42 protein-coding genes (1 of these 42 running past the window's edge) are annotated in these 57,671 nt (G+C 51.2%); 28 read left to right on the top strand and 14 right to left on the bottom strand.

The annotated features are described in order from the left end of the window. Nucleotides 1-62 precede the first annotated feature (62 nt). The 6 genes from NST44_RS21515 (at nt 63) to NST44_RS21490 (ending at nt 5,627) form a co-directional block, all read left to right on the top strand. Complete coding sequence (locus NST44_RS21515; protein WP_007131366.1) at nt 63-1,118, top strand: GntR family transcriptional regulator; 1,056 nt, start codon at nt 63-65, stop codon at nt 1,116-1,118. Nucleotides 1,119-1,307: 189 nt separating this feature from the next. Next, the gene (locus NST44_RS21510; protein ID WP_007131367.1) at nt 1,308-1,865 is read left to right on the top strand and encodes a GNAT family N-acetyltransferase; all 558 of its coding nucleotides are present in this window, start codon (nt 1,308-1,310) and stop codon (nt 1,863-1,865) included. A 79-nt stretch (nt 1,866-1,944) separates the two neighbouring features. Continuing rightward, nucleotides 1,945-2,457, top strand: a complete 513-nt coding sequence (locus NST44_RS21505; RefSeq protein WP_007131368.1) for an NUDIX hydrolase — start codon at nt 1,945-1,947, stop codon at nt 2,455-2,457. A gap of 15 nt (nt 2,458-2,472) precedes the next feature. Then, complete coding sequence (locus tag NST44_RS21500; RefSeq protein WP_007131369.1) at nt 2,473-2,658, top strand: hypothetical protein; 186 nt, start codon at nt 2,473-2,475, stop codon at nt 2,656-2,658. A 14-nt stretch (nt 2,659-2,672) separates the two neighbouring features. Then, nucleotides 2,673-4,487, top strand: coding sequence for a DUF3658 domain-containing protein (locus NST44_RS21495; RefSeq protein ID WP_251534924.1), 1,815 nt, complete (start codon nt 2,673-2,675; stop codon nt 4,485-4,487). Between the two features lie 66 nt (nt 4,488-4,553). Continuing rightward, on the top strand, nt 4,554-5,627 hold the full coding sequence (locus NST44_RS21490; protein WP_007131371.1) for an acyl-CoA dehydrogenase: 1,074 nt from the start codon (nt 4,554-4,556) through the stop codon (nt 5,625-5,627). 120 nt (nt 5,628-5,747) lie between these two features. Here NST44_RS21490 and NST44_RS21485 read toward each other — a convergent pair whose 3' ends face one another. From NST44_RS21485 to NST44_RS21475, 3 genes are read right to left on the bottom strand one after another with little or no spacing between them, the layout of a single operon-like run. Further along, a complete protein-coding gene (locus NST44_RS21485) occupies nt 5,748-6,833 on the bottom strand; it encodes a Ger(x)C family spore germination protein (protein WP_007131372.1) in 1,086 nt (361 codons plus the stop codon). A gap of 31 nt (nt 6,834-6,864) precedes the next feature. Continuing rightward, on the bottom strand, nt 6,865-7,944 hold the full coding sequence (locus NST44_RS21480) for a GerAB/ArcD/ProY family transporter (protein ID WP_007131373.1): 1,080 nt from the start codon (nt 7,942-7,944) through the stop codon (nt 6,865-6,867). A 3-nt stretch (nt 7,945-7,947) separates the two neighbouring features. Beyond that, complete coding sequence (locus NST44_RS21475) at nt 7,948-9,465, bottom strand: spore germination protein (RefSeq protein WP_340900558.1); 1,518 nt, start codon at nt 9,463-9,465, stop codon at nt 7,948-7,950. Nucleotides 9,466-9,635: 170 nt separating this feature from the next. On the opposite strand from NST44_RS21475, the gene NST44_RS21470 reads away from it, so the two are divergent. The 3 genes from NST44_RS21470 (at nt 9,636) to NST44_RS21460 (ending at nt 13,234) form a co-directional block, all read left to right on the top strand. Further along, a complete protein-coding gene (locus NST44_RS21470) occupies nt 9,636-10,412 on the top strand; it encodes a DUF3889 domain-containing protein (RefSeq protein WP_028404281.1) in 777 nt (258 codons plus the stop codon). A gap of 182 nt (nt 10,413-10,594) precedes the next feature. After that, nucleotides 10,595-12,160 carry an ATP-binding protein gene (locus NST44_RS21465; RefSeq protein ID WP_007131376.1) on the top strand — a complete coding sequence of 522 codons (1,566 nt, stop codon included), beginning with the start codon at nt 10,595-10,597 and terminating at the stop codon, nt 12,158-12,160. A 141-nt stretch (nt 12,161-12,301) separates the two neighbouring features. After that, on the top strand, nt 12,302-13,234 hold the full coding sequence (locus tag NST44_RS21460) for a VanW family protein (RefSeq protein WP_007131377.1): 933 nt from the start codon (nt 12,302-12,304) through the stop codon (nt 13,232-13,234). Here the strand turns inward: NST44_RS21460 and NST44_RS21455 are convergent. From NST44_RS21455 to NST44_RS21445, 3 genes are all read right to left on the bottom strand, one after another. After that, complete coding sequence (locus NST44_RS21455) at nt 13,231-14,091, bottom strand: cytochrome c oxidase assembly protein (protein ID WP_084046540.1); 861 nt, start codon at nt 14,089-14,091, stop codon at nt 13,231-13,233. The genes NST44_RS21460 and NST44_RS21455 overlap by 4 nt on opposite strands. After that, nucleotides 14,088-14,588 carry a DUF2243 domain-containing protein gene (locus NST44_RS21450; protein WP_028404283.1) on the bottom strand — a complete coding sequence of 167 codons (501 nt, stop codon included), beginning with the start codon at nt 14,586-14,588 and terminating at the stop codon, nt 14,088-14,090. Before NST44_RS21450 ends, NST44_RS21455 begins: the two co-directional genes overlap by 4 nt. A gap of 158 nt (nt 14,589-14,746) precedes the next feature. Then, nucleotides 14,747-15,721 (bottom strand): zinc-binding dehydrogenase, encoded by a 975-nt coding sequence (locus NST44_RS21445; RefSeq protein WP_028404284.1) that lies wholly within the window; start codon nt 15,719-15,721, stop codon nt 14,747-14,749. A gap of 352 nt (nt 15,722-16,073) precedes the next feature. Between NST44_RS21445 and NST44_RS21440 the strand changes: the two genes are divergently transcribed. The 8 genes from NST44_RS21440 (at nt 16,074) to NST44_RS21405 (ending at nt 25,806) form a co-directional block, all read left to right on the top strand. Continuing rightward, nucleotides 16,074-18,401 (top strand): helix-turn-helix domain-containing protein, encoded by a 2,328-nt coding sequence (locus tag NST44_RS21440; protein WP_034272506.1) that lies wholly within the window; start codon nt 16,074-16,076, stop codon nt 18,399-18,401. 137 nt (nt 18,402-18,538) lie between these two features. After that, complete coding sequence (locus NST44_RS21435) at nt 18,539-19,450, top strand: ABC transporter permease (protein WP_232239241.1); 912 nt, start codon at nt 18,539-18,541, stop codon at nt 19,448-19,450. Nucleotides 19,451-19,464: 14 nt separating this feature from the next. After that, nucleotides 19,465-20,361 carry a carbohydrate ABC transporter permease gene (locus tag NST44_RS21430; RefSeq protein ID WP_340900557.1) on the top strand — a complete coding sequence of 299 codons (897 nt, stop codon included), beginning with the start codon at nt 19,465-19,467 and terminating at the stop codon, nt 20,359-20,361. Nucleotides 20,362-20,393: 32 nt separating this feature from the next. Next, nucleotides 20,394-22,064: an ABC transporter substrate-binding protein gene (locus tag NST44_RS21425; protein WP_340900555.1), complete on the top strand. Its 1,671-nt coding sequence runs from the start codon at nt 20,394-20,396 to the stop codon at nt 22,062-22,064. A 10-nt stretch (nt 22,065-22,074) separates the two neighbouring features. After that, nucleotides 22,075-22,959 (top strand): TIM barrel protein, encoded by an 885-nt coding sequence (locus NST44_RS21420; protein ID WP_028404289.1) that lies wholly within the window; start codon nt 22,075-22,077, stop codon nt 22,957-22,959. Nucleotides 22,960-23,303: 344 nt separating this feature from the next. Then, the gene (locus tag NST44_RS21415; protein ID WP_007131386.1) at nt 23,304-23,786 is read left to right on the top strand and encodes an RrF2 family transcriptional regulator; all 483 of its coding nucleotides are present in this window, start codon (nt 23,304-23,306) and stop codon (nt 23,784-23,786) included. Between the two features lie 23 nt (nt 23,787-23,809). Next, nucleotides 23,810-24,805 carry an MsnO8 family LLM class oxidoreductase gene (locus NST44_RS21410; RefSeq protein ID WP_007131387.1) on the top strand — a complete coding sequence of 332 codons (996 nt, stop codon included), beginning with the start codon at nt 23,810-23,812 and terminating at the stop codon, nt 24,803-24,805. A 251-nt stretch (nt 24,806-25,056) separates the two neighbouring features. After that, on the top strand, nt 25,057-25,806 hold the full coding sequence (locus NST44_RS21405) for a DUF4184 family protein (RefSeq protein ID WP_007131388.1): 750 nt from the start codon (nt 25,057-25,059) through the stop codon (nt 25,804-25,806). A gap of 95 nt (nt 25,807-25,901) precedes the next feature. Here the strand turns inward: NST44_RS21405 and NST44_RS21400 are convergent, their stop codons facing one another. The 4 genes from NST44_RS21400 to NST44_RS21385 form a co-directional block, all read right to left on the bottom strand. Then, nucleotides 25,902-27,062 carry a Ger(x)C family spore germination protein gene (locus tag NST44_RS21400; RefSeq protein ID WP_007131389.1) on the bottom strand — a complete coding sequence of 387 codons (1,161 nt, stop codon included), beginning with the start codon at nt 27,060-27,062 and terminating at the stop codon, nt 25,902-25,904. A 1-nt stretch (nt 27,063) separates the two neighbouring features. Continuing rightward, entirely contained in the window at nt 27,064-28,479 is a 1,416-nt protein-coding gene (locus tag NST44_RS21395; protein WP_028404290.1) for a spore germination protein, read from the bottom strand. A gap of 106 nt (nt 28,480-28,585) precedes the next feature. Continuing rightward, the gene (locus NST44_RS21390) at nt 28,586-29,698 is read right to left on the bottom strand and encodes a GerAB/ArcD/ProY family transporter (protein ID WP_007131391.1); all 1,113 of its coding nucleotides are present in this window, start codon (nt 29,696-29,698) and stop codon (nt 28,586-28,588) included. 783 nt (nt 29,699-30,481) lie between these two features. Beyond that, entirely contained in the window at nt 30,482-32,536 is a 2,055-nt protein-coding gene (locus NST44_RS21385) for a GxGYxYP domain-containing protein (protein ID WP_007131392.1), read from the bottom strand. 315 nt (nt 32,537-32,851) lie between these two features. On the opposite strand from NST44_RS21385, the gene NST44_RS21380 reads away from it, so the two are divergent. From NST44_RS21380 to NST44_RS21330, 11 genes are all read left to right on the top strand, one after another. Beyond that, entirely contained in the window at nt 32,852-34,000 is a 1,149-nt protein-coding gene (locus NST44_RS21380; protein ID WP_007131393.1) for a GntR family transcriptional regulator, read from the top strand. A 347-nt stretch (nt 34,001-34,347) separates the two neighbouring features. Further along, nucleotides 34,348-36,573 carry a hypothetical protein gene (locus NST44_RS21375; protein ID WP_028404291.1) on the top strand — a complete coding sequence of 742 codons (2,226 nt, stop codon included), beginning with the start codon at nt 34,348-34,350 and terminating at the stop codon, nt 36,571-36,573. Nucleotides 36,574-36,598: 25 nt separating this feature from the next. After that, nucleotides 36,599-39,706: an alpha-mannosidase gene (locus NST44_RS21370; protein ID WP_340900550.1), complete on the top strand. Its 3,108-nt coding sequence runs from the start codon at nt 36,599-36,601 to the stop codon at nt 39,704-39,706. 170 nt (nt 39,707-39,876) lie between these two features. Next, the gene (locus tag NST44_RS21365) at nt 39,877-40,800 is read left to right on the top strand and encodes an ABC transporter permease (RefSeq protein WP_007131396.1); all 924 of its coding nucleotides are present in this window, start codon (nt 39,877-39,879) and stop codon (nt 40,798-40,800) included. Nucleotides 40,801-40,812: 12 nt separating this feature from the next. Next, the gene (locus NST44_RS21360) at nt 40,813-41,709 is read left to right on the top strand and encodes a carbohydrate ABC transporter permease (protein ID WP_077566283.1); all 897 of its coding nucleotides are present in this window, start codon (nt 40,813-40,815) and stop codon (nt 41,707-41,709) included. 83 nt (nt 41,710-41,792) lie between these two features. Further along, the gene (locus NST44_RS21355) at nt 41,793-43,454 is read left to right on the top strand and encodes an extracellular solute-binding protein (protein WP_251534872.1); all 1,662 of its coding nucleotides are present in this window, start codon (nt 41,793-41,795) and stop codon (nt 43,452-43,454) included. A 264-nt stretch (nt 43,455-43,718) separates the two neighbouring features. Further along, nucleotides 43,719-45,773 (top strand): glutaminase family protein, encoded by a 2,055-nt coding sequence (locus NST44_RS21350; RefSeq protein ID WP_340900549.1) that lies wholly within the window; start codon nt 43,719-43,721, stop codon nt 45,771-45,773. Beyond that, the gene (locus tag NST44_RS21345; RefSeq protein ID WP_340900548.1) at nt 45,760-49,080 is read left to right on the top strand and encodes a glycosyl hydrolase; all 3,321 of its coding nucleotides are present in this window, start codon (nt 45,760-45,762) and stop codon (nt 49,078-49,080) included. The genes NST44_RS21350 and NST44_RS21345 overlap by 14 nt, the downstream gene beginning before the upstream one ends. Before the next feature lie 504 nt (nt 49,081-49,584). Continuing rightward, nucleotides 49,585-50,535 (top strand): carbohydrate ABC transporter permease, encoded by a 951-nt coding sequence (locus NST44_RS21340; RefSeq protein ID WP_007131401.1) that lies wholly within the window; start codon nt 49,585-49,587, stop codon nt 50,533-50,535. A gap of 59 nt (nt 50,536-50,594) precedes the next feature. Next, entirely contained in the window at nt 50,595-51,464 is an 870-nt protein-coding gene (locus NST44_RS21335) for a carbohydrate ABC transporter permease (RefSeq protein WP_007131402.1), read from the top strand. 40 nt (nt 51,465-51,504) lie between these two features. Further along, nucleotides 51,505-52,884, top strand: coding sequence for an extracellular solute-binding protein (locus NST44_RS21330; protein WP_028404294.1), 1,380 nt, complete (start codon nt 51,505-51,507; stop codon nt 52,882-52,884). A gap of 112 nt (nt 52,885-52,996) precedes the next feature. Here NST44_RS21330 and NST44_RS21325 read toward each other — a convergent pair whose 3' ends face one another. From NST44_RS21325 to NST44_RS21310, 4 genes are all read right to left on the bottom strand, one after another. Continuing rightward, nucleotides 52,997-54,133: a GerAB/ArcD/ProY family transporter gene (locus NST44_RS21325; RefSeq protein WP_213614101.1), complete on the bottom strand. Its 1,137-nt coding sequence runs from the start codon at nt 54,131-54,133 to the stop codon at nt 52,997-52,999. Nucleotides 54,134-54,205: 72 nt separating this feature from the next. Then, on the bottom strand, nt 54,206-55,429 hold the full coding sequence (locus NST44_RS21320) for a Ger(x)C family spore germination protein (protein ID WP_213614102.1): 1,224 nt from the start codon (nt 55,427-55,429) through the stop codon (nt 54,206-54,208). A 32-nt stretch (nt 55,430-55,461) separates the two neighbouring features. Further along, nucleotides 55,462-57,060, bottom strand: a complete 1,599-nt coding sequence (locus tag NST44_RS21315; protein WP_373872028.1) for a spore germination protein — start codon at nt 57,058-57,060, stop codon at nt 55,462-55,464. A 160-nt stretch (nt 57,061-57,220) separates the two neighbouring features. Continuing rightward, nucleotides 57,221-57,671: the 3' end of a Ger(x)C family spore germination protein gene (locus tag NST44_RS21310; RefSeq protein WP_213614105.1), read on the bottom strand. It continues 791 nt past the right edge of the window; 451 of the gene's 1,242 nt are visible here — the last part of the coding sequence; its start codon lies off the right edge, out of view; its stop codon occupies nt 57,221-57,223.

Here is a 57,671-nt window from a genome sequence, read left to right as displayed (position 1 = left end):
ATTAAGATATACTAAATATATATTATTTTCAGTCGGGTTCGATGTAAAAAGCGAGGTATGATATGGAGCATCCGCTATATAAACAAATTCAAAACGACATCCGCCGCCGCATTCGAAGCGGTGAGCTTCAGGCAGGCGCTCTGGTGCCCTCGGAGAAGGAGCTTGCTCAGCAATACGGCGTAAGCCAAATCACATCCAAAAACGCACTTAACGGATTGGTGGAGGAAGGTTTGATCGTACGATTTCGGGGAAAAGGAACCTTCGTGCGGGAGGATGGTTCTCCGGAAGTACGGGAGCATCCGCCGGTTACGAAACGGACGATCGCGATTATTTTGCCGACGATGAAAACCAAGATCGACCAGCAGCTGCTCGACGGGCTGGAGCGATACTGTGCGGGCAGAGGCTATGACCTGTTGTTCCGCATTACGCGCGAGTCGCCGGAGGAAGAGTCCCGAACGATTGAGCAGTTCAGGGAACGGGGAGTTGACGGATTTATTATTTTTCCCGTGGAGCAGGAAAGCTACAATACCGCAATTTTACGCTTGTCCCTTGACCAGGTTCCATTGGTGCTTGTCGACCGCTTCCTGAAAGAGATCAAGACCTACAGCGTGAGCTCCGACAATTATGGCGGCGTCCGCGAAGCCGTATCCGGATTGCTTGCGGCAGGACACACGCGCATCGCCTACCTGTCTCCTGAAATTACGAATTCGGTTACTGACGAAAGAGCCAAAGGATTTGAGGCTGCCTTCATGGAGCAGGGCTTGCCCATAGACAAGACGCTGTGGTGCATGCTGGACCTGGGTACGATCGGAGAAGGGCGCGGCCAACGGGAAATCGAGCGTTTTCTGCGAGCTCGGCGCGATGTCACGGCGGTCTTTGCGGTTAACGCGGAACTGGCACGCTATGCCTCAAACGCGATTCGGGAAAATGGGCTGGGAACGGGGAGTTCACCCCAGCTGGCTGCCTTTGATGATCCGGATCTCGAAGGCGTTCCTTATGTCCATCAACAATTGGATGACGTATGCCGTATCGCCGTCGACTTGCTGTCGGAACAGCTAAGCGGGACTTTTGAGCCGAGGCGCGAAGTGGTACCCGTCCGTTGGATTTGGCCGCAATGATTCCTTTGACTTGAGGGAAAAACCTTCGCACAATGCGATTTCAAGAAGCGTCTGCGCCTGATATGGTGCAGGCTTCTTTTTTAAATGGGGGCAGGGTGAAGGGAATATGAACATGGTACAATGGCTGTAACGTAAATGTCTATACATAAGGTGAAAGATAGATCCGGTAATCGGGGCAAGGGGGATGACATGCAGCTTGAGACGAAACGATTGATCATTCGGGAGTTTACGATGGCGGATATGGAGGATGTGCATCGCTATGCATCCGATCCCGCGGTCACCGAGCACACGATGTGGGGGCCAAATACAGAAGAAGACACGCTGCAATACCTCCACATGGTTATTCAATACAGCGAACAGACACCGAGGAACAACTACGAGCTGGCGATCACATTGAAAGATGGAGGGGTTCTTATCGGAGGATGCGGCATTTATCGCATGGACACCAATGCCGAGATGGGATATTGCTTAAACCGGGATCATTGGCGGCAGGGTTATGCTTCGGAAGCGGCCGAAGCGATATGCCGTTTCGGCTTCGAGACGCTCGGGGTCCATCGGATCTATGCTACCTGCTGGCCAGGAAACGCAGGCTCGGCAGGCGTTCTCCGCCGCATCGGCATGACGCAGGAGGGCCATTTGCGCCAGCATCTGTGGTTCAAGGGACGGTTTCACGATTCGTATCTTTTCTCGATTTTGAGAGATGAACTCGATAGGTCCAATACGGAAGTGCGAAGCGATGAGCGGTGAAGTGTGCAGCGGGGCAAATTAATGAGCAGTGAAGCGGGATAGAGAGGTAAACGTTGAGTGGTAGGTGAGGAGAGAGACGATGTCAAAGTCGAAGGATCTCGTGGCAAGTCAAAACGGCGTTTCCGTCTATGTGGACGGTCACGGGAAAGTATATTTCACGAAGGATCACCCTGAATCGGTCGTCGTGCTGGCCAAGCAGGAGGATGAGTTCCTGCTGATTAAACAGCAGCGGAAACCGGTGAATGATCTGGTCATCCAGCTGCCAGGCGGCGGGGTTCTTCAAGGAGAGAACCTGGAAGCCGCTGCGAGACGGGAGCTGCTTGAGGAGACCGGATACGAATGCGGAGGTCTTCATTACTTGGGACGGATGTATCCTGCTTCATGGCGGTGCAACGAGGTAGCGCATGTCTACTATACGGAAGAGATTCTGGTTCGAGGTGAAGCCCGGCCGGAAGATTACGAGAACATTGATGTGATCCGGATTCCGGTTCAGGAGTGTCTGCACCGCATTCAGAAGAACGAGATCCAGGATTCGGAGCTGGTATTTGCCGTTTTGCAATGCTTGCTCCGTGGGATTATCCATCTTCATTGATGGGGTGGAAAGGTAATGGAGTTCATCGGGATCGGATTCTTGTTAGTCGGTGTCATCGCTCTAGTTCTTGCTGTTCGTTATGCCATCGATACCTCCAAGATGATCACACGCATGGATGCAATGCTTCACGAGATGAGGCTGCTTCGTAAAGATATTCGGGAGCTCAAAGATAACAAGCACATTGTGGATAAGAAAGTATGAGGGAGATGCCTGAAATGGAGGCGGAAAAAATCCATATTCTTCGAAAGGCCGAAGAACTTGCCCGATCGGTGCATGAGAACGATGCAAGCGGTCATGATTGGTGGCATGTCAAACGAGTGAGCCGTCTTGCGCGGATGCTGGCGGTATTCGAAGGTGCGAATGCCTATTTATGCGAACTGGCTGCACTTCTCCATGACGTAGCCGACGAGAAATTGAACGACTCAAAAGAGACAGCCATCGGAAGGTTGGAGGCATGGATGGCGCAGGCCGGTGTAGATCGGGATGACAGGGCTCATATTCTCTCGATCATCGCTAACATGTCTTATGCCGGAGGAACGGGTGCCGGGATGACCACATTGGAGGGGAAAATCGTTCAGGATGCTGATCGCCTGGACGCTCTCGGCGCCATTGGCATTGCACGAACCTTTGCTTATTCCGGGTGGAAGGGTCAGAAAATATATGACCCTTCCATAATGCCCCGTGATCATATGACTCGAGACGAATACCGGAAGGGCGAAAGTACCGCAATCAATCATTTTGACGAGAAGCTGCTGAAGCTGAAGGATCTGATGAATACGGATGCTGCTCGGCTATTGGCCGAGGGAAGGCATCAAGGCATGCAGTATTTTAAGAAGGCGTTCGACAACGAATGGGAGCTCGGAAATGAAGCTTATCTGAGGGAGTCGCCCCTCTACAGAGGAAAAGTCTCATGTGTTCATGTAGCATTTGATACGTCCACTGCCGGCTCGTTAAGGATCAGTCTTCGTTCACGGCCCGACGAGCTTGTCATCGTCCTGGACGGCAATTTGATGGTAGGACCTTTGCCGGACGCTGAGCGCCTTTATGAATCCTTCGCGGAACGGATTCGGTGGTATGAAGAGCGATACAATGGATTAACGGCGGACGAGTGGAAGCTGATCCAGCTTGAGGCTGCTATCCGATGGGAGGTCTGGCCCGAGCAGTTAACCGCAGTGCCATGCTTCATTTGGGCCGGGGATTCTGCGAAAGAATTGCTTGGTCTCCGGCGATTGCTTTCACATCTTCCCGGTCATCCCGAGCTTTACCACGTGAATGCGACGAAAGTGCTGCATCAACGGAACCCGGATATCCGATATAAAAATACGGGCGAGATAACGCCCTGCGAACTTCAAAAGGTCCTGGATCTGCCTGATGGAATCATGAGGTTATCCGTGGAAGATCAGGAACGTTATCGTCAGGATTGGTTTCGTCTACTGGGCGAAAACGGCACGCTTCGCATTCTCCAGAACGGGGAGCTTATTACGGTTCCAGAGTCTTATTATGATGAAAAGATATTGAAGGCCGTTTACCGCGTGGAGGCCCGATTCGGGCATTTTAGGAAATCCTCGCGAGTTGTAGGTGAAGTGATCGGATCGGCAGAGATTGATACCGGCGATTCGTTTATCGAGTACCGGGTACGCCATCTGATTAATGAGGGTGCCTTGGTTTATGAAGGCAGCCTTGACGCGATGCGCAATTACAGCGTATCGCTGGTTGATTCCGGCCATTCCGATCAGCAATCGGAAAGCCATCATCGTCTTGCCGGGATCGTTAAGCTGAGAACGCTGCTAGGCGAATTGGCCGAAATTAATCTTCGAGAGCGAAGTATAATCGAGCAGCTTAAGGGGATCAATTGGAGGGATCTGGATCTCGGTCTGCCGAATATGCCGGCCGATTATGCCGACAAGGGGATGCCCGCCTTGCTTCAACAACTGATCCTTACCCAGCAGCCGCATGACCGGAATCGGGTTGAGCTTATAGAGAAACTAGTGCAAGCGATGCAGGCAATGATGGAAAGTGAAGAGAAATAGATCATTAGCAAGTTGTAGTCAACGATCAGGAATCGATTAAGGAATCGAAATAACGGAGGAATCATCATGCTTTATACTCAACAATTGATCGACTCAGTAAGACAGTTTTCCCTTGAGATGGACAAGTTCAGGCGTATCCCGAAGGAAGTGCTGGATTTCATATACGATGAGCGGCTGTTCCATCTCTTCGTACCCGATGAGCTCGAGGGAAGAATGACGGCGCTGCCGGAGGCAGCTCGCCTGTTCCAGGCGTGTTCTCGGATCGACGGCAACCTGGGCTGGATGGTAACCATTGGTGCAGGGGGCGGTTTTTTCGCGGCGCTGCTGGAACAAGACGTCAGCAGGGAGATATTCGCAAGGCGTGATGCGGTGATCGCGGGAAGCGGGATGCCGACCGGAACGGCGAGGCGGGTTGAAGGCGGGTATCGGGTCAGCGGAAGGTGGAAGTATTGCAGCGGCTCGACCTATGCGACCACCTTCACGGCCAATGCCGTCATCGACTCCGGGAATGAATCTGCCAAAGCAAGTGAATTACCATCAGGAGCAGAAGCTCAAGAGATTCGTGCTTTTGCATTCCGGCCAGAGCAAATCCGCATCCTACCGGATTGGAACGCCTTCGGTCTTCGTGCGACGGCAAGCCACACGATGATCGCCGAGGACGTCTTCGTCCCGGATAACCGAACTTTCCTGTTCGATGAGATGAAGAGTTATGAACATGAGGCCATCTACCGTTATCCGTTCCTGCCATTCGCGCAGGTTTCCTTCGCCGCGGTTGCGATCGGAATCGCCGAGCATTTCCTTGCTGCCGCTGAAGCTCTGGCTGAAGCGAAAGGAAGCGAAGCTTATGTGATGGACAAGCTGAAAGAGCATTCCGGCTTCCTTCGAGACGGTGAAGTCAACTTTTATGAAACGGTTGAGACTTCTTGGCGCGAGCTGCTTCAGCAAGGAAAGCTATCGGTTGAGACCGAAGCTGCAGTAACCACCGCCAGCATCGGCGCAGCCAACACCGCGAGAACCTGCGGTCAAACGTTGTTTCCTCTGCTTGGTTTAACAGCGGCAATGGAAGATAGCGAAGTTAACCGGTGCTGGAGGGATCTTCAAACCGCATGCTCTCATTCACTGCTGCGAAGCTATGCTTAATATAAGATGAAGGATTGAACGGGAACGTATAAGAATATCGATTATAGATGACAACCCTGAGCTGCCAGCTCAGGGTTGGATTGATTTCAAGAACCAAGACCCCTGTCCTGGGCCATCCGTTTATCGAAACTTGCCGTAATCCTTGATCTTCACATGGATGGAGCTTTCCACCTGAAGCTTCGGAATTTCCTCCCGCCATTTCATCTTCTGCCACTGCTTGAAGCCAACTCGATTCCGGACATACCTGCCGATCCCCAGATTATCTAGTTTGTTCTCTTTCATAAGACCTATGATCGCATCTGCCCGTTTGTGGATGTATTGACTGACTCTATGCTCGAGCAGCTTCCGTTCCCGCTCATCACTAAGCCTCAGATCACCAAGGTACTCTAGCACGGAGCCGGTTATATTCACTTCGATTTTGATTTTCTTTGCTCCGTCGGTTCCTTGGGATACTTTGATTTTTCTCGAGCTGGTGATCGAGCTGAACATGACGATCTCCTTGGATTCCCCGGGAGCTGTCAGGTCGATGCTGATTTCACCTTCCCTGAACTTGCCTTTCAAAAAGGCAAACACCAACGAATCCTTCGGCTCGATCCTCGCGACGTGCTTGTCATCCCTGAATAGAGCGATGCCGTTGGTTGTCACATAGCTGCTGTCCTGCCTACGGATCAACGGCGCGATCGGGTCAACGCCTTCATCGAAGTAATCCCGTTGGAAGTTAAAGAGCGTAACCTTCGGTATCGTCTGTCCCTGGGATTCCTTCTCAAGCAGCATATCGATATATCTTCCGGTTCTTGGATGCTGTGCATAGTTGTCCCGCAGCAGCTCGCCCGCATTGCCATCTACGACGCTAATCTTGATTTGGGAAGAGATGGAGGGATCCCGAATCAACGCATCCAGATGACCCTTGAGCCCGCTGCGGGCCAGTGACTCTCCAAAAAGAACGTTTCGGATCTGGCCGCTTACGAGGAGCATGCCAGTCTTTCTCGACATCATCATTTTCGCTTCTTTGCTGCTGTTGGCTGAAGCTGACAACACTTCCCGTTGCGACGTGGTTTCGGGGTCGGCTTGAGGGATCGAAACGGAAATATCCAGCTGACCGCTCGGCAGCAGATCATAGCTAACCGTTTGGATAAGCCCCAGGTCCTCTAATACTCGCTGATCGCCGCAGGCGTTTAAAGGTAGCATGATTAACAGAAGAAGCATGACGCAAAGCTTTTTTTTTGAGCTTCAAGGCTTACACCGCCTTTTTACGCCGCTGCACGAGCAGCAGAATGATTAACAGCAACGGCAAGACATACGCGAACCCCATCTGAATATAGCCGAGGATCATAATCCAATCTCGGATCGTATCCAGTACCTTCGGGATAAAGGAGAGCATGAACGCAACGAGCGTAATGCAGAAATAGTGAACGTTGATTTTGATCCTCGGAAAAACACGGCGGGTGCTTTCTCCGGCGGCCCAGAAGTACATAACCAGCGTGATGACCGTCGTGAACAGAAAGAATCCGTAGAAGAGGTTCTCGATTCGTTCAATGAAAGGAAGCTTGATATAAGCCAGCAGATCCAATAAAGGAAACAGCATTTGCTTCAGCAGCTCATGCCCGATGACCCCGAATGAAACAAAGCTCATAATGACATAGGACGCAGTGCGGATGAGATGGCCATAGAGGGCCGCTTTCATCAATTTGGTCTTTTTGTCGGCATAGGGAAACAGGAGCATACACAGCTCATAGCCGAGATAAGCGAGGTAGATTTGGAAGAAGCCCTCGACCATATTTCCTCCATCTTGGAATACATATGGGGTCAGCCGTTCGAGCTTAAATTCCCCGACATAATACAGCATCAGCAGGTTCAACCATATCGTGGACCAAAAGAATACCGTAGATGCTTTCGAGATGTTGTACAGCCCTTTCGTTAACAGCAAAAAAGCGAGAACGTCAATAAAGAACTTAAACACCATCGGATTGGTCGTCGGAAACGCGAACATCTGAAAAATCAGCACGTACTGCTTGGCAACGAGGCAGCCGATAAGCGACCACACTAAAGAGATCGCTAGATAGAAGGGAACGAGAATAAACTTCGGAATGCTTTGTTCCAAAATATCAAAGATGGATCTGCCTTCACCAAGCCGATAGACGATGGAGATCAAATAGATGTTCAGGCAGACCAGGATGGAGATCGGTATGACGCTGAGCCAGCCGTTGGTCCCGAAAAATTGAGCTTCGTTCTGAGCGATGCTGAATACATACACCCCAGTCTGAATCATATAGATCAGGATCATCGTATGGAACTGTGACAATTTTTCTCTCAACATGCGTCACCTTCTCATTTTTAATTTGATCTTATTCTTGAATCTCGCCTGCGACGGGCGTCTGCCAAGCATGCTAAAGGGCGCTCTCAAAAAGACGTCCCTCCAGTCGTAGGGCTCGAAGGGAGCAACCGGCGACAAATAGGACGTTCCGATGCTCGTTAATCCGCTGAGATGAATTACGATCCAGGCCATGCCAATCGCCAATCCCAGGTTTCCCCATAATCCGGCTAAAATGATTAACAGAAACCGGAGGAGCCGGAAGGAGGCGCTCATCACGTAATTGGGGATAACGAAGGAAGCTATTGCGGACGAAGCGACTGCAATAATGAGAATGTTGCTGGTCAGACCGGCTTGCACGGCGGCCTGTCCGATAACGATACCGCCTACGATGCCGATGGTCTGGCCGATCTTAGTCGGCAGCCTTGCCCCGGCTTCCCTTAATAACTCAATTGTCGTTTCCATTAATAAAGCTTCGAAGATCGGCGGAAACGGCACTTTGCTTCTGGACTCGGTCAAGGTGAGGATTAAATTCTCCGGGATCATTTCGTAGTGGAACGAAGTGACCGAAACATAGAGCGCCGTCAATACAAGCGTTATGATAAGTGCCTGAAACCGGAGAAGCAGCGTGGCCGTTCCGATGCTCCAGCGTTGATAATAATCATCGGACCAGGAGAAGAATTCGAAGAAGCTGGACGGTGCGCTGAAAGCGGTCGGGCTTCCGTCCATCAGGCATACAACGCGTCCCGAAACGAGCTTGGATGCGATGGTGTCCGGACGCTCCGTGGTAAGGAACTGCGAGAACACCGAACGGGGGTGGTCGTCGATGCACTGGATCAGCATGTTGGTATCATGAATCGCGTCAATTTCGACATCCTGGATGCGCTCGATCACATCCTTGACATATTTGGGATTAGCGATGTCTTTAATATAGAGAACATAGACATCGGATTTGGTGACTTCGCCGACGGCCAGCTGGATCACCTTTAAATGGGAGCTCTGGACTCTCTTGCGAATCAAAGACAAGTTGGTGTAAGCCTGCTCGGTAAATGCTTCGTGAGGGCCGATGATTACCGTTTCCGTCTCCGATTCCGCAACGGTTCGGGAGGCTGGGAAGATAACATCGAGCAAGAAGGCTTTTTGATCATAGATAATGGCAGCCATGCCGGATAAGATTCCTTCCACGCACTGCTTCGATACAGTCACAAGCTTGTATATCGACTGCGTCTCAAGGAGCTGCAGCGGATTCTCCGATTGAACCAGCAGCGGCAAGAAATCTCGCTCCAAGCGGTCTTCATTCACCATGTGGCTGAAGTACAATACATGCATCCGTTCCTCATGGTAAACGTTATGGACGAAATCCGCCGATTCGTCGAACTGATCAAGGATATGACTAAGGGTAACAGGCGGCTGCTCCTCTTCAGCTTGAAGCTTACTTGGCGAATCTAAATCTTTCTCCGAATCAATGTCCGATGTCAGAGGATCCTCAATGAATATCGAATTCAGCATTCCCTTCCATTTCCCCATTGGATCTTTCGCCTCCGCATCTTTTATACACATTCTGTTCACAGTTTGCGTACCCGGACCGTTTTTTATCCAAGAGAGACCATGATCTTGTATAAGATGCTGTTTGACGGGAATGTTAGGCACATGCGGATGCTTTAGGGATCCTATTTGTCATGGAGGGGAGAGCAGAAATGCTAGATCGAGTGATATTGGCCGGAATGCTGCTGCTCAGTTTAGAGCCGGGTGGCGGGACGGACTCAGAAGACCTGCAGCAATTTCAGTACCAGATGCTGGAATCGGGAGCACATAGTATCGTGGATGCGGTGAATTCTTGCCAGGAGCATTTTGGAGCAGGCCGAATCCCGCTGCCGATCGAGCTGCCTCCGGTTGAATTCACGCACTTGTTTGGCCAATGTATGGATACCGGCAGCGTGGAACCGCATCTTGATATCCAATACATTCATTCGTCGAAGCCGGAGAACGAGTACCATTTGGAGGTTTATCCTGCAGGTCACGGTCCGAAGCTTGCGTATTTGTCTTTCACTGAGGTTCCAATTGATGAAGATACGCTGGGGCATTACTATCAAGGCCCTGATCGTTCCCTTCAATTACTGACATACACAAAAGGGAAATGGCAGTATCTATTGAGCAGCTCATATCGGCCTGAGTCGAACATTGAAGAAAAGCATTTAACCTCGATAGCGAAATCGCATATTCGTTACGTAAAGCGAACGGATCCCGCATATGCCCAGTGGGGAGCCGTTGCCATCAAGGAAACCGGCAAGAAATACGGAATGGATGTGGTGGATTATCTTTATATGGGGCGTAGAACCTTATCCCGTGACTTGGCTGAAGAGAAATTCAAGCTGTGGCTTCGAAAAGGGAGTCGGGAATTCGGGGTGTATGTAACCGTTCGGTATCATCCTGCAACAAGGCAGCTGGTTTCTATAGTTTATGAAGAGGCTTGAAGTCTTGAATCAACGCAGTCATTCGGCTGCGTTTTTTCGTGCAAGGGGAAATAAGGCCCTTTTTTTTGCTGTTCAGATGTGATTTATTGTTGTACCATATTTGGTGATAGTTTCCTTCGGATCGTCGTGCTTCTTTATCCACATTTATTTGTCAAGTACATCGTGTTTTAGGAGTGATCGTCGTGCCGCTTATTGTTGTTCTTAAGCTCCTATTTATTCCTATCATCACTCTATTGATTATCCTGTCTTCCGTTCTGATGGACCTCTCGGATCGGATTGGATGGATGGTCACGATGGCGGTTCTTCTATACGGCTCGGTTATATTCGATCGAAAATTGAAATGGCTCCGATTCATGCAGCCCTTGTTTCTTGGCGCCTTTCACCTAGCAACCCAATTGAACTGGTGTATTCTGCTGTACTACATCCTGATGATTAATTTGATCCATAAGAAGAAGCATTTCAAGGAAATGATCCCGATTTGCCTTTTGATGCTTATTCAATATTCCGCGATTCGCTTGTCCTATATGCCTTTTACCCAATATAACCTGCTCGTCTCCATCTTTGACGGGCTTGCTTTGTTTGTGATCGTCATATCCTTCCATTTGGTTAACTCACTGGAGTCCGAGAAGAAACAGCTGCATATGCATAACGATTATCTGATCTTCCATGACCCCCTTACCGGCCTCTTGAATTATGACGGCTATTTGCACAAGGTTCAGCATACCATTGAGGCGAAGAAGCCCTTCCAGCTCGTCCTTCTTGACATCAACAATTTCCAATCGTTGAATGCCCAGGATATCGCAACCGCGAATGAAATTCTAATTAGCCTCTCCCGAGCGATTCGCACCCTGTTTGCCGGGAACATGCTCGCAGCTTCTCGTTACGCGGGTGACCGCTTCGCGATTCTGCTGCCAGAACATGTCCAAATTGACAGAAGTCTGTTTAAATTTGATCACATCGGAATCAAGGTAACCTATAGCATCACATGCTACCCTCACGAAGCGAAGACATTTCAAGAATTGGTGAGCAAGGCGGAGGAACGCGTTTTTCAAATGCGGCGAAACTCCTGGTTAAGAAGCCAAGAGGAGCTGCTTCGAACCGAGAAGATGAAGACGGTCGGGGAACTTGCTGCCGGCATGGCTCACGAAATTCGGAATCCGCTAACCTCCATTAAGGGATTCATTCAGCTGTCCAAAACGAAGAATTATAATATACAGCCTTGGTATGAAGTGATTATGGGCGAGATTACAAGAGTGGGGGAATTGACGGCGGAGTTCCTGCATTTTTCCAAGCCCCATGCAAGTAATATCAAGGTTGAATCGATGACCGATTGCCTGACACGCGTATTCTCCTTATGTGAATCGGAGGCGGTTTCACACGGCCATGTGTTGACGATGGATCTGCCGGATCAAGCCATCCTAATTCGGATGGACCGCGACAAAATCATTCAAGTTCTGATCAATCTGATCCGAAATTCCTTTCAAGCCATGGATCAGGCAGGCGTGGTGAAGCTCTCGATGCTCACAGCAGGCGGTAAGGCGATCATCGAGGTGGAGGACACGGGGAAGGGCATCGCAGAGGAAGACCTCCCCAAAATCTTCGATCCATTCTATACGACCAAGGAGGAGGGTACGGGTTTGGGGTTGTCGCTCTGTCAAAAAATCGTGGAGGATCATGGGGGAAAGATCATGGTGCATAGTCAGCTGAATGTCGGAACGGTGTTCACCCTCACATTCCCAATATCTTAAAGGAGATCTTTGGAACTTCCGGTATCGGAATGAATTGGCAGCATTGCATTCATAATACATAGGTGAAGAAAGATTAACGGATGCATGCCAAGGAGATGCAGGAAGGATGAGGAACTTGATAAGAAGCGCGTGGGATGAATCTTGAAATGGATATCGATTGCTGCGATTTTGCTGCTGCTGCAGAGCGGCCAGGATACAGGTCAATTGACGATTACGAATGACGGGAATGTGATATCGACTGTCAATCGGGAAGAGCACGCTCTAGACGTGTTTCCGCTGATGGACATGGAGAAGTACGAGGCGTGGGTCGAACAAGTAGACCAGAAAATTTATCATGAGGCACAGAACGCGAGGATCGGCAGCAACGGACAAATTATCCCGGGACAGAACGGCTACAGGCTTCACCGTGGAAAATTGCTGGAGCAGTATCAGGCATATCGTTATGGCACTGGGCCTGCGACAATCGAAGCGCCCAGACTTCCGATTTACCCCAAGGTGGACAGCGAAGTTCTGGCCTCCATCCGCGTCAAGCCGATCGGGTATTATGTGACTTATTATAATTCCCGCAATAGGAACCGTACCCATAATATCAATCTCGCGTCCAAAGCGATTGACAGCTTCGTCGTCTTTCCAGGCGAAGTCTTCTCGTTCAACAAGGTTGTCGGGATCAGGACGCCGAGCCGGGGCTATTTGCCTGCACCGGTTATCGTTCGGGGAGAATTATCGGAAGGGGTGGGCGGAGGAATATGCCAGGTGTCCTCTACCTTGTTTAATGCGATCGATCGGGCCGGTCTAAAAATCGTACAGCGTTATTCTCACAGCCGCAACGTGCCTTATGTGCCTCCCGGGCGGGATGCAACGGTGAGCTGGGGAGGCCCGGACTTTGTGTTCGAGAACGCGTACAACGAGCCCATCCTGATCCGCGCCTTTTCCGGCGGAGGAAAGATGACCGTGTCGGTTTATTCTTCCGAGTTCATTGAATATAAGCCAAGGGAGGTTCCGAGCATGTCGAGGCGTTTACCGGAAGAAACCAAGGATGAACCCCATGATCACGATCCGGTAAGCCGGGATTAAGAGATGCCGGAACGATGGAGGACCTTCTTGGAACGTGGGGATGGAGAAACGGACTTGAACCAGTGGGCGCATAATGCGAACATCAGGACAAGCTCGACGGCTCCACCCCCATAATACATAAGCATGCCGCCCTGCTCTGCCGCTTCACGGGGCACCCCGACCGGCGGATAGGCATAGATGGCTTTCGACAGGATTGAGTGGCCAGCAGCTGCGAGTATTAAAGTAATCGCCCTGTTCCGGAAGCTATGGCGCCGTGAAGTCAGATCGATATAGAGGATGGAAATCGTGAACAGATACCCCGCTGCGAACAAATGGAAATGGATGATCGCGTACAACAGCCGGTATTGATGCGTCAGTTGAAAAAGATCTGTCATATAAAGAAGCCACATACCGCCGGTATTCCATATTGCTGCAACCCAAGGGTGGACGATCATATGCACCGCTTTGCTTCTGAACAAGCGTGATAACTTTCGTGCAGACGGAACCGGCAATGCGCGAAGCAGGAGCGTTACAGGTTTTGCATACGCAATCAATATGGGGGCCAGCATGCCGAGCAACAGATGAACCAGCATATGGTTTTGGAAAGATTGATGAGAGTTCCGGGCGAGTGGACCCGCGACCGAGAGCATGACACATAAAATGCCGGCGGTCCAGCTTAAATACCGATGCAGCGGCCATGAACGGTGATGGCGATTGGTAGTGAGAGCGGCAGCAACATATACACCGATACATAACAAGAGAAGGAGAAGCCCCGCCCAATCTCCTTCAAAGCTGAAACTATACGCATCTGAATGTGCTCCATGTTCATGATGATCGCTAAATGCTCCCGTATCGCTGTAAAGATAATGGACCATCATGATTCAGCTCCTTCCGTATACGTGCGGGCATGACGCGTGCGGAAAATTAGAATCAGACCGGCCACGATCATCAACGCAGCAATCACATTCCACACCCAGTCATAAGGGCGGATATCGACGTTATAGCGAATCTGATGCAGACGCATCAGCTTATGCTGGATGATGCCGTCGTAGAGCTGGAATACGCCGCCGCCAAGCAGAATACCTCCCAGCCATTTTATTAGCCAAAAGGCGTGCCGCCGATGAAGATCGGCCAGCATAAAGGAAGAGGCAATGGTCGCAAACCAGCTGAACGCATGGAATAAACCGTCCGATACGAGACCGATATCCTTGGTCGATTTGTCATAAAAATGATGCCAGTGCAGCAGCTGGTGAAATACAACCTCGTCGATAAAAGCGACCAGCCCCAGTCCAAACAGGATTCCTGTCCACAAATTGCGCGAAGCGTATTTTTCGCGTTCCTTCCGATGATCACTAGCAGATTCGTTTGGTTTCATTCTCGTTTTCCCTCATTCGCAATTGGTATGCTCGGTAGATTAAGAGATTAGGTGACCACATCTACTCCAAGTTTAACCCGATTGTGAATCGGCTAATCCACGAAAAACCGAATCAGGCATCACCCGTCGAGTTCTTGAAGGTTTCTAATCCTGGTTCGTTAGGGGTTCACTTTTAGACAAATTTTCCCTACATAATGTTTTTGTAGGGCAGTATGTGCCTTATTGGCGTCCTCTAGTTCAAAAATATGATCGATATGAACGGTTAACTTATACTGTGAGATATATCGATGAAGACGTGCAATAATCTCGGGATCGGGTTCCCCGTTGTATCCAGCAGCTCTGATTCCAGCGGGTATCCGTAATTCAGGGCGTATCCCGTGAGGGTATACGAGTCGTCCGCCTTTCCGGAGACAGTTGACGGCAGTATTAGCCGCATCTCCCCCCGCGGTAAACATAGCTGCATCGAATCCAGACGGCGCAAATTTCCTTGCCTTCGAAGAGATGTCCCTATCTTTGCCGTTTACAATAGCATCGCAGCCAAGTTTCTTGAGCACGGCAACTCCGTCTTCACCCGAAGCAACCGCGAATACACGGACTCCCATAGCCTTCGCCAACTGCACGGCGATATGTCCAACTCCGCCGCTGGCGCCGAAGATGAGAATAGACTCCCCGTCTCGAAGTTGCAATACATCCTCCAGCCCGCGCAATGCGGTAATTCCGACTCCGGAAATAACTGCCGCTTCCTGCATGGTTAATCCATCCGGAATTCGGGACACATATTTGGCATTGACGGCTGCATATTCCGCATAGAAGCCGCCATTAGGATTCAGAAAGGCAGGTGCATATACCTGATCTCCCAAGTCAACATTAGTCACCTTCTCCCCACGTGCAATCACGATTCCTGAACCTTCGGAACCGAGAATATAAGGGAATTCTGATTCCAGGTTCAGCATTTCTGCATATCCGCCTTGACGTTCGAAGGCATCCCACTCTCCAAGACCGGCATAAGCAACTCCAATCAATACATCTTCAGGACCGATCGTGGGCACATCAACCTCCTGATGGATCAGTTCATCTGGCCCGCCAAACCGATGAAGCACAGCAGCCCTCATTGTATTCAAATGTTTATTCATGACTACCCCTCCAATAAATGAGTTCTCCCTTGCAAAAACTAACTTATCATAATAACACGTCAATAATTGACATGTTATTATGCGAAAGAGGAATCGTTCTAACAGCCGGTTAATGAATTTACTTTTTTAGGAATTTAGATAGACTAAGGATAAAGTTAACATAATGTATATTATGTAAAATATATTTCGAGTCCGAGCAAGGTCGCTTTCATTCTTGCCGAAGCCAATTGCTCAACACCGAACCCATTTGCGCATCAGCCAGGCAGGTCAAGTCACGGTCTTTTGGTCTACTGACTCGGCGCTTTTCCTTTGCTATATTGATGATATCTTTAAAGGAAAGGGGAGCATCGTGATGAGAAACGTTTCCGGAGATCATGCAGCGCTGCTGTTTCGCTTCTTTATTCCGTATGCATTGATTCTGCTAGGGTCTTTATGGGCCTTGTGGTTCGCATATGGCAAAACCTCGGCCGTGGTAGAGAACGAATCGGTCAAAAGCACTTTGGCAGCACTGAACCAAATCCAGGAAGCGTTTGACGGACGTCTCGCCGAGATCGAGACGATTGCAAGGCAGTTGTCAAGCGAATCAAAAATTCAGTCGTTTCAATTTGTGAACGAGCCGTTTGGCGGAACCCGTCCATATCAGCTGTGGGATTTAGAGAAAAGCTTGTTCAATTACCGGCTGGTGAACCATTTTATCGTGGATTATTACGTTGCTTACAAGAACAGCGGCATGATCCTCTCTCCGCGAAAGGTATACGCTGACAAGCAATACTACAACCTGCAGCTGCATTATGAGGGGATGAAGTATGAGGATTGGAGACATCAATTGTTCGGCGAATACCATTATAAGACGTACTTGCCGGAGAGGAGCATCATGTATGAACGAAAAACGTATTCCGTGGTCACCTACATGCAGTCTTTTGGATTGAAGGGTGGTGGTGGAGTTATCGCCGTGATGCTTGACAACAAGCAGATTCAAAATATGCTGCGAAAGCTCACGCCAGGACAAGGCGGATTCGCGTATATTGCGGACCCGAACGGGAATATCATCAGCTCAATCGGGCTGGATCAAAGGCCGGAAATATTGAAAGCGCTTCCCTTGGATGAGGGGGATGCCCACATTCGGCTGACGGGTCAGGAAATGTTAGTCACCAGAGCCGTCTCCCCACTCAGTGGCTGGAGTTTTGTATCGGCGCAGCCTAAGCAGCTCGTGTTAGAGAAGGTTTACGAAATCAAACGGGTGACGATGGCCGTATTCTTGTCAGCGTTGCTGCTTGGGCTCGCGTTGGCCGTTTATTTCGCTGACCGGAGCAGCAGGCCGATTCTGCGTATATTGCGCCTCTTACCGAAACCTCCCTCAGATTCCAAGAGGTCTTCGTCCAAACATTCCGTTGAATTTATCGGCTACACGGTGTCGGCGCTAATCGAGAACCATGATTCTCTGAAGAAAAGGCTTGCTGAGCAGATTCCGCTTTTGCGCAGCGTGTTCATGGACAGGCTTTTGAAGGGAGGCTATCCATCGCACAGGGAAATCGATGCGGCAATGGAGCATTCCCAGCTTAATCTTCGCGGATCTCAATACGCGGTTGCAATGATACGAATCCGAGGTTATGAAGGTCCGTTTGTGAAAGACATGCTTAAGGAGCTTGACATTATAAAAATAAAGCTGCAGGACTGCCTACATGCGTTGTACGGAGAAACGATTTTGTCGCATGACCTTGGGGAGAACCGTTTGGCTTTGGTATTTGCCGGTTCGGCCGGGGATGCCGCCAGTTCCGGCTTTGAGCCATCCTTAAGATCATGGATTCAGGAAGTATATGAGCGACTGATCGAAATAGCGGACACGGGATTATGTATTGCGGTGGGAGGGAGTCGATCCCAAGTGACGGAGCTCTACCGATCGTTCGGAGAAGCACAATTTGTCCTCCACCATGCCGAGTGGAACCGTCATCGTCCCATTCAATTTTACGCTGATATGGAGCCCGCGACGTTCACCTATTACTATCCTGCCGATGAGGAGCTTCGATTGATTCAGCTAGTAAAGTCCGGCAATCTGAACGAGACCCGGCAGCTTCTGGAACAGATCAAGGAGAAGAACGGAAGGGAGGGTCCGCTGCCGCTTGCAGTGGAACGGCTTCTGGCCCATGAGCTATGCGGAACCCTGATGAAATGCTGTCCGCACCAGCGACCGGATCATGGCCGATCGGAAGCGATGGAGGCACTCCACCAAGCCCTGGACCCTCATTCATCGCCCTCACAGGCCATGAATGCCGTATGCCGTGCGATCATTCAATTATGCATGGATTATGAGGAGAGCAAGAAAAGTCGAAATGATCGATTAACCAAACTATTGCTTGATTATATCGAGGAGCACTTTCGGGAACTCGATTTGAGTTTATCGGTGCTGGCCCGTGAAGCACAAACCTCGGAAGCGTATGCATCTTATTTTTTCAAGGAACAAACGGGCTGGAACTTCTCGGATTATGTGGAACACCTCCGGATGAATGAAGCGAAGCAGCAATTGTCTCATACGGATCGGCCGGTTAGCGATATTGCAGCTGCTGTAGGATATCTCTCCTTAAATACGTTCAGCAGGGCGTTCAAGCGAGCGAATGGAATCAGCGCAACGGAGTATAGACGAATCTCCCGCGGAGGCTCAGCCGCTGATCTAAAGAAATGACGATTCCTTGAATCGTGCAAAAAGGCAATTCTAAAAGGATGCATAACGCCTGAAAGATGAAGATTTACTGACCACTCGCATCTGTATATACTCCAATCACGGACCGGGACGAAATCTGATATGGATGGGAGTGATTGGTGCTGACTGGTTGGAAAAGGCTGCTTCGAAGCTGGCAGCTCTACGCGCTGTTTTTGCCGCCGCTGTTGTACATCATCATTTTTAAGTATGTACCGATGTATGGGGCTCAAATTGCTTTTAAAGAGTTTAGCGTCACGAAGGGGATTAGCGGAAGTCCATGGGCAGGTTTCGATCAATTCGAGCGTTTCTTCCGTTCCCATGAATTTTGGCGGCTGCTGAGGAACACATTCTCCATTAGCTTGTATACCCTCATTGCCAGTTTTCCGTTTCCGATCTTGCTGGCGCTCGGCTTGAATTATGTGAAGAACCGCCGGTTCAAGAATACGGTTCAGATGGTTACATATGCTCCTTACTTCATCTCACTGGTCGTTCTTGTCGGCTTGATGCTGCAATTTTTGGATCCTAGGACCGGGCTGATCAATTCGATATTAGGCTGGTTCGGATTGGGGCCGTACCATTTCATGGCGGAAGCCTCATGGTTCCAGTCGATCTATGTCTGGTCGCATATTTGGCAGAACGTTGGCTTTTCTTGCATCATTTTTTTGGCTGCGCTTTCAAGCATCGATCCGGCGCTCCATGAAGCTGCCGTCATGGATGGGGCTACGAAGGTCCAGCGTATGCGGCATATCGATATACCGGGAATCATGCCCATTGCCGTCATTTTGCTTATTTTGAATACCGGGCAGCTGCTGGAAACCGGCTTTGAAAAAATACTGCTGATGCAGAACGCGCTGAATTTACGCTCCTCTGAAGTCATTGATACGTACGTGTACAAGGTCGGTCTGGTATCTCAGGCGATGAATTTCTCCTATGCCACCGCGATCGGTTTGTTCAAGGCGGTGATCGGTTTCGTCCTGCTGCTCCTCGTCAATCAATTGGCCAAGAAGCTGAAGCATGAGAGTTTATGGTGAAAGGAGACGAAGGCATGCGTAAATCGGCTATGAGGGAATCCGGTTCGGATCGTGTGTTTACGGTCGTTAACTATGTCCTGTTATCCGTATTTCTAATCATGGTGCTGTATCCGCTAATTTATGTGGTCAGCGCTTCGTTCAGCTCCAGCAGCGCGGTGATTTCCGGGAAGGTATGGCTGTGGCCGGTGGAGCCAACCCTCGAAGGCTACCGGGCCGTATTTAAAAATGCCATGGTTGCAAAGGGCTTTATGAATACCCTGCTGTATACGGTGGCAGGAACGGCCATCAATCTGGTTTTATCCGTTACGGCGGCATATCCCTTGTCCCGTAAGGATTTTCGAGGCCGGGGCGTATTCATGCTCCTCTTTGTATTCACCATGCTGTTTAATGGCGGGCTCATCCCAACGTATCTGCTGGTCAAAGATCTAGGGATGATGGATACCGTCTGGTCCATGCTGATCCCCGGGGCGCTATCCGTCTGGAATGTCATTATTATGCGAACGTATTTCCAGACTACGATCCCGAATGAGCTGCTGGAGGCGTCACAGCTGGACGGCTGCTCGGATATGAGGTTCCTGCGGAGTGTCGTTATGCCCTTATCGGGGCCGATTTTGGCCGTCATCGCATTGTTCTATGCCGTTGGTCATTGGAATCAATACTTCAATGCCATGATCTATTTAAAAAGCTCCGATTTATATCCGCTTCAGCTGGTGCTTCGCGATATTCTCGTTCAAAACGAGATCAACATCGAAATGCTTGGCGACGCCAAGACCGCTGCGGCCAGACAAGGACTTCGGGAGCTGCTTAAATATTCCCTGATCGTGGTTACGTCCGTTCCATTGTTAATTGTGTATCCGTTCGTTCAGAAATTCTTCGTTAAAGGGGTTATGATCGGTTCTTTAAAAGGGTAGTTTATCCCAACTATTGTGGAGGTATGTCATTTATGAGCAAACGAGCAAGGGTTATCATGAGCGCTTTCGCCGCATTATGCATCCTTCTTGCAGGATGTGCCGGCTCATCGAATCCCAAGGGAGCTGATCCGGATCAGGAGCGCGCAGCCGAGCAGATCGAATTGACTGAGCCCGGCACCTATCCATTGGTCAAAGAGAAAACAACGCTCAAGGTTATGGTGCGGGGAAATCCGCTTGTTGAAAATTTCGAAACGAATGAATTTACGAAATGGTACGAAGAGAAGACCAATGTGCATATTGAATGGGAAATCGTCCCCGAGCAAAGCATGCAGGAAAAGCTGAATTTGGTGCTCGCCAGCGAGGATTATCCGGACGTGATCCTGGGGCTTAACATCTCGCCCGCGCAGCAAATGATATACGGGTCCCAAGGGGCATTCCTGCCGCTCAATGATCTCATCGAGAAACAGGGAACCCAGACGAAAAAAATGTTCGAGGACAACCCGAACATCAAGTCGATCATTACTGCGCTGGACGGAAATATCTATGCCCTTCCGGAAGTGAATGAGTGCTATCATTGCTCGATGAGTCAGAAGCTCTGGATCTATGAGCCGTGGCTTAAAAAGTTGAATCTCGACATGCCGGAAACGACGGAGGAATTCTACGAAGTGTTGAAAGCGTTTAAAGAACAGGATCCGAACGGAAACGGCATGGCCGATGAGATTCCGTTATCGATATCACCGAAGTCATGGAGCTCCTCCATCGATGCGTTCCTGCTTAACGCATTCGTGTACAATCCGGTTTTTAGTTCCAATTATAAGCATATATTCGTAAAGGACGGCAAGCTCGACGTCGCCTACAACAAGCCGGAATGGAGGGAAGATCTCCGATTTATGAACAGGCTGTATGCCGAAGGGCTGCTCGCGCCGGAGTCGTTTACGCAAGATGACAACCAGTTGATTCAGATCGGCGAGAATCCCGATACGGTCATACTTGGAGCGTCGACGGGAGGTCATCAGGGCGTATTCACCCAGCTGCTTGGCGAAAGCGGACGATGGAAGGAATACAAGACCGTTCCTCCATTAAAAGGTCCTGGGGGTGTTCGCTATGCTGCTTTTGATTCAACCGGCTTGAATCCGGGAGCGTTTGTCATTACAAAAAAGGCAAAGCATCCCGAGCTGGCTTTACGCTGGGCCGACGGGTTGTACGAGCGGGAGCATACGCTGCGCAGCGTCTATGGACGGCCGGATCAGGAATGGCGTGAAGCAAAGGAAGGCGAAATCGGCATCAACGGGGAGCCTGCCGATTGGTCAGAGCTGAAGTCGTACGGGACCGTGCAAAACGTAGCGTGGATCCAGACCGGCCCGAGCCTCCGCACGAACGAGTTTCGCTTGAGCGCGGTAGCCAAGGGCGAGGATGATCTGGAGGTCATTCTTTACAATGAAACCAAAAATAATTACGAGCCGCATAAACCGACAGACGTGAGCACGGTACCTCCATTATTCTTAAGTAATGAACAGGCATCCGAGGCAGCGGACCTGTCAAAGACGATTAACGATTATGTGGACGAGATGATGGCGCGCTTCATTATCGGGGATGCAAGCCTCGATAAAGACTGGGATGTCTACGTGCAGCAGCTGGAGGCGATGAATGTGTCCCGGCTGTTGGAGATTTACCAACAGGCATTTGACGGAAGAACCAAATAGGAGGGTTAGCATGAGGGTTGGAGTCAGCACGTACAGTTTGCTCCCGGCCATCCGTTCAGGTGAGATGACGATACTGGATGTTATCGATTGGATCGCCGACAACGGCGGGGAGCATATGGAGATTGTTCCATACGGTTTTACGCTGGAGGACAATGAGGAGCTAACGGATGCGGTACGTAAGCGGGCTGAAGCGGCCGGGATCCAATTGTCGAACTATTCCATGCCGGCAAACTTTGTCCACGAGTCGAAAGAGGCGTTCGATGCGGAAGTGGAGCGGATCAAACGCCATGTAGATACGGTGCATCGGCTGGGCATAAAGCACATGCGGCATGACGTGACGGCTTTCACGCTGCCGCCGGAGAAGACGGGGATCGATTATGTCGAGGATAATTTAGAGCAAATCGTGAATGGATGCCGCCAGATCGCGGATTACGCTGCCCGATACGGGATTACGACGACGATCGAAAATCACGGCGTAAGCGTCCAAGCAAGCGACCGCGTTCAGCGCGTGCTCAAGGCAGTGGACCGAACGAACTTCAAAACGACCTTGGATATCGGCAACTTTCTGTGCGTTGATGAACAGCCGCTCGTCGGCGTGAAACGCAATTTGCCATACGCTTCGCTTATTCATGTTAAAGATTTTTATTACCGTCCATATGACCAGGATCCAGGAGGGGGCCGGTGGTTTCGGACGTCCCACGGCAACTATTTGCGAGGCGCGATCTTCGGTCAAGGGGACCTGGATGTCCGCCGCATTCTTCGGCTGATCAAGGAATCCGGGTATGACGGATTCATTACACTTGAATTTGAAGGGATGGAGGACTGCAGGGAGGGAACTCGTTTAGGTCTGGAAAATTTAAAAAGATTATGGGATGAAATCGAACCGCATGCTTGACGGCATCAGATACTTAATCTCATGAACTTCCAGCGCTTCAGCTAAATCATTATGACCAGTTCAACGGGCCAGTCGGGAGATATCCCCGGCTGGCCCATTTGCATGTACTCATGAATGAGCCTGCTCAATTCTAACATCGAGCGATTCCTCTATAGCTTTTTCAATCGCCGATCATGTGCAGTAATCTCATACCCCCTTCTTGGGAAGGGGATAAGATCCCTTATTCATTTACAAATGATTGAAAATGAGATACCATATATAACGTGGATATATATTATCCGAGTTAGTCGTGAATTACGAATGGAAGATAGACATACTGAATTCAGCCAAGCGAGGTGATGTTCATGCATATGAAGACCGGCGTGGAACAATCGGTGTATGCGCTTCTACTGCTTAATATGCTGCCTGACAAGGCTGTGCTCCCTGGTGAAGCGATCAGCCAGCAGCTCGGTGTATCGGCAACGTATTTTCAGAAGCTGCTAAGAAAGCTGGTGACTGCCGACATTGTATCGTCCGTTCCCGGCATTAAAGGCGGCTTCAAATTAAAGAAGAAAGCCGAAGATATTCGGGTGTACGATGTATACTTGGCGGTGGAAGGTCAGCAATCGTTATATTCCTCCCATGGCATCCTGGTGGATATGCTCGACTTGGAGAAAGAAGAAAGCTGTTGTTTGCTTTCCGATCTGATGGAAGAAGCCGAATCCTCGTGGAAGGCTGTCCTGAAGCGGGAGACGATTGCTTCTTTGGCGGAGGAGATGTGCAGCGAACGCTTTAAGGATAAAGTGTCCGCCTTGGAACAATGGATTCAGGACAAGATGGTTATATGATCGTGAAGAAGGGAAGGAATCCTATGAAATTAGGCGTACTGGACCAGGCACCTGTCACAAGCGGGAATACAGCGGCAGGAGCGCTGAAGAAAGCCGAGGAGCTTGCTATTCTTGCGGATGAGCTCGGTTATAGCCGGATGTGGATGGCGGAGCACCATGGCGGGCACGCCTTCGCCAGTTCTGCACCAGAGGTGACGGCTGCTCGCTTGGCTGCCAAAACGGATCGGATCCGCATCGGCACCGGCGGCGTGATGATGATGCATTATTCGCCACTAAAGCTGGCAGAAGTGTTCAAGACATTAAGCGCATTTTCCCCCGGGCGAATCGATTTCGGGGTGGGGCGCGCACCCGGTGGCGACACCAGTGCCATGTACGCTTTATCGGAAGGCCGCCAGCTGATGCTGCATAATATGTACGACAAGCTGGAGATCACCATGCAATTGATGAATGATGAGGTGCCGGAGAATGAACTGTATGCCAAAAATGCAGCCGCGCCTACAGAGGTTGCCCTGCCCGAGGTTTGGCTTCTGGGCTCCAGCGGCAACAGCGCACTAAAAGCTGCAGAGATGGGTGTCGGGTACTCCTTCGCTCAGTTTTTTAACGGAGCCATGAGTCGGGAGATTCTTGACCAGTACCGGAATCATTATCGGCCTTCTGTCTTCATGGAGAAGCCATTAATCAGTGTGTCCTATATGGTCACGACAGCGGAGACCAAAGAGGAGGCCGAATACGAAGCGCTTCCGCAGGATATTTTCCGGCTGATGATGAGCAAGGGGCGGATTGTCCCGTTAATGACGCCCGAGGAGGCGCACCAGATGCCGCTGACCGAAATTGATCGCATGGCCATTCAAGAAGGTCGGAAGATTCATTTGGTTGGCGCGGTGAAGGATATCGCAGCGCGTTTGCGGGAAGAGCAGGAACACTACGGATTCCATGAAGCGATGATCTGCAGCATCCCTCATTCTCAGGAGAAACGGCTGGAGGTGTACCGCTTGCTTGCTCGTGAGCTTCTGTCCTAGGGGAAAGCATGGTTGACGGAAGAAAGCTCAGATGCTCTGTTTCGTGCTGGAGCCGGTGGAACTTCATGACTTGCTGCTTTACAGGAATAAGCATAGGTGCATGTGGATCCACTCCATATCGTTACATTCGGACAGGCTGTTGCCTGTCTTTTTATGTGGCTTGGATAAACATCACGCCCCCAATGTATCGAAAAACGTGCTAGAATAGTAAAAATCTAGTATTCGTGAGTTCATGTTAAGAGGAGCCCGCTATGCCATTCACATTTGCACATCCCGTCATTACATTGCCTTGGTGGAAACGAAAGGATCTTCCGGTATCTGCACTGATCATCGGCTGCATGGCCCCCGATTTCGAATACTTCGTCCGCTTTCGCGCGGCAGGGGAATGGAGCCATGACGGCTGGGGAATTCTTTTCTTTAATTTGCCGGTCATCGCGATTCTCTTTATTATTTTTGAACAGGTCGTCAGACCCGTTGTTAATGCATACTTACCTAAGTGGTTTCCGTATCGATGGAGCAACGCGTCGCGCATGCCCGATTCTTTCAGAGGATGGAAGTTCGTGTTTCTGCTAGGAATCGCCGGCGTAGGGTCCCATCTATTATGGGATCAATTCACGCATCAAGGCGCCTGGGTCGTGAATCGCATCTCTTTGCTCACCAAAGTGATCCGTCTGGGTGCAATGGAAATACCGGCATATAAGCTGGCACAGCATGGAAGTACCCTGGCGGGGCTTTTGCTTACGCTGGGATGGGTCCATAATAACCTGTACAAAAGTCCAAAGGAAAGAAAACCGCTGCGGCCTATTTTGCCTTTTTGGTGCGTAGGGGCTGGTCTCTTTATCCTTCTGTTCGCCGTTTCATCGATCGCTTTTATAAAGGAGAGTGGAGGAGTTGCCGCTTTGCTTCGGCTTGTCGTACCGGCGATCAGCTGCCTCTTGCTGTCTCTGCTTATTGTTTGTCTGCTTTTCCGGCGAAACGTGTCTAGGCAACAGAACCGATAAAACAAGATCAAGCTTGCGGCCATCTTGATATTTTTGTCTCAGAAATAGATCGTTAATCATGTTAATTTTCCGCGCCACACATCCACCGGATTTGCTCAGTCTTTGCGGGGGAGCAGTTTCATGCCGGTGTGCTCCAAGTGTACATCGACCATGACGGATTCGAGGGACTGTTTATTGATGATTGTGCTCATGCCGGAGGCCTGCTTCAATCTCTTCCAGGCAGCCGGGTTCTGCTTGAACACAAGGTGCTCTAGACTGTAAACGTCGGATTGCGTATCCATTCCTTTGTAGAAGGTAGCAAGGATCTCTTCCTTTACTACGTTTGCCGCGCTTTTTTCCAGTTCGGTCTTGGATACATCTTCGCTGACTTCAACCACATTCCCGTGTAATTTAACGTGAATATGGAATTTTGGTTCACCTTGAACAAAGCTAAGCTTGGTCCGGATTTTTGGGGTAGAGAGTGCGACTACCGATTGGATACCACCGTCGGTAACGAGAAGCGGGGAACGCTTGGTCTCTTTCTGCATCCATCGCAGCCCGTCGAGATCTTTGACGGCAAGAAAGCCGTTTATTTTCTCATCGTACAGGCAATAACCACCGTTGATTGACATTTTCGGATCTCTTTTGTCACCAGTGGACCATGTTTCGGTATCGATTGATAAGCTTGGAAGCATCCCGGTGTAGCCTGGCTCGGTTAAGTCCGCCAAAAAATCGAAATAGCGGATCGGCGCAATAACCGACCTTTGGTTAAACTGATCGATGGGTTCATGCAGGATCGTAAATAACGGGGACATGTTGAAGAAAGCCTGGGCGTTGAAGAGTTCCTCAATGGAGTGGCTAGTGCCGAACACCCAAGGAGTCATTCGGACCTCCTGGTAACGCCCGATCGAATCGAGTTTCGGCAGGACGGCGGATTGCATCACCTTATCGATGATAACGATACTTGAAATATGGCTCCAGACGGTTCGTCTTTGCGAAGAATTATACACTTGATCAACAGCCCAATTGATCGTCTTGCCCTTGGTTTTAGAGACCCAGACTTGCGCCGGTTTGTCTGATTTGCCGGTTTCGGTTTTAGCGACTTTTGTAAAGTCTAGCATTTGAGTATATACGACATACTGACCATCTTCATAATCGATCCCGATCGCTGTCACGTAATTCATGTCCTGAACTTCTTTTATGTCCCAGCAACCTGTTAAGGGGAGGATTAGAAAGCAGACAGCGATGAGCTTGAACACATAGCGGTAAGCATGCATTTCATTCCCGTTCCTTTGCTTGCAGTGTCGAATCGGTCGTTCGCAGCATTTCCGGCCGTCGTTTGTTAAAGCTCCATGGTAATTTGATCAGCGCATTTGTGACATCCTTCAGCTTCAGTGGCGAGATCGGAGCCAGGTAAGGCAGCCCAAAGGACTCCAGCTTGGATAGATACACGATAACGCTCATCAGGCCGATGAAAAATCCGAGCATGCCGAGAACGGACGACCATATCAAGATATATAAACGGATGAGGCTGACCGTACCGCTTAAAGTCTGGTTGACCAAAGTGAAGGTGGCCACCGCCGTCGTAGCGGATACTACCAGCATCGTCGGGGACGTTAATCCTGCCCTGATCGCCGCGTCCCCGATGATGAGTCCGCCGAGCACCGCGATGGTCTGCCCAACGGCCTTCGGCAGACGGATGCCGGCCTCCCGGAACAGCTCGAACATGCCAAGCATCAATAAGATTTCCATTGGCCCGGATAATGGCAGCCCGAAACGGGATACCGTAACCGTTGCCAGCAGCGGGAAGGGAAGCTGGTCTAAATTGTAACTGCTCAGAGCGACCCAAAATCCCGGAAGCAAAATCGCAATCAAAAGACCCGCCAGGCGAAGAAGACGTTCAAAGATGACAAAATGATAGGGGAAATACGAGTCCTCCGGCGACTTAAGGAGCTCGAACAGATTACATGGCCCGATAATCGCCATCGGAGATCCGTCCGCTAAAATAACGAAACGGCCACGAAGTAAACTTTGAACGACAAAATCCGGTCTGCCAATGTAATCAAGAAGAGGGAAAAGTGCCAAGGAGGAATCACCAAGAGCTTCTTCCAGCTCCCCTGTGCTGACGAGGGCATCCACATGGAGATTTTGCAGTCGTTTTCTGGCTTCTTGGACAAGAGACGGCTGGGTAATGTCCTCGATGTAAAGCATCGATACAAGGGTTTGCGTCCGGTTACCGATCACAAACTTCTCATTTTGCAAGGTGGTGGTCGGCAATCTTTTGCGTACCAAGGCGATATTGGTATTGAGATCCTCCGTAAAGCCGTCCTTGGCGCCTTTAATAGCCACTTCCGTGTTGGATTCCTCTGGCTGCCTCTTCGGAATCTGGGCAATATCAATCGAATACATGCATCTCTGATTCGTGAAAAACAGGATCAATCGGCCGGTAAACAGCAGCTTCCCCATTTCTTCCTTCGCCTTAATTTTCGTCCACTCCATAGAATTTTCCAGTTTTTCTATCATTGTTTCCCAAGATTCGGCGTCTACCAATTTCCGTTCCAGGTCCGGAATGACGAATTGTGTCATTAATGAGGCATCAATCATCCCTTCACTGAATAATAGGAGCACCGGAAACATTTCTTCCCGCTTGTGCGGAAAGGAGCGGATCACGACATCCGCCGAGTTTCCAAACATGGATCGAAGCTCCTGTTCATTTGGCATATCGTCAGTCAGCGGTTGTTTTGGTTGATTCACAGCCGTTGTATGGGAAGAGGGTTTAAGTTTGCGACGGTACATTTTGTTACGAGGCTTTTTTTGATTCATTGGAATTTTCCACCTTCGTTTTCGGCTTGAATGACACGGCGAGCGCAACAGCCAACGTAAAAATCGTGAGAAAGGCAAGGAAGGCTGCCGAGTATCTTCCAAACACGAATTGTTCAATTTGTTTATCGATTATCGGAAGGAGTGTCAAAACGGAAAGCACAATCCCGGATGCGAACAGGAACCAGCGGCGGTGCATTCCTTTTTTGAAGCCTATTCCCTCGGCAATGATAAAAAAGAAGAGCGAGATGCGGATTAACGTACCGGATATCCACTGGTATAGAGCAAGGAAGTCAACATGTGTAATGTATTTCGTAATGGTGACGAGCATCCATTGCTCATATGCAGGATATCTGGATTGCATAGCCGGGATGGGGCCGAAGGCGGCAATAGCCCCCATTAAGGGGCCTAAGGTCAGACCCCCTAACAGTAAAGCCAGAATGACGACACTAAGATAATTCATCCTGCGCTTCATATGATGGGTTAAGTAGATTAATACGAACAGTTCCATAAAGCCGCCGGCAGCCACGATCATGCCGCGCAGCATCGGTTCAACCCCATCGACAAATAAGGGGGTCAGCAAAGAGTAGTCCTTGTATTGTAAATTGGAGATTGCAACGAAATGGCCAAGAAGCCAGACCACCGGGAGCAGAATGCCGGATATGATGGCTATGGAGCGAATGCCATTATTGGCGACGACAGCGCAGAGGAGGACGATAATCAAGGATACGACAATTTTGGGCGTTTGAGGCAAATACGTTACCTGAACCCAAGTCGTGGTTTCCCTTAATATCACCATGGACATCCACATGAAATAGAGCGCTGTAATGGCAGCGAACACGCCTCCCCCGATTTTGCCGAACCGCTCCCTAAACCAGTCGAATATCGACTGCTGGCCGGTCCGTTTCATAATGTAGTAGACGATATAAACCCATCCGACATGCAGAATCGCGGTTAACAAGGTACCAAACCATGCATCTCGATTGGAGAGTTGCAGGATCAGAGGGATCAGGATGACATGATTGGTGATCCCTAGTGAGAGGAGCATGATGAAATATACGTTGATTAAGGAAATTTTTTTATTCATAGGCATCAAAAAGTCTCCATCTGTAAGGAATGCATGCTAATCCATTACAGTGAGTATTCACCAATCAGGCCGGATTTTATGTAATATTAGCCTGACTCACCGTCATACAAGTGAGAGAACACCCCAAAAAGTGAAGCGAAGCTTTGAAGCGGATGCCGAATACTTTTCGGGGTCCCCGATACCACATTGGGGAAATGCTACGAAGGCATGCACTGGGCTAACACTGGTTTTCGGCCGCAGATGGAGCACAGGCGGTAGGGGAGAGGCTGTGTCGAATGCATGAAGTTTTTGCGATTACCCAAGAAATAATCATAATCTTGATCATCGTGGCAACCCTATAATGGCATTACAATCGAGCGTATACCGTGTGGCCTTGTCCGGATCCAAACGATGGACAATCATGTCCTCTAGCCTTTCAAGGAAAGGGGAGAGAAGCAACCTTGCTTAAAGGAGACGGTTTATGGAGCAAGGACGAATGATGGGAAGGAGAACCATGTTTCTCTCTTAAAACTAGCAAGAGGTTAAATTGGAGAGCTAATTTAATTAATGCTATTAATTGATATGGTCTCATATTAGTTAATGTCATTAACTAATGATAATTAATGTGATTAATTAAAAAAAATTCATGATATGAATTGAAGTTGTAGTTAATTGCATTAATAATTTGAATCCAAGATGTAGGTCCGCATTGTCTGAGCGAGGTAAGTTCTTGATATGAAAAAAAGAAGCAGCGGTTATCTTTCTTGCTTTGAGGCCGCTGCTTCTTCTGGTTTGCAGATTTTTTGAGGCTTATTTACTCTTCTTCAAGCCGTAGCTTTCGCGAATCAGGGAGAAATAGTGGTCTGCACGGACGACTTCGAATTCTTCCCCTAAAGCTTCCGTTAACTTGACGGCATCGGACGGTGTCATGCTCCAGGCGAGCAGACCGAGGGAGACGAACAGCGGCGATTTTCCGTCCCAATTCGCTTTAGCCTCCTGAAGGACCTGCAGGCCGTCTTGCGCCGTACTGATGCCGCGAATCGTCGAAACCGGAAGACTATCATTCACGATTTCAACACCATACTTATCTTCATAGCTGATAAAGAGACCCGGAACCTCGTATTCTTCCTCATAGGCAGAAGCTTTGAACGGCGTGAGCGGCACATTTTGGCTATCCACCCGGTTCAGCACATAAGGGATCGTCATCCCGGTCTTCTTAAGGTAATGCTGAGTCTGCTTCAGGAACTCGCCGAAGCTGGCGTCCGGCCATGCATTCGGGTAGAAGTATCCTGCTCCGGAAGGTCCGGCAATCAACAGGTCGTTCTCCGTTGCGGTGTTCAGATAGTAGTTCAGAATAGCAGGCGCGCCTTCGTGGAGAAGGGGACTGGAGGTCCAGTTGAGCGGCACCTTACCCCGTGCCGGATCATCCCACATCACCCGCATCCGATGCTGGTTGTACTGGAAGTTATCGCCTTCCGTAAAGGTATAGGTCACATAGATTTTGTTCTCGAGGGCCGGACGAGGCGACTTCTTGGCAGGCGCGTATTTTGGCTTCGTGCCTGAGAAGACGGTCAGGTTGCTAAACCAATCTGCCGCAAGCACATAGACGCCGTAGCGGGATGCGATTTCCACGGAGCTGAACTCACCTTCCACGTCATTGCTGAACCAGCCCAGGTAAGGCGTGCCCGGCTCAACGTCCGACATGATCTTCTCGAACAGGGCAAGCTGTTCAGGTACATTGGAGTCAAGCCAGAACACCATCGCTCGATTCGCGACGGCATAGTCCCTCAAGTAGGCATAGGGCTCCCGCTGCTCTGCCGACAGCGGCTTGATGTTGCCCGCAGAGACCTTATATTGGTTCCACATGTCCACCTCTGCGGTTAGCTGCTTCGTACCGGCAGGCGGCGTAAATTCATACACGAAATAGTTCCCGTTATCAGCAAAGCGGTGTCCGCCTTGACCTTCCAAAAACTTCGAATTTTGCCGATCATAGAGGTAGGCCTCTTCTTCGGGACTGCCTGCAATGAAGCTCGCGATCGTCTGTCCGTCTGCCTTGACCGTTACTTCGTGAATGGCCGGTCCCCAGCCGTCCTGCGGAAAAGCGTCGTCGAAGCGAAGATAAACCGCTGATTTACCGAGCAAAGGCGTAAGGTCCAGGCTGTATACATCCCGGTTGCTTGCGTCACGGATCTGCTCTTTCTCCTCCGCAATCGTAACGAAGGATTCAGGAAGGCCAGGCGGAATGCGAATCGCAGTATCCGGTGCGAGTCCGACTAACATCTGATGCGTCGTTTGATCCCACAGCTGCTCATACTGCCAGTTATAGGCTTCCATCCGGCTGTTGAATTTCCCCCGCAGATCCTCCAGAACATTCAAATGGTAAGGTGCGGCGGACAATTTCTCGGCCAGTTCCGGACTTGCAACGACCGCATCCTTGAGACCAGCCAGCGTCGTTGCCACATTGATGGTATCCGGGACGTCCGGATCATAAATGATCATGCCGGCTGCCTCGCTGCGATAAAGATCGAATACTTTCCAGTAATCCTCATGGAGCGTATAAGGCACTGCCAGATCCTCCAGCCAGGTCGTCTTCCCCTCCTCATCGGACTCGATCAAATAAATGCGGGGAAGCTCACGGTTAACGATCCCTTGTAGAGTTCCAAGCAGTAGCTTCACATCGCCGGGGGCGTCGTAAATATCGGCCGCGTCCAGATGCTTTGGCTTCTTGAAGCTTGGAAGCTCGCGATGTTTCGTGATTTCCGGTTTGGCTGCCGGCACTTTGGATTCCGATGCGAAAGCGAACCCGGTAGATAAAGTGAATGAGCAGATGATCGCTAAACAAATAATCGAGAATTTACGGGCCATAGGTTACACTCCTTGTCATTCATGTAAGGGGATCGGAGTGAGTGTGTCGTATCGTCATCATATCCCTCCTTTGCGATTAGCTTTCCATCTATTTGACACATCACCACCCAACACATATTAAATATATACAACAATATTTTTACAAGGGGTTCGACAAAACTTCCTGAAATTCTTGCAGATTAGCCACTTTTTTCGGTTCGTATCATGCTGAACCTATGGGATATGCACTCGATATACGCTTGTTTATTGCGCAGGGTTGTGTAAGGATATATTATATATTACAAATATCATGAATGAATTGGTGATGAGATTAGAATGAGTGTAAATGATCGTATTCCGCTATACCAGCAAATCCAGGATTATATTAAACAGGTCATCGCAACCGAAAATATGAAGCCCGGAGACCGCATTCCGACCGAGAAGGAGCTGATGGATCAGTTTCGGGTCAGCAAAATTACGGTAGCCAATGCTTTGACGGGGTTAGCTAACGAAAAAATCATATCAAGGGTTCCGGGCAAAGGCAGCTTTGTGGCCAAGGGGGCAGAAACGGCCCTTGCGCCTTTTTCCGGGGAACCGGCGGCGAGAGCAAACGAGATATCGGAGGCTGTGGGCTTAATCGGCGTGATTATGCCTAGCATCCATGATTATTTTGCGATTCGGCTCGTTGAAGGGATCGAGCGCGCGCTGATGAATGAAGGATACCGCAGCATGATTATATTGACCCACGGCAAGCTTGAAAAAGAACAGGAAGCGATCAAAGAGCTGAAGTCGCTCGGGGCCGAGGGTTTGCTGATTTTTCCCATCGATGAGGAAAATTACAACGAGGAAATCCTCGGGATGAAGCTGGCGGGCTTCCCGTTCGTACTGATCGACCGATACCTGCCAGGGGTGGAGACCCACTATATTGCCGCGGATGGCCGAAAGGGGACGCGGCTTGCTGTCGAGCATTTATGGGAGCTCGGGCACCGCAACATTGCGATCTGCTCGGATTCTCCGCTTCAGACGGTTACGGTTCAAGAGCGTATAGAAGGGTATATCGAAGCGTTAAAAGACAAGGGAGCGCTGATCAATCCGGCGCATATGATCACCGACTTCAAGCCTCTCAACGAGCTGAAAGACGCCGAAGCCCACCCGCTTTACCGGTATATCCGGAACCGGATGGTTACCGCCTATATTTCGCTGAACGGAAGACTGGGTGTGCAAATTTATCAGATGGCCCGGCAGGCAGGCCTTCGGGTGCCGGAAGATGTATCGATCGTAAGCTTTGACGACCCTACGTCCATCGTGGACGAGTTCAGCATATTCACCCATGTGAAACAATTCGAGCGTGATATGGGTTACCGGGCGGCTATGAAACTGCTCGATGTGGTCCGAAACCGCGAAGAAGTAAAGCATTACAGCAAAATGATCATCGACCCCGAGCTTGTTGTCCGGCAAACCTCGGGCCCTGTTCCGAACACTTGACCAAATGCAGCGAGAAATAGAGTGAACGACCACGAAAAAGGCCAGCCAGAAGATTCATTTTAAGTCTGGTAATGCGTAAAAACCTTCTCCCCAGGCAGGGCGAAGGTTTTTTTGCGTTATCTTGCGGGGACGTGTTCAGCACAAACAGGCATGAAACATTATGCCTCTTGAACACAGATCGTGAACTGACGGAACGCGGCTGTTATCGAGGAGTCATAAATCATTATTCAAACAAAAACATATTGAATATATTAATATTATATATTATATTCTAGAAAATGATGTAAGCGATGTTTGAAGCTAAGACGTATTAGCGGACTATAAGATGGGCGAGGAGGGAATTGTTCGTGCAAAGAGACCGATCGCAAGAACGAACCGGATTTCAGGAATCAGCGCCGTATCATCCCGATTACGATCTGCAGACGGATTTTGTCATGGTCTATGGTATTGACGATACGATGCCGGAGCGCATCCGACAGTGGAAGGAGCAAGGGTATATCGTACACCTGATGACAGGTGTGGCTTGGGGGAAATACAACAGTTATCTGGACGGCCAGGTGGATGGGGAGCCGCATTGGGATGAAGCCCAGACGGATCGCCGCGGAGAGTTGATCCTCCACGGGACGAAGCCCGTCATTCCTTATATGGTGCCGACCATTTCATTCGGCCGGTATCTTGGGGAGCGCATTCGGATCGCCGTTGACGCCGGCGTGGAGGCGATTCATTTGGAGGAGCCGGAATTTTGGGTGAACGGGGGATACTCGGAAGCGTTTAAGCGGGAGTGGCAGCTGTATTACAAGGAGCCGTGGATCTCGCCGCATGCATCCGCCGACGCACAATTCCGCGCATCCAAATTGAAAGCGTATTTGTATACGCGGGTGCTGGACCGGTTATGCGGGGAGATGAAGGACTATGCATTGAAGCGTTATGGTCGCGTCCTTCGCTTCTATGTTCCGACACACAGCCTGATCAACTATACACAGTGGCGAATCGTCAGTCCGCAGTCGCGGTTAATCGAGCTTCCGGGCGTTGACGGCTACATCGCCCAAATCTGGACCGGAACTTCCCGGACACCGAACGTATACGAAGGGGTGCGTAAGGAACGAACGTTTGAAACCGCTTACCTTGAGTATGGCATTATGCAGGAGCTCGTGAGGGGAACGGACCGAAGAATGTGGTTCCTGCACGATCCGATTGAAGATAATCCGAACCATACCTGGGCGGATTATAAACAGAATTATTTGAAGACTGTAACCGCTTCGCTTCTACATCCAGGCGTTTCGCATTTTGAGGTTGCTCCATGGCCGCGCAGAATCTTTAAAGGGACCTATCCTGCCGAAGACGGGTCCGGCAAAGAATCGATACCGACGGCTTACGCGACCACGCTTCTCAATGTCATGCACACGCTTGGCAATATGGGGCACGATGATGTAAATGAGAGCGATGGAGAGCCCTTGCAGGTCGGCGTTTTGATTGCGGATTCGGCCATGTTCCAGCGGATGAAGCCGGAGGAAGGCGCGCCGGATGCCGGAAAGTATGACGGTACGGATCCGGAAGGCTTTCAGCAGGAAGGGGATACCGAGCTGCTGGATTTCTCCCCGTTCTACGGTCTTGCACTCCCGCTGCTGAAGCACGGTATACCCGTTCGACCGGTGCAGCTGGACAACGTAAGGCGGTACCCTGGGTATTTAGCGCCGTATCGGGTGCTCGTGCTGAGCTATGAGTTCATGAAGCCGGAATATCCGGACATCCACCATGCGATCGCCCAGTGGGTTCGGGAAGGCGGAGCTCTCATCTACGTAGGGGACGATTCCGATCCGTATCACGGCATTCGGCATTGGTGGAATGAGGGCGGCGATCATGGGCGTGCCTACGGATCTCCTCGCGCACATCTGTTCGAACAGCTGGGGGCGGTTGATTGGGGAGATATCGAATCGGGAGATGGTATCCGGCAGCTGGGTAAGGGAGCGGTCTGCTGGCTGCAGGCGGACCCGTCCGACCTGGCAAGGAGCAAATCCGGCGCGGATTGGCTGCGCCAGTCCGTCCAGAAGACGGTCACGCTTCTATCGGGCGATGATTCCTGTTGGAAGCCGAAGAATTACTACAAGATTAGACGGGGGCCATATTGGGTTGCCGCCGTTCTGGAGGAATCCATTAGCTCCGATCCGCTCGTGATCCGGGGACCGGTGGTCGATGTGTTCGATCCTCAGCTCGGCGTGCTGACAGAGGTGCGCTTGGATCCGGGGCAACAAGCACTGCTTTACGATGTGGAAGCCGGACGACCGCCCGAAGGCGAAGTCGCTGTCATCTCGGCTTCCTCCCGAGTAGAAGATTTGACCGGCGTGCCCGGCGGATTTCGCTTTATGGCTCGGGGCCCGGCCAATCTGAAGGCGACCGCCCGATTATATTGTCCGGTACAACCGGTCTCCGCAACGCAAGGCAGGACGGCTTCAATTGCCTGGGAATGGGATTCAGCCACACGCACCGTGCTCCTGCGTTACGAGCATGGCGCGAAGAACCGTTGCGAGATTCATGTCTATTGGGAGGAGCAAGAGCTGGGCACAAGCCAATGACGCTGCAGAAAGGAGAAATGGGAGCATGCCATACGAACCGATTAGGCTGGAGCGGTTAAAGCAAGTGCTAAACAAGCTCCGGGACGCTATTTATGAGCCGGTTGCGGAATTGGATGTAACGGCTTGGGTGACAACGGAGCCTGTGCGTTATGAGGAGCGAATGACGGGGAGGCCGTTTAAGCTGGCACGTGGAGAACGTTGGGGTGAGCTATGGGATTGTGCCTGGTTCCGATTCACAGGCCGTATTCCGTCCCGGACGATCGAACCGAAGAAGAAGCTCGTCCTCCTGATTGACGTAAACGGGGAGCTTTGCCTGGTAGACCGGGAAGGTTCACCATATCAAGGATTAACAACCGTCAACTCGGAATTCGATTTCACACTCGGTCTTCCGGGGAAACGAGTTGTCGAGCTTGAAGAGCCGTTCGTTCAAGGCGATCAGATTGAGGTGTGGGCCGATGCCGGCAATAACGACCTGTTCGGGAAATATCGCGGAGGGACTGTCAAAGAAGCGGTCCTTGCCATCTGCCATGAAGAGGTAAGGAGCTTGTATTACGACACCGAAGTGCTGCTGGAGACCGCGGAGCATCTACCGAGCGGCAGCGCCCGCAGGGAGCGCATCCTCCAAGCGCTTTATGACGCATCATTACAGCTTGCCTCTGCGTCTCCGGAACGCATTCAACATGCACGGCGTCTTCTCGAAGAACAGCTGATGCTGCGCGGGGGAGATTCGGTGCTGACGATCAGCGCTGTCGGGCATGCGCATATCGACCTGGCTTGGCTGTGGCCGCTCCGTGAAACGATCCGCAAGGGAGCCCGAACCTTTTCCACGGCGCTCCGCATGCTGGACCGATATCCCGATTACGTGTTCGGCGCCAGCCAGCCCCAGCTGTACGAATGGATGAAGCAGCATTATCCGAAGCTGTACGAACAGATTAAGACGAAGGTTCGTGAAGGCCGATGGGAGCCGCAGGGAGCCATGTGGGTCGAATCCGACACCAATGTCCCGGGTGGTGAATCCCTCGTTCGTCAACTCCTGTACGGCAAACGATATTTTATGCAGGAATTCGGCCTGGAGATGAAGTCGCTGTGGATGCCGGACGTCTTCGGCTATACGGCTAGCCTGCCGCAGCTGCTTCGCAAAGCAGGCGTCGATTACATGATGACCCAGAAGCTGTCCTGGAGCGAGTATAACCGCCATCCGCATCATTCCTTCTTATGGGAGGGCATCGACGGATCGAAGGTATTGACGCATATGCCGCCGGAGGATACGTACAACAGCCCGGCTGCCCCGCGGTCCATCGCCAAGATAGAACGGGAATATCTGGATAAGAACGTATCCGGCCATGCCCTGTTGCTGTTCGGCATTGGCGACGGCGGGGGAGGCCCCGGTGAGGAGCATCTCGAACGGCTGGTGCGGGAGAGGAATCTACTGGGTCTTTCGCCGGTCGTGCAGGAGCCGTCCTGGCGATTCTTCGAACGGCTTGATGAGGAGAAGGAAAGGCTTCAGACCTGGCGGGGGGAGTTGTATCTTGAGAAGCATCAAGGGACGCTGACGAGCCAGGCGCGCAGCAAGCGGTATAACCGGATGATGGAAAAGGCGCTGCGGGAGCTGGAATTCGCTTCGGTCCTTGCATTCGCCGAGACGGGCAGAGCATACCCTGCTGACACGCTGGAGGCGATTTGGAAGGAAGTGCTTCTGTACCAGTTCCATGACATCCTTCCCGGCTCTTCGATCAAGCGCGTGTATGATGAATCCTTGCAGAGGTATGAAGCGCTTCTCGAACAGACGGAAGCCATGATTCGGGAAGCGTATACCGGGTTGGCCGGTCGGATAGCCGCAAATGACGAAGCGTGCAGGGCCGTCGTCTTTAATTCACTTCCATGGAAGAGGGAGCAATGGATCGAGATCCGCGGCCGTTGGCAAAAGGTGCAGGTTCCGGCCATGGGCTATACCACCGTTGCCGTTCAGCCTGAGGCTGGCGAAAGTACCGATGCGAGTCCTGAGGAATCAAGCGCATCCGTTATGGAATCCGCTGCCGGATATGAAGAAGTCGTCCGGGTTTCCGTTAATGAACGAACGCTGGAGAACGACAAGCTGACCGTAACGTTTGATCCGGACGGAAGCATCCGGTCGATTATCGATAAAGAGGCGGGCCGCGAGGTTATCCCGCCGGGGGAGGCTGGCAATCGGCTGCATGTGTATGAAGATGAAGGCGATGCGTGGGATTTCCGCCATGACTATGCCGCTACTGCCGGACAGCCGCTATCGCTGATGGATGTGCAACCTTATGACAGGGGGCCGATAACCGGATGGATCTTTCGCTATCGCTTCGGCGAATCCGAGCTGACGCAGACGGTTAAGCTTTCGGAAGGCAGCCGCCGGATCGATTTTGAGACGATCGTCGATTGGAGGGAGCGGGGGAAAATGCTGCGGACCTCCTTCCCGGTGAACGTGAGATCCGAGCATATCACGTGTGAAATCCAATTTGGCAGCATCAGCCGCCCCACCCATCGCAATACGATGTGGGACTTCGCCAAAGACGAGATCTGCGCTCACCAGTGGATCGATATGTCCGAGCCGGATTACGGCGTTGCATTGCTGAACGACTGCAAGTACGGCCATCGGGCTTGCGGGAATGTGCTGGATCTGAACCTGCTGCGCAGCAGCTCCTATCCCGATCCGGATGCGGACGAGGCTGAGCATCGGTTCACCTACTCGTTATATCCGCATCTGGGCAACCATGTTCAAGCCGAGGTGTACAAACGAGGGCATGAGCTGAACATCCCGCTCCGCATCGCGGAAGCTTCCGCCGATCCGGCGGTAACTTCTCGTAAGCAGCGGGAACCCAGATCGTTCCTGAGCTTGGGCCACCCGCATGTCATGGTGGAGTCCGTCAAGAAAGCCGAGGACGGGGACGATATCATCGTCCGACTCTTCGAAACCTCAGGCACCCGCATCCAGACAAGGCTGCAGCTTGGATTTGCGGCTGAAGAGGCTTGGACAGCCGATCTGTTGGAACGGAAGCTCTCCAGGATGGATCTAGAGGACGGCGCACTAATTCCCCTCACCTTTGCGCCGTTCGAAATCATCACGCTGCGACTGAAGGCAGCAATGGCACCAAGCCGCCCATGATGCCATTAACGCATGAGCTCGTGAACGTATGCTGCCCATGAAGCGCATGAAGTTCATGAAGCGCATGAGCGTATGAAGCCCATGAAGCCCATGAAGCCTCTGGAGTCGATCCCCTTCGGATAGATAATGGGGCTTCAAGGGTCAAGGACGGGAAAGGAGGTGTATACAAGATGAAAAATCGACTGGAAAACAGCCGATTATGGAAAAAAATATGGCAGCACAAGCTCTTTTATTTGTTCATGCTTCCGGGCATCGTCTGGTTTTTTCTGTTTTCCTATGTCCCGCTGTACGGAATCCAAGTGGCCTTTCGGGATTACACCTTCATCGGGGGCTTCACCGGGAGCCCCTGGGCCGGATTCAAGTATTTCGAGCAATTTTTCAACTATTATCAATCCGGGGACATCATTCGCAACACGGTCATCATCAGCCTGATGAAGCTGCTCATCGGATTTCCGATGCCGATCATCCTGGCCTTGCTGCTCAATGAGGTGCGGAAGATCAGATTCAAGAAGACGATCCAGACCTTATCGTACCTGCCTTACTTCGTATCATGGATCGTCGTCGTGACCTTGATGCAGCGTCTCTTGACGCCATACGGCGGACCGGTGAATGATGTGCTGTCGATGCTGGGTGCCGATCCGATCCAATTCCTGAACAACCCGACATGGTTCTATCAGATGATTGTCGGCTCTGATATTTGGAAGAACATCGGCTGGAATTCCATTATATTCATGGCCGCGATTGCGGGCATCGACCAGCAGCTGTATGAAGCCGCAAAAATGGACGGTGCCGGACGCTTTCGCCAAATGTGGCATATTACCTTGCCTGGGATCCGAAACGTTGCGATCATTCTGTTTATCCTGGCGGTCGGAAACCTGATGAGCGCCGGATACGAGCAGCTCCTTCTATTAAATGGCCCTGCAACCGCGAGCATAGGCAGCGTGCTGGATGTACATGCCATCAACTCGGGGATCCGGGAAGGGCGGCTCAGCTATGCGGCTGCCGTCGGTTTGTTCCAGAGCATTATCGGTCTGATCCTGATTCTGACGGTCAACCGGATTGCCCGAAAAGTCAGCGACGTATCCCTGTTCTAAGGAGGTGACGATATGAAACGCAAGTGGTCCTTTTTTTCTATATTCAATTATACGGTGCTCGCTCTGGTTGGCTTTGCCATGATCTATCCGTTCATTTACATTCTGGCTTATTCGTTGAATGACGGCAAAGATTCGATGATGGGCTCGATTTATTTCCTGCCGCGAAAATTCACGCTCGAGAATTACGCCCAGGTGTTTGACAACGCCCGAATCTGGCAGGCTTACCGGATCACCATTATGCGCACGCTGATCGGCACGTTCTTGCATGTCGTATTGTGCACGCTCATGGCGTATGCGCTGTCGAAAAAAACGCTGCCGGGACGGTCATTCTTCACGTTTTACATTTTTCTGCCGACCATCTTCAGCGCGGGATTCATTCCGTTCTTCATCACGCTGCAGAAGCTGCATCTGATCAATACGTTCTGGGTGTATGTCCTGCCGATGCTGTATAACTTCATGCATATCGTCATCATCCGGACGTTCCTGCAAGGCATACCGGAAGAGCTTGAGGAGTCGGCGAAGATTGACGGTTACGGGGACTTTCAGATTTTCCTGCGGATCATCCTGCCGCTGTCCGGCCCTGTGCTCGCTACGATTTCGCTCTTTATCGGGGTCGCTCATTGGAATGACTGGTTCTCCGGGGCTTACTATGTCTCCAATAAAGAACTGATACCGGTACAGACGCTGCTCCAGGAAATGCTGACCGAAGCCGAAGCGCTCTCAAACTCCATGCAGCGGGCATCTCAGCAAGGCGGGCAGACGGTGGGCATGGCAAGCGGAGCGGGAGCAACACCCGAGTCGCTGCGGATGGCGCTTCTCGTCATTACGGTGTTCCCGATTCTGTGCATCTATCCGTTCCTGCAGCGGTATTTCGTAAAGGGGGTCATGATCGGTTCGGTGAAAGGTTAAGATTTGTTTCCTGCTCGTGATTAGAAGCATGCAGCGTAGAATGGCTCACGAAGTTGATATCCATATTCCAGGAGGCGATTGGATTGAAAAGGATTTGGTCGAAAGGCGCATCCATTTTGCTTATGTCCGCCATGGTTGGAGGATTACTGATCGGCTGCACGAACACACCAGGAAAAGACGACGGCGGTGAAGGCAAGGAAGGAGAGACATCATACAAGCTGAAAATACTGCACAACTGGAACGGCTCGAGCGGTTCGGATAACGGGATGACGCCGGTTGAGCAGGTGATTAAAGAGAAGACCGGCGTCACGCTGGAGTGGGAATATACGAAAGGCAGCGAGACGGAGAAGGTGAACCAGATCTTCGCGACCCAGAACCTGCCCGACATTTATACCGGGCCTGCATGGGGCGGAGAGCTTGACGGCATTATCAAGGCGGCCAAGGAGGGCCAGCTGGTGGATATCTCGGACAAGCTTAGCAGCTATCCGAATCTGATGAAGTCGATTGCGCCGGAGAACGTGCCGCCGGCTTTATATGAGAAGGCGATCGATGCCTATGACGGCAAAAAGTATCTGCTGCTGCAAAACCAGCCGGCTACTAACGAGGATGGCATGGATTGGCTGTACGGCTTCTATGTTCGCAAGGACATTGCCGAGAAGCTTGGAGTCGATCCGCAATCCGTGAAGACGAAGGAGGATTTCTATAGTTTCCTTAAGAAAATCAAGGATGCCAATCTTCAGGAGAACGGGCAGCCCGTCTTTCCGCTCGGCGGGTTCAGCAACGGCTGGGCGGTCGGCATCGGCAACACGATGTTCTATTCGGGTGCCTCCTATGTCGATAAGGGCGACGGAACGGTAGAGCATAACTTTTTTACGAAAGGCTATGAGGAATACACGCTCTTCTACCGGAAGCTGATCGAGGAAGGGCTGCTGGATCCGGAGACGTTTACGCAGACGGACCCGATCGCCAAGGAGAAAATCAACCAAGGCCGCATCGCGATTCTGGCGGCGCATTATCCGGCCATTCTTGACGCCTCCAAGGAGTACGCATCCGCCCATCCGGGCAGCGAGTTCGTCCCGCTCGGTCCGTTGGAGCGCGCCGACGTTGAGCCGGACCGGCCGGTGGACCTGGCGATCCAGGGCAATAACGTGACGGCCATTACGAAGAACTGTAAGGGCGAATGCGTGGATGCAGCCCTGAAGTTCCTGGATTTCATGGCTTCGGATGAAGGCTTCATGCTTGCCAGATACGGCGTAGAGGGCGTTCATTGGGAGATGAAGGACGGCAAGCCGGTTGCGATTCAGGAATGGTTCGACAAGTTCAGCACGGATACGAATATGAAGCTCCGCAAAAACGAGGGCATCAGCATCGGATTGGAATCGCTTACCGGACTGGACCGGATCAATTCGGCCGCCGGCGGCGACATCTGGGCCGATCAGGAGCGGGTAGCCGCGATGGAAAACGCGCGAAAAATCCTTCGGCCAAACGGCATTCACGTGATCACGGCCTACAATCCGGGCGATGTGATCACGAAAGCGCCGGAGTGGGAAATGCTCAAGCCGTCGATGGACCGGATGGGCGATGCTTGGAAGGAAGCCGTGTTTGCCAAATCCGATGAAGCGGCGCTGAGCATCATTAACGAGCTTCGCGAACAGCTCCGTAATACCGGGTATGACCAGGCGATGAAGTTTACGAACGACAATCTGAAGGGGAAAGACATCGTTACGGTTCAAATGCCGAACTAACCGCAGTTTTGGTACAAGCACTCATTTGCTTGATCTTAAGCGATTGGACTCGAATACAAAAGGTTTGCGGGAGAATAAACGGGCTTCGCAGTCTTTGTGGTCAAGGATTGCGAAGTCTTTCGCATAAAAGCCCGTTTCATTCAAAGGAAATTCGGGTGCCATGCAGAACTGTTAGGATAATATTTATGCTGCAATTCGCATCTCCTGCAAGATGGGTTCATGTTGTATCCGCCAAATATCGGAACAAAGGGAGCTGAAATGAACATGAAGACAAGTTTAAGACCGCCGTCCGTGCCGCTGGTCACGATTGACCCGTATTTTAGCGCGTGGTCGGCAGCCGATCATCTGTATGACGACCATATCCGGCATTGGACGAATAAACGCTGCGGTCTGGTCGGCCTGATCCTAATCGACGGCAAACCGAGGAAGTTCATGGGACGGGTCGGACTGCAGGATGAACCGTCGGATCCGGCGGAACCGGAGGTGCTGGAACAAACCGGGCTTGCGGTTGAGCCGCTGACGACCCGGTACACCTTCGAAGGTGAAGGCATCCGTCTGGAGGTTAGCTTCACATCGCCGCTGCTGCCGGATGATTTGGATGTTTTGTCCCGTCCCGTCACCTATGTCACGTTTCAGGCGAAGTCCATTGACGGTCAATCCCATCAAGTAAAAATTTATTTAGATGTAACCAGCGAGTGGTGTGTCCATACCACGGATCAGGTCGTCACCTGGGATCGTCACGAGCAATCGGAACGTTTGTCCGCTTTGTCGATCGGAACTGTAGCCCAGCCGGTACTGCAGCGCGCCGGGGATGATACGCGAATCGACTGGGGTTACATGTACCTAGCGTATCCTAAATCAGAGCGCATTCGAAGCGCCATTCATTCCGCAGCTGGAAGGGAAGCGTATCTTCGAACCGGCGAGCTGCCGGTTGCCGATGATGCAGCTAAACCGAGGCCTGCCGGGGAAAATATGCCGGTTCTCGCAGCCGAAGTCGATATGGGGCGCATCGACGCCGAGCCTGTGTCACAGTTCCTAATGCTCGCCTATGACGATGTGCATTCCATTGAATATTTTCATCAGCCGCTCGATGCTTACTGGAAGCGAAACGGGGCGTCCTTTCAGGAGATGCTGCTCTCGGCTGCGGACGAATATGAGGATATCCTGCAGCGCTGCCAAGCCTTTAGCGATGAGTTGCTGGGAGAATGCGCCGCAGCGGGCGGCGAACGGTTCAGGGATATTGCGGCTCTGGCATACCGGCAGGCGATCGCGGCTCATAAACTGGTCACGGACGGGGCGGGGCGAAACTTGTTTTTCTCCAAAGAAAATTTCAGCAATGGCTGCATCGCCACCGTCGATGTCAGCTACCCGTCAATGCCCCTCTTTCTGAAGTATAATCCGGAATTGGTTAAGGGAATGATGCGTCCGATTTTTGATTATGCCGGAAGCGGCCAATGGGCATTTGATTTTGCCCCGCACGATGTGGGCACGTATCCGAAAGCCAACGGTCAGGTATACGGCGAGAACAAGCTGGAGTACCAGATGCCGATCGAGGAGTGCGGCAATATGCTGCTGATGGCAGCGGCCGTCTGCAAATACGAGGGCAGCGGGGATTTTGCCAAGGAGAACTGGGAGCTGCTGTCCAAGTGGGCCCGTTATTTGCTTGCGCATGGGCTTGATCCGGACAATCAGCTCTGTACCGATGACTTTGCCGGGCATCTCGCCCACAATGCCAACCTCTCGATCAAAGCGATTGTCGGAATCGGCGCCTATGCCTCAATGTGCAGCCTGCTAGGTATGGATGAGTCTGCCGAAAAATACCTGGCAGCGGCCAAGGCAATGGCCAGCGAGTGGCTGTCCATGGCGGACGCCGGGGATCACTACAAGCTTACCTTCGACAGCCCGGTCGAATCTTGGAGTCTGAAATACAACCTTGTGTGGGACCGGCTCCTGGAGCTTGGCTTGTTCCCGGATGAGGTTGCCGTCAAGGAGGTTGAGCATTATCTGAAGCAGCAGAATCAATACGGCGTGCCGCTGGATAGCCGCGAGACGTATACCAAGGCGGATTGGCTCATTTGGAGCGCTTCGATGGGAACCCGTTCGCAGTTTGAACGGTTGATCGCTCCGTTCTGGGACTTTCTGAACGAAACGGAAAGCCGCGTTCCCATCACGGATTGGTATGATACGAAATCCGGAAAGCAGATGAATTTCCAGAACCGGTCAGTCGTGGGCGGCTTTTTCCTGCCTTTGCTGCTTTCAAAACGAACGGCAGCTAACCGGACATTAATGAAATCAGGTGATCAAGGTGCAGGAGTTTAGAACACGAGATACCATGCAGGATATTGGCCGAGCACCAATACGGGGCGATTCATTAGAAGCGCAGTTCCGGGATCCCGCCGCCATATTCCGTCCCCAGCCTTTTTGGTTTCTCAACCATAGGCTGGAGAAGCCGGAGCTGGAGCGGCAGCTTGAGGCCATGCATGAGGCGGGCGTCGGCGGGGTCGTGCTGCATGCACGGCATGGGATGCAATCGGGCTTTCTATCGGATGAGTTCATGGATGCGCTGGAGTTCTGTACGGAGGAGTGCCGCAAACGAAACATGATGGTATGGCTTTACGATGAGGATAACTGGCCGAGCGGAACGGTCGGCGGCAAGCTGACGCGGCAGTATCCGGAATATCGCATGCGGTACCTTCGCGTTGAAGAGCGAAGACTTCTAGGAGGCGGGGCGCAGGCTTCGTTGAAGCTAGACTTTACCTCTTACGAGCATCAAGAACTTATCGCCATTCTGGCTTACCGCGCGATTGAACGGGAAGGGGAGTGGCTGCTGTGCAGCAATCCCGAGAACATCACCGGCTTGCTAAACCAGGAATGGGTTCCTAAGACCGACGATTCCTACGTGATCCTTGCGTGCTGGTCCTGTGAGATTGCGGAAGGAATGACCTTCGCGCAAGGCTATTATCTGGATACGCTGAATCCGGAGGCGGTTCAAGCGTTTATCCGGATGTCATACGAGCCGCTGCTGCGATTGAAGAGGCAGTACGGGAAGACCATTCAAGGCGTGTTTACCGACGAGCCGGGACTCATGATTCATGACGGCTTCTTCGGCGTGGAAGCGATCCGGACGGATGTCCATAACGTGAGAGCAACGCTCCCGGGGATGGTGTTTGCCTGGTCCCATGGCATGGTCGAGCGGTTCCGGGAAGAGAACGGGTATGATCCGATTCCGCACTTGGGCGCATTGATGTACGGCATGGCAGATGGGAGCCGGACGTTTCGTCAGCAGTATTATGAGACGATTACGAGGTGGTATGTCGGCGGCTATCATGCAGCGATCCGCACCTGGTGCGAGCGGCAGGGCCTGCTGTACATCGGCCATACCTTGGAGGAGCCCGTGTGGGGCCAAGCCCGCTCCCAAGGCAATCAGACCCGCGTCATGCAGCAGCTTCATTACACGGGCGTTGATTATTTGACGCCGGGTATCGGCACCAAGGATCATCCGCATCGAATCGTGTCCGTGAAGACGGCGGCATCCGTGGCACAGCTGGAAGGCAAGGAGCGGGTCGTATGCGAGTCCTTCGGGGCAAGCGGTCATGCCTACTCCATGCGAGAGCGGCGGCTGGATGCGAATTTTATGGCGTTTCTGGGCGTCAATCTATTCATTCCGCACGCGTTCTATTATTCCTTTGCCGGCTATCGAAAAACGGATTTTCCGCCGACGGAATTTTATCATGCGCCGCATTGGCCGCATTATCGCAGCTTCGCTGATTACATCGGGCGCCTCAGCCTGCTCGGGGCTTATACAAAACGGCGGCCCGAAGTTCTCATGTTGTCACCGATCCACACGGTATACGACCATATGTTCGTATCGGGACAATCGAACCAGCATCCGGCTTGCGACCGATACTTCTCCTTGCTGTCGGATCGTCTGCTTCGGCATTCGCTGGATTATGATTATGTCGATGAGTGTCAATTGCGCGTAGCAAAGATCGTGCAAGGAAGCGGATTTTGCTTTGCGGGACAGGAGGACGGGTATCGGATACTGATTCTTCCGGGACTACAAGTGATGTCGAGAGATATAGCGGAACGATTAATGTCCTTCGTATCGGAAGGTGGAGCCTTAATAGCGATTGGCGCCATTCCGCAGCATAGTGAATACCAGCGGCACGATCCTGAAGTCACGCGTCATATGGACGCTTTGTTCGGGGCATCTCATCATGGTGTCGTTAACACGGTCGGAAAAGGGGTCACGGTATATTTCGACCTGGCCGGCGCGGATCATGACGAAGCAGCTGCTTCAGGAAATGATCGGAATGCCGAAGAAGAGTGTTTCGAGAACGTTTGTTCTCTTCTTCGGACGATGTTGTACAGACAGCTTAACCTGTCTTTGGATGTGACTGCAGGGAGCCGAGAGGATGTCATCATGGTGGAACGATATCGAGAGGGTATGCCTTTCGCATGGTTGCTGAATTGGTCAGATCGCGCCGTAACGGTCCGGATGAGCTGCAGTGACCGCCGCAGCGATGAACTACGCTTGTGGGATCTGGAGAGCGGGAGCGTTGTTTGCCTGACGAACCATGCCGAGCTGCACTTGGCGCCTGGGGAGCTGCGCGTGATTTCGTTTCCGACCGATCGAGGCACAGAATGGGGAGATCGAACTGACGTTCGGATTGATGGCCGAATCGATGCCCAACATTCTACAGATACTAGGATACCCGGCGAGCGGTTGCTGGGAGATTCTTGGCATTTCCAGACCCATGATCCTAACGTGCTCCTGCTTGATCGGTGGATGGTCACGCTGAATGACCGCGAGTCGCGGATGAATGCAACGATGCCGGGCCAAGTGAATACGTACCGTACGACCTTTACATTATCTGCAGAGCTGATCGATTGGCTGCGGGACGCACGGCGCTCGCATGAACAACAAAGCCAGCATACACTTGATCCTGCACGCACAGCGAGCCAGCCGTCCATTGAGCTGATCCTTGACGATGTGGACCAGCGCATTCCGTCCCATATCGGGTTCCTGCAGCGCCGCCGAAATATCGAAATTTTTGTCAACGGAGCTCGGCAGGAAGGCTTGCGGCCATCCCGGTGGCAAGATCCATATTATTCGGCAGTCGACATCACCTCGCATCTAACGGAGGGGGAGAATGTGCTCGAGGTGCTGACGGTTTCATTGCTTGAGCCCATGCCAGCTGTTTCGTTTCCGGCATTTCTAATCGGCCCCTTTGCGGCCCATGGTCACGCGTTAACCGTTCAGCCAGAGCTACTGTCAGGCGACTGGTGCAAAGCGGGTTATCCATACTACGCAGGAATCGGATGTTACTCGCAGCAGCTGTCGATTGCCGGAAAGGACCTTGCTCCGGATGAAGAAATATGGCTGGAGGCCGAGGATATTCGGGAGACAGCGCGGCTGTACGTGAACGAGCACGATGCCGGCGTCCGGCTGTGGCCGCCCTACAGCTGGAATATCACCTCTTATATGAAGCAGGGGGATCATGTCTTCCGCATTGAAGTTGCGAATACGCTTGAAAATGTGTACGGCAAAAAAGCTCTGCCTTCCGGCGTGCTTGGACAGGTCAAGCTGGTCCGGCGGAGAGCGGGGGCTTCCTCGCAATCGTAGGTTCATAGACGGAGGAGCGATCAGAAGATTTCCTCACAAACCTTGTTTCAAAGAGGGATGACTCTCACTGAAAGGAGAGTCAACCATAGTTTCAAATATAAAGAAGGCCTTATCGTTAATCGATAAGGTCATTTGTTTGGGGATATGAGTTTACATAATATATTATATGTAAATTCGTTTATTAAGATCCTTATAGAATAGATATTTAATCTTTAACATCTCCATATTCCTATTCCAGAATTCATATTCTGCATATGAATAGCCTGCTGCGATTCGATTAACTTAAGGCCCTGCCGTCAGTCGACCTGCAGCAGTCTGCAAATTGATCGATGGTTCGATAAGGAAGTCTTCTGGTGAGCGTCGATAAACCGGGAATAAAGAAAGATACATTATCCGGAATCAATCCGGAATCCAACACATAATCTTGTACAGAATGGACAGGGAATCCTTGTCCGACTGCCGGGCAATAGATCCGGCGATTATATGAAAGGAGGAGGATTGGTTGTGTCATCCACCCCGGAGGGGAAAGGGTCTGCGGTTCATGGTGGCCTGCCCAAGCGAAAATTCCGGTTCACCCGCAATGACTGGATGGGGTATTTGTTCAGTGCCCCGCTGATCATTGGCGTACTGGTGTTCGCCATTTACCCGATGTTTGCCGCGCTGTTCATGAGCTTTCATCAGACGTCAGGACTCAATCTGACCGGTACATGGGTTGGGTTGAACAACTACAAGTACGCGTTAGGGGATACCATATTTTGGCAAGCGCTTTCAAACACGTTCTTAATGGGGCTGTGGTCGGTCGTCCTCGGCATCGCTTTTTCTTTCATCTTGGCGAGCTTGATCAACAACCTGAAGTGGAACCTGGGAAGGAATTTTTTCAAAGCGGTCTATTTCTTGCCGAACGTTGTTTCCGGTGTGGCCACGACGCTCTTGTTTTCTTTTCTGTTCTTTCCGTCCAAGGAAGGGTTGATCAACTTTGTCATCGGATTGTTCGGCATCGAGCCTATCGGATGGTTCACGAATCCGCAAGTGGCGCCGTACAGCATTGTGCTCATGAGTCTCTGGGGGGCGCTTGGCTACAACACGATTATTTTTCTGGCTGGGCTGCAGAGCGTTCCGCGCGACCTGTACGAAGCGGCTGAGGTGGATGGGGCGGGTACTTATCGAAAATGGCTGTACATTACGATTCCGTATTTGCGTCCGATCTTTGTATTCATGCTCATCATGGGAACGATCGGCGGGATGAAGCGGTTTACCGATGTGTGGTTAATCGGAGGGACAGCCGGCAATCCGGGCGGAAGCCTGATGACGGTGGTGCTGTATATCTATCGGAATGCGTTTCTGGCTTCCCAGATGGGGCTTGCCACTGCGGTATCCTACCTGTTATTCCTGATCATTCTCATTCTGACGGTCTGCCTCATGCTGCTGAACCGGCGTAAGGACAGTCTGGATTAAATGCCGCCTAGCATGATGGCGATCTGCAAACACGATATCATGAAGACAGGAGGGAGACCATGTCCGGTACAGCTGTCTCTAAGGAGCCTGTGCCCCGCAGACGGTTGTCGATCAATCAGTTGATTCTGACAATCGTGCTGTTCGCCGGTTCCTTCATAATGATCGTACCGTTCTTATGGATGCTGATTACCAGCTTCGACTGGGCAGCGCGGCTGAATATTACGTTTCCGCCCAAAATCTGGCCGGAGGAGCCGTCCATTCGAACCTTTGAGGTTGCATTCACGAATATCAAGATGTTCCTCTATATCGGGAATTCCACGCTGGTCAGTGCAGGCGTTATTCTCATTAGCTCTCTATCGGCGCTATTGTCCGGCTATGCGTTGTCTAAGCTTCGTTTCAAGGGGGCGAACATCGTGCTTCTTCTCGCCCTCAGCACCATGATGATCCCGTTTGAAATGACGATGATTCCGCAGTACCTGCTGTTCAGCGAGCTTGGACTTGTTGATAATTACCTCGCCTTTTATTTGCCGGCGATGAACTATGCGTTCGGTACATTCCTGGCGAAGGCATTCTTCGATCAGCTGCCCAGCAGCTTAAGGGAGGCTGCCGTACTGGACGGTGCCAAGGAGTTTACCGTGTTCAGCCGCGTGTATTTGCCGCTGTGCACGCCGATCATTGCCACGATGGTGATTCTGCTGTTTCTCGGCGTGTGGAATGATATGCTCTGGCCTTTGCTCATTTTGAAATCGGCAAGCAAATACACCATTCAGATCGGTCTGGCCATGTTCACCTATAATAACGGCATTAACCAACAGCCATCCATCATCATGGCGGCCACGACGGCCAGTCTGATCCCGGTTATCGCCGTCTATCTGTTCCTGCAGCGCTATATTATCGAGAGTATCGCGCTGTCCGGCATTAAGCAGTAGATCGTAAGATAAGCAATTCATTCGGAGGTGTCATGAAATAATGAAGAAGGCTGTGCTGCTTATATTATCCTTCGTGCTGACGTTTACGCTGGCCGCTTGCTCGGGCGGTTCGAACACCGATGTGACCGGCGGCGTCAAGATCGAAAAGGTGTCGGACATGGAAGGGACAGTGCGCGTGGCCCTCGCCGGCTGGCAGCTGGAGAATGGCATTGACGCGCTGACCGGCAATCCAGTGATTGGTCTCAATGAATACCTGGATAAGACGTTTAAGATCATGTACCCGAACATTAAGCTCGAGGTGTACCAAATCCCATGGGAAAATGTCAAAGCCAAGCAGTCGGCAATGCTCTTATCCGGCGACGCCGATGTCTTATATACCGGAGGCGCCTTCGCTTCCCAATGGTATCAGGACGGGCTTTTGCGCGATCTGGATGATCTGATTGCCAATGATTCCTCCTTCGATCCGGGCATTTATCTTGAGGGGATCATGAACAATTCTTACAGCACCAAGTCGCCGGACGGAACGAAGCAATTTGGCATTCCTGCCGTTCTCGGCCGCAGAATGACGATTTACGATAAGAAGCTCTTTGAAGACTGGGGCGTTGAACCGCTCTCGGCTAAGCCTGGTCCCGATGAAATTCTCGAGAAGGCCAAGAAAATGACCGGGAAAAATCCGAAGACAGGCGAAGATAATTACGGCCTCTTCTGGAGCGGAAACTCCTTAAACGGCTCCACCTTTGTCGCGTTGACCCTCGCATACGGCGCCAAGGGAGCGGAAGGAACACTGAAGGATGTCAAGAGCATTAAATGGCATCTGAATTCACCGGAGATGGTCAAGGTGCTGGAATGGCTGAAGGAAGCAGCGCAGCTGCCGCCTAAAGGCTTCGTGAATGCACAAGGAGCTGAAAATTTCGGTCTGGAGAAAAACAACATCGCGATTGCGCTCGATTCCACCGGGGGATCCACCATGAGCGAATACCGTTCGAAGCAGAACAAAGAGCTTCTGGACCGGTTCGAGCCCGTGATGAACATGGGGCCTGACGGAGAAGGATGGGTGGCGGTCGATCCGTTCGTTATGGCCAAGAATGCCAAGGATGTGGAGGCATCATGGGAAGTGCTCAAATTCTTGAGCGGTCATATGACGCAGAAATACCGGTACGAGAACTTCTCCAGTACGCCAACCTTGAAAAACGCCGATTTTGTTACGCCGGAGGACAAGTACGTGAAAAAGGCGCTTGAAATCGCAGCCGTCGGACATTCCGAGCTGATGGACGAAGCCAATCCGTTCTACATGAGCGACATTGCGCCGGCCATCAACGGGTTTATCAGCCAAGCGGCCTCTGGCAACGCCCCGGATATACAGAAATTCCTGGATGATCTTCAGTCGCGCGCTGAGAAATGGTCGGCCAATTTGAAGTAAACTTTTAATATGCATAGACGGGCCTAACCATGATGAGTATATGAACGTCATATTATAAAATATTCCAATTTGTATGTACATTTAGGATATCCGGCCGAAATGGCCGGTTTTTTTACGTTTGACCACTCTTTTTTGCAGCCGGCGATGGTCTAGTGCCTCTCTTGCGTTTCGGAGAAAACAAGCTTCTTAGCATAATGATCATGGCAAGCAGAAGGGGGACATAGATTTGAAAGATCGGAAAATGATATTTCAAATTTTGCTCAAAACCGACCCATAGGTGGTGAATCAGGTTGGGCGAAATAAAGGAAATCGCATAGATAAAACCTCCAACGACCAAGGTGAGCATCTTATGATTCATTTTAATCAGCTGTGAAAGCCCAAGCACTGCTGCCATGTAGAAAGCTGTCATTTTGACGAATATCCCGATATAGATCAGCATCATTATGATCGGGTCCAGTCGTTCCAGGAAATTCGCAATCTGGATCAGACGGACACTGCGAAGCATCGGAAGCGTTGAGATGCTTGTTATGGTCGGGTCCAGAATGGCAAGATTCAATATGCTGAAGACAAGCAGGAACACGCCGACGAACAGGTAGGACAACACCGTAACCTTGGTCAATACCTTTCGGTTGTTCAGATGGTTCCAGAACACGAGAAATACGACGACCTGGCCAAACGGAAAGCTGATGACTTGGGGGATTGCCGCTTTGATGACGGGCATCACCCCGTTTTCAAGAATCGGAAGCAGCCGTTCGAGATGAATCAAATTGGTCGAAACAAACATAATCACGAGCAGAAGGTAGCCGATCAAGGTAATCGGGAGTAAAAACTCGACCACACGAAAGAACACCTCGATTCCTTTGGATACGGCGTACCCGGACAGCAAGATCATGATCAGCATTAAGAGGAACAGGGGAGTACTCGGAAGGAAGGCAACATTGATAATATCTCCGAATTCCCGGGTGTTCCTCATGGATTCATAGACAAAATAGAATATGTAGGCGATGGCCAAGAGCGTGCCGATCCAACGGCCGAAATGACGCTTCAGGATCTGGTAGAGGCTCTTATCCGCATTCCGCTTCTGAATATAAATGTAGACAAAGAGCAGCAATAACCCGGCCAGCATCCCCGTGAGCATCACCAGCCAGGCGTCTTGGTTCACCTCGATCCCCAGCTGATACAAAGGCGAGCTTCCGATAATGAATAATATGGTCATTGCGATCAGTTGGTACTTATCAATTTTCTCCATATCCTTAACATCCTTAAGTTGTTGTCCTTTGTCTCCGAAGTTTCGGGCGTTGGCCCCACATATCTTTCGGCATTATTGTTTCGGTTCCAGCATATTCGAGAACGGCTGGTAGAGCATATTGGTATTCTCGATACTCGCCTTGACATGCATACGGATCTCGATTTGCTCGAGCGGCTGCTTCGATTGACTCAGCTTTCTCCAGGCCACGGGTTGTCTCCGATGAATCACATTACGGATACCAGCTACATCGGCATTCAATTCTCTCATCTTGCTCCATGCGGCTTGGATTTCTTCCTTGATTTCATCCTCGATCGCCCGCTCCAGGACCTTGATGACATCCGGGTCCTTCAGTTTCATAGGACAGCTCATTTCATCCAGCACCCCCTCCGCTTTAACCCGAACATCCATTACGATCCCGTCCGCCTGTACTTTGGGATCCAACACGGTCGATGATTTGATCACAGCGAAGCTCGAAAGTTGGTCGGGATTTCTTTCATCGCACGGAAACACAATGATCATCTGACTGACCTCATTCGACAACCAGGCAACGCCGCGGCTTTCCCGGGGATTCATCCAGCCGATTAACTTATCACGGCGAAAAACACCAAGATCCCCAAGCTTGATAACGGCCTTGCTTCGAGCGGATTTAAGCGCATCCAGCGAGGATTGCGCTTGCTTATTACCGGATATCCTCACCTCGGGAACCCTTGCATCGGAGTTCGGATCGGCGACCATCGTTGCGAAGTCGATCAGCTTGATATTCTGGACCTGCGATAACTTGTCATGGCTTTGCTCGATGACCCGTTGAATCGCGTTGCCGTTTATTTTCTCAAGCGGGATGAATACCTCCAATAGATCAGAGGCCTTTCCCCTGGTCAGAAGCACCGACATCGTTTCCCGGCTTTCGATCGGCCGCAGAAAGAAATCCAGAATTTGTTTAACCCCTTCGGTCCGAGCTACGCCTTCATTCATGATCAAGACCGAGTTATGACCGAAAAAAAGGGTGCGTGACGTCTCCAAACCTGCATTCTGCATCGCTTCACGGATTGTTCGGCCTCGTGTCGAGAAGATGGTGACCGGGGATTCACTCCCACCGACCCCGCCGCCGGTTTGCATGGCAATGGCCTGCGGAATGACGACTTGAAAGGATATGATCCATTGATTTCTATCCTCGTCCCGGTCGATTGCCGTTGCGGAAACAAAGCTCAAGGAATTCAATTCGTTGCTGTCCCAGCAACCGCCCAGAAGCAGCGAGAGAATTGTTAGGAGTGAAAGAAATGTTCGTTTGCGTCCCATACATCTACACCTCATTCATTGCCTGATGCTTGCTAGTGGTTATCTTCAGATGGCGAAGGTTTGAGGTTATTCTTTTGCCGTGTAACGTTCTGTTTATTGATTAAGCTCGGTCTGCGCTTCATGGCCCACCACGGAACCCGGATCAAGGTATCCTTCTGATCGGAAGGAATGAAGGGAGCGACTGGAACCAGATAAGGAATCCCGAAGGAGCGAAGCCCGCTCAAATGAATGAGCACGGCGATCATGCCGGCAATGATTCCGAACAAGCCTAGAGTGGCGGCCAGGATCATAAAGCCGAACCGCAGCAGCCGCGCCGAGTTCGAAATGCTGATCGATGGGGCAACGAAGCTGGCGATGGCCGTAAAAGAAACGATAATGACCATCGCAGCCGACACCAGGCCGGCCTGAACCGCAGCTTGACCGAGAACGAGCGCTCCGACAATCGAAATCGCCGAGCCGATCGCTCTCGGCATACGAACGCCGGCCTCCCGCAGAACTTCAAACGTAATTTCCATCGCGAACGCTTCGACCAATGCCGGAAAGGGAACGCCTTCCCGTTGTGCGGCCAGACTGATCAGAAGCAAGGTTGGGAGCATCTGCTGATGAAACGTCGTGATCGCAATATAGAGAGAAGGCAATAGCATGGAAATCACGAACGAAACCATCCGCAGCAAGCGTAGAAAAGTGGCGATGTCGTGCTTCTGGTAGTAGTCCTCGCTGGATTGAAACAGCTTGAAGATCGTGATGGGCGCAATGAGCACAAATGGGGTCCCATCGACCAGAATCGCCACTTTTCCTTCCAATAACGCGCCGGCCACCGCATCGGGACGCTCCGTATTCGTTATGGTCGGAAAAGGCGTGAATGTCCGGTCCTGGATAAATTCTTCGATATATCCGCTCTCCAAAATGCTGTCCGTATCAATTCGGTCCAACCGTTGGAGGATCTCATTCACGATCTTTTCATCGGCAATGCCATGCAGATACATAACCGAAACATCGGTTTGTGTCTGACGTCCGATCTTTCGGTTGATGATCCACAGGTCAGGGCTTTTGATCTTCCGGCGGATCAAGGCGGTATTCGTTCGGATATTTTCCGTAAACCCTTCTTTAGGTCCGCGAATAACGGTTTGGGACTGGGGTTCTTCCACACTGCGCTGTTCGCCGCCGAAAGAACTCGCCAGGACGCCTTTTGCGGCGCCGTTCACGAGAATTGCCGTATTCCCCGCTAATACCGCATTTAGCAGCTGATCCATGCTGTTTAGCTCGCTGACTGTTCCGTTGGATAGAAACCGGTTCTGGATCAGGCTGACAATTTGAGACGGGGCAGGGGAAGGGGGGATTTCCATAGAACTGACCTGCGTCAAGGAATCCATGATGGAATGGTTGATGATCTGATCATTCACCAATCCCTCAATAAAGATGACGGCCGCGCAGATTTCACATCCCACTACCTGGTCGAGTCTCCGTATAATGATATCCGTGCTGCCGCCCGTGCGCTCCCGGATGATGCGTAAATTGATGTCCAATTGTTCGGACAAGGCAGTACCGTCCGTCACCGCTTGTTGCAACATTGGCTCTTCTCTGATCTTGGATCGGGCGGCTGAACGGCTGCGCTTCTTGAAAAAGAACATCTCTATAACCACCTTAACCAGTTATCGTATGCCATAAGGGTTACCTATTTCCTGGAATCGTAACCGCGCATGCAGGGAGCTCTTAGAGTACAGTTGCGCCTAAAGCACAGGAAGATCCGAATTCAGAGCTCAGCCGGTATACGCTTTGGTCGGAAAACCCTTACTCTGCTTTCATTCCGACTCTGCGAACTTTTGATGTCACATGGATTTCGAACGTAGATTCCTTATAGAGCTTTTGCCACCGGTCGGCCGTCCGAACGTTCCGATTCCAATACGTCGGCTTTGTTGCCCGTACGAGTTCGCCGAATCCGAAGATGTCCGATTCCTTCTCCTGGGTCTTTCGCAGAAGCCCGAGGACCAGCTCTTTGACAGAACGCTCATTTTCTTTGCCGATTTCCTCGAGGATTCGCGACGAATTGATCGGGATTACCTCTTCATTTTTCTCTTCGACATTGACCTCCGTCATCGCCGTGATCGTAAAATGGGGAACGCCGTCCTTAATTTTAACGGTCGTTGTTGCTTCCCGGTTGGTCGCATGAATGGTAACGATTTGCGAGTCATCGCCTAAATGGATGATTCCCCGGTAACCCGCCGGGCTGATTCCTTTGATG

The sequence above is a fragment of the Paenibacillus sp. FSL W8-0919 genome, from assembly GCF_038003785.1.
Lineage (GTDB): Bacteria > Bacillota > Bacilli > Paenibacillales > Paenibacillaceae > Paenibacillus_AQ > Paenibacillus_AQ lactis.
Note: the sequence above shows the minus strand (reverse complement) of the source record. Positions and strands in the feature narration are given on the sequence as shown.

Excerpts from the sequence above, each read along its gene's own strand:
- NST44_RS21410 (WP_007131387.1), top strand. The coding sequence starts at position 23,810 with ATGAAATTAGGCGTACTGGACCAGGCACCTGTCACAAGCGGGAATACA.
- NST44_RS21500 (WP_007131369.1), top strand. The coding sequence starts at position 2,473 with ATGGAGTTCATCGGGATCGGATTCTTGTTAGTCGGTGTCATCGCTCTA.
- NST44_RS21405 (WP_007131388.1), top strand. The coding sequence starts at position 25,057 with ATGCCATTCACATTTGCACATCCCGTCATTACATTGCCTTGGTGGAAA.
- NST44_RS21430 (WP_340900557.1), top strand. The coding sequence starts at position 19,465 with ATGCGTAAATCGGCTATGAGGGAATCCGGTTCGGATCGTGTGTTTACG.
- NST44_RS21485 (WP_007131372.1), bottom strand. The coding sequence starts at position 6,833 with ATGCTTCTTCTGTTAATCATGCTACCTTTAAACGCCTGCGGCGATCAG.
- NST44_RS21370 (WP_340900550.1), top strand. The coding sequence starts at position 36,599 with ATGCCATACGAACCGATTAGGCTGGAGCGGTTAAAGCAAGTGCTAAAC.
- NST44_RS21420 (WP_028404289.1), top strand. The coding sequence starts at position 22,075 with ATGAGGGTTGGAGTCAGCACGTACAGTTTGCTCCCGGCCATCCGTTCA.
- NST44_RS21390 (WP_007131391.1), bottom strand. The coding sequence starts at position 29,698 with ATGCCTATGAATAAAAAAATTTCCTTAATCAACGTATATTTCATCATG.
- NST44_RS21490 (WP_007131371.1), top strand. The coding sequence starts at position 4,554 with ATGCTTTATACTCAACAATTGATCGACTCAGTAAGACAGTTTTCCCTT.
- NST44_RS21385 (WP_007131392.1), bottom strand. The coding sequence starts at position 32,536 with ATGGCCCGTAAATTCTCGATTATTTGTTTAGCGATCATCTGCTCATTC.
- NST44_RS21480 (WP_007131373.1), bottom strand. The coding sequence starts at position 7,944 with ATGTTGAGAGAAAAATTGTCACAGTTCCATACGATGATCCTGATCTAT.
- NST44_RS21315 (WP_373872028.1), bottom strand. The coding sequence starts at position 57,060 with ATGTTCTTTTTCAAGAAGCGCAGCCGTTCAGCCGCCCGATCCAAGATC.
- NST44_RS21400 (WP_007131389.1), bottom strand. The coding sequence starts at position 27,062 with ATGCATGCTTACCGCTATGTGTTCAAGCTCATCGCTGTCTGCTTTCTA.
- NST44_RS21365 (WP_007131396.1), top strand. The coding sequence starts at position 39,877 with ATGAAAAATCGACTGGAAAACAGCCGATTATGGAAAAAAATATGGCAG.
- NST44_RS21440 (WP_034272506.1), top strand. The coding sequence starts at position 16,074 with ATGAGAAACGTTTCCGGAGATCATGCAGCGCTGCTGTTTCGCTTCTTT.
- NST44_RS21325 (WP_213614101.1), bottom strand. The coding sequence starts at position 54,133 with ATGGAGAAAATTGATAAGTACCAACTGATCGCAATGACCATATTATTC.
- NST44_RS21505 (WP_007131368.1), top strand. The coding sequence starts at position 1,945 with ATGTCAAAGTCGAAGGATCTCGTGGCAAGTCAAAACGGCGTTTCCGTC.
- NST44_RS21445 (WP_028404284.1), bottom strand. The coding sequence starts at position 15,721 with ATGAATAAACATTTGAATACAATGAGGGCTGCTGTGCTTCATCGGTTT.
- NST44_RS21395 (WP_028404290.1), bottom strand. The coding sequence starts at position 28,479 with ATGTTTGGAAACTCGGCGGATGTCGTGATCCGCTCCTTTCCGCACAAG.
- NST44_RS21360 (WP_077566283.1), top strand. The coding sequence starts at position 40,813 with ATGAAACGCAAGTGGTCCTTTTTTTCTATATTCAATTATACGGTGCTC.
- NST44_RS21380 (WP_007131393.1), top strand. The coding sequence starts at position 32,852 with ATGAGTGTAAATGATCGTATTCCGCTATACCAGCAAATCCAGGATTAT.
- NST44_RS21350 (WP_340900549.1), top strand. The coding sequence starts at position 43,719 with ATGAAGACAAGTTTAAGACCGCCGTCCGTGCCGCTGGTCACGATTGAC.
- NST44_RS21415 (WP_007131386.1), top strand. The coding sequence starts at position 23,304 with ATGCATATGAAGACCGGCGTGGAACAATCGGTGTATGCGCTTCTACTG.
- NST44_RS21320 (WP_213614102.1), bottom strand. The coding sequence starts at position 55,429 with ATGGGACGCAAACGAACATTTCTTTCACTCCTAACAATTCTCTCGCTG.
- NST44_RS21455 (WP_084046540.1), bottom strand. The coding sequence starts at position 14,091 with ATGATGGTCCATTATCTTTACAGCGATACGGGAGCATTTAGCGATCAT.
- NST44_RS21450 (WP_028404283.1), bottom strand. The coding sequence starts at position 14,588 with ATGAAACCAAACGAATCTGCTAGTGATCATCGGAAGGAACGCGAAAAA.
- NST44_RS21495 (WP_251534924.1), top strand. The coding sequence starts at position 2,673 with ATGGAGGCGGAAAAAATCCATATTCTTCGAAAGGCCGAAGAACTTGCC.
- NST44_RS21425 (WP_340900555.1), top strand. The coding sequence starts at position 20,394 with ATGAGCAAACGAGCAAGGGTTATCATGAGCGCTTTCGCCGCATTATGC.
- NST44_RS21330 (WP_028404294.1), top strand. The coding sequence starts at position 51,505 with ATGAAGAAGGCTGTGCTGCTTATATTATCCTTCGTGCTGACGTTTACG.
- NST44_RS21470 (WP_028404281.1), top strand. The coding sequence starts at position 9,636 with ATGCTAGATCGAGTGATATTGGCCGGAATGCTGCTGCTCAGTTTAGAG.
- NST44_RS21335 (WP_007131402.1), top strand. The coding sequence starts at position 50,595 with ATGTCCGGTACAGCTGTCTCTAAGGAGCCTGTGCCCCGCAGACGGTTG.
- NST44_RS21475 (WP_340900558.1), bottom strand. The coding sequence starts at position 9,465 with ATGGGGAAATGGAAGGGAATGCTGAATTCGATATTCATTGAGGATCCT.
- NST44_RS21515 (WP_007131366.1), top strand. The coding sequence starts at position 63 with ATGGAGCATCCGCTATATAAACAAATTCAAAACGACATCCGCCGCCGC.
- NST44_RS21510 (WP_007131367.1), top strand. The coding sequence starts at position 1,308 with ATGCAGCTTGAGACGAAACGATTGATCATTCGGGAGTTTACGATGGCG.